Source organism: Microbacterium sp. IO18, assembly GCF_049099505.1.
In the GTDB taxonomy this organism is placed as follows: Bacteria; Actinomycetota; Actinomycetes; order Actinomycetales; family Microbacteriaceae; genus Microbacterium; species Microbacterium aurugineum.
The window spans coordinates 386,164-441,480 of sequence record NZ_JBMJAF010000001.1 but is presented as its reverse complement, the minus strand read 5'-3'; the positions used below and the strand labels follow the sequence as shown (position 1 = coordinate 441,480).

Below are 55,317 nucleotides of genomic sequence, written 5' to 3'. Positions count from 1 at the left end.
GGCCGATGACGATCGGGCCGGAACCGATGACGAGGACGGAGTTGATGTCGTCGCGCTTGGGCATTACTTGGAGTCCTTCTGGCTGGCGATGACCAGGTCGCGGAACCTGTCGAAGAGATAGTTGGCGTCGTGCGGGCCCGCTGCCGCCTCGGGGTGGTACTGCACCGAGAAGGCCGGGATGTCGAGAGCGCGGAGTCCCTCGACGACGTTGTCGTTCAGCCCGACATGGCTGACCTCGACCTTGCCGTACCCGTTCGGGCTGTCGAAGGTCCCCTCGATCGGAGCCTCGACGGCGAAGCCGTGGTTGTGGGCGGTGATCTCCACCTTGCCGGTCTGCTTGTCGAGCACGGGCTGGTTGATGCCGCGGTGGCCGAACGGCAGCTTGTAGGTGCCGAGACCCAGCGCACGGCCCAGGAGCTGGTTGCCGAAGCAGATGCCGAAGAACGGCAGCCCGTCGTCGAGCACCGCACGCAGCAGCTCGACGTGATCGCCCGAGGCCGCGGGGTCACCAGGGCCGTTCGAATAGAAGACGGCGACGGGGTCCACGGCTCTGATCTCATCGATGGTCACGTTCTGCGGGAGTACGTGCACCTCGAAGCCGCGGGCCGCGAGATTGTCGATCGTCGCCTGCTTCACACCGAGGTCGAGCACGGCGAGGTTGCCGATCCGCTCTCCCATCGCGGTCGTCACGGTCGCGACGTCGACGGAGACCTCGGCGGACAGATTGCGTCCCGCCATCTCGGGTGCCTCGCGGACGATGCGCACCTGCTCCTCGGGGTCGAGCGACGCATCGGCGCCGGAGAAGATGCCGCCGCGCATGGAGCCGGCTGAGCGGATGTGGCGCGTGATCGAACGGGTGTCGACCCCGCTGATGCCCACCACGCCGTCCTGGACGAGCACATCGTCGAGCGACGCGTTGGCGCGCCAGTTCGAGACGACGCGCGAAGGGTCGCGCACGATGTAGCCGGCGACCCAGATGCGGCGCGACTCGGCGTCTTCGTCGTTCATGCCGGTGTTGCCGATGTGCGGTGCCGTCTGCAGGACGATCTGACCCGCGTACGAGGGATCCGTGATGGTCTCCTGGTATCCGGACATGCCGGTCGCGAAGACGACTTCGCCGAGGGTACGACCGCGTGCGCCGTAGGCGCGTCCGGCGTGACGCGTGCCGTCCTCCAGGACGAGCACGGCGGGGTCGGGCAGCTGGGCCGCGGGGGCCTGCCCGGCGGGTGTCGAGAGAGTCATGACTTTGCTCCTGTGTCGGGGGCGGCGGGGACGAGCCGCTGCAGGTCGGAGATGAGGTTCTGAGGCTCGCCGGTGGCGAGGCGCAGGTAGCTGTCGACGACGGTGTCGTCGGCGATCTTCCAGGCGATGCGCACGAGACCGCCGGGCTCGACCACGCGGTCGATCGTGACGGTGGCACGATCGACGGTGACGAGCCGGTCGTTCGCGAGGAAGACCGTCGGGGTTCCGTCGAGGCAGAGGGCGATGCCGCGATCCGTGAGGGCGAGCTCGCCGCGTGCCCGATACGCGAGAGGGGACACCGCGAGGCGTTCGAGCGGCTGCTCGTGTCGTGTCGTCGACACGTACAGCACCTCGTCGCGGCGGACGATCTCCGCATGCTCAGGGACTCCGAGCGGCGCCGTGAACACGGAATCGCGGCGCATTCGTCGTCGCCAGGCGAAGAGCATCGCCAGCAGAATCAGGAGCGCCACCGCGATCATGATCGCGACGGCGAGGTCCCGAGCGCTCATGCGCGGAGCTCCTCGACGACGTGTCCGCCGTCGACGGTGAGGGTGCCGCCGTGGATGGTGTACTCCACGCGTCCGGGGAGCGTCCGGCCGAGGTAGGGGGAGTTCACGCTCCGGCCGTGGAGATCCGCCTCCGTGAAGACGCCGTCGACAGAAGCGTCATACAGCGTGAGGTGGGCCGGCTGTCCGACGTCGAGCGGAGTGCCGTGGCCGGCGAGCCGACCGATGCGTGCCGGTGTCGAACTCATGACGCGCGCGACGTCGGACCATTCGAGCAGCCCGGTCTGCACCATCGACTGATGCACCACGCGGAGCGCGCTCTCGAGGCCCACCATGCCGTTCGCGGCCGCCTGCCACTCGCACGCCTTGTTCTCGCTCGGATGCGGTGCGTGATCGGTGGCCACGATGTCGATCGTTCCGTCGGCGAGGCCCTCACGCACGGCGTGCACATCCTCTTCGCGGCGCAGCGGCGGATTGACCTTGTAGCGAGCGTCGTAGCCGCGCACGAGCTCGTCGGTCAGCAACAGGTGGTGCGGGGTGACCTCAGCGGTGACGTCGATGCCGCGCTTCTTGGCCCAGCGGATGATGTCGACCGACCCTGCCGTCGAGAGGTGACAGACGTGCAGGCGGGATCCCACATGCTCGGCCAGCAGCACGTCGCGGGCGATGATCGACTCCTCCGCCACCGCGGGCCAGCCGCTCAGACCGAGTTCGGCCGACACGATGCCTTCGTTCATCTGGGCACCCTCGGTGAGACGAGGATCCTGAGCGTGCTGGGCGATGACGCCGCCGAAGGACTTCACGTACTCCAGCGCACGGCGCATGATGAGCGGATCGAACACGCAGAAGCCGTCGTCGCTGAAGACGCGCACCTTCGCGCGGGACGACGCCATCGCTCCCAGTTCCGCGAGACGCTCGCCCTTCTGCCCGACCGTGACGGCGCCGATGGGCTGCACGGTGGCATAACCCGCTGCCTCGCCCAGGCCGAGCTCCTGCTCGACCACTCCGGCGGTGTCTGCCACGGGAGAGGTGTTGGGCATCGCGAACACCGCGGTGAAGCCACCGGCGGCTGCGGCCCTCGTCCCGGTGAGGATCGTCTCCGACGCTTCATAGCCGGGCTCCCGCAGATGCGTGTGCAGGTCGACGAGCCCGGGCAGGGCCACGAGCCCCGCGCCGTCGATGATGCGCGCACCGGCGCGATGCAATCCCTGACCGATGTCGGCGATGCGGCCGTCTTCGATGATGATGTCGGCGCTCTCGGCACCAAGCATCTGTGCGCCAGTGATGACGAGGGTCTCGCTCACAGGTCTCCCCCTCGTTCGTCGTCTCGTTCTCCTGCCAGCAGCAGGTACAGCACCGCCATGCGGACGGACACCCCGTTCGTCACCTGTTCCAGCACCGTCGAGCGGGGGGAATCGGCAGCTTCCGAAGAGATCTCCAGTCCCCGGTTCATGGGTCCGGGGTGCAGGACAATGCTACCTGCCGGAAGACCGCCCACACGCCGTGCGTCCAGGCCCCAGCGGCGGGAATACTCCCGCTCAGTCGGGAAATACGCCGCGTTCATCCGTTCCAGCTGGATACGCAGCATCATCACGGCGTCCGGGTCCTCCGCCAGCGCCTGATCGAGGTCGTATTCGACCCGTACCGGCCAGAGAGACACGTTCTGCGGCACCAACGTGGGCGGTGCCACCAGGGTGACGTCGGCACCCAACGTGGTGAGCAGCCAGACGTTGGAACGGGCAACGCGGGAGTGCAGCACGTCACCGACGATCACGACCCGCAGCCCGCTGAGGTCCCGTCCTCGGCTGTCGCCACCGAAGCGACGCTTGCGGATGGTGAAGGCGTCGAGCAGCGCCTGCGTCGGGTGCTCGTGGGTGCCGTCCCCGGCGTTCACCACTCCGGCCGAGATCCAGCCGCTGGTGGCGAGGGTCTGCGGCGCTCCGGAGCCGGGGTGCCGGACCACGACCGCGTCGGCGCCGATCGCCTCGAGCGTCTGCGCCGTGTCTTTCAGGCTCTCGCCTTTGGAGACGCTGGAGCCCTTCGCGGCGAAGTTGATCACATCGGCGGAGAGACGCTTGGCGGCTGCCTCGAACGAGATGCGCGTGCGGGTCGAGTCCTCGAAGAAGAGGTTCACGACGGTCTTGCCGCGCAGTGTCGGGAGCTTCTTGACCTCGCGGGACTGCGTGTCCGACATGTCTTCGGCGACATCGAGGATGCGCAGTGCGGTCGCCCGATCGAGGGTGCGGGTGTCGAGGAGATGCCTCATTCGCCGATCGTCACCTCCTCGGCCCCGTCGTTCTCGAAGAGGCGCACATTGACGCGCTCCGTACGCGCGGAGGGGATGTTCTTGCCGATGAAGTCCGGCCGGATCGGAAGTTCACGATGCCCGCGGTCGACCAGGATCGCCAGCCGGACGACAGCGGGGCGGCCGATGGACTGGATCGCGTCGAGTGCGGCCCGGATGCTCCGCCCGGAGAAGAGCACATCATCGACGAGCACGACCGTCTTGCCGTCGATGCCGCCGACCGGGATCTCCGTGGGCTGCGGCGACCGGGTCGGGTGCTTGGCGAGGTCATCCCGGAAGAGGGTGACATCGAGCGCGCCGACGGGAACGGACTGTTGAGCGATCTCGCTGATCAGCAGCCCGAGGCGATGGGCGAGAGTGACGCCGCGGGTCGGAACTCCCAGCAGGACGAGGTTCTCGGCTCCTCGATTGGATTCGAGGATCTCGTGCGCGATACGGGTCAGCGCGCGTGAGATGTCGGCTTCGTGCAGCACGGTGCGCATGCTCATCGGCCGCTCCCTTCTCCGCCTCACAGGACGGTGTTAAAGGTTGCTAGTCAGGCCAGTCTATCGGAGCGCGGACTCTCCGCGATCAGCTCGCCTCCTGCAGCACGGGATCGGTGACGTCGTCGACCTTGGCGGAACGGATCGGGTGCCCGGCCGTGGAGAGGCATCGACCGGTCTTCAGGTCCCACTTCCAGTCGTGCATGCTGCAGGTGAGGATCCCGTCCTCGTCGACGGTGCCCGTTCGGGTGAGGTCGGCACGCAGGTGCGGGCAGCGCCGCTGGACGACCCAGTCCCCGATCTCCGCATCCTCCGTCTGATCCGTCTGCTCCTGATACCAGTTCTCGACGTACTCGATCCGGTCGACCGAGAGGCACTTGAGGAACGTGGTGAGGAACTCGTTGAACTTGCCGCTGCGCCCCACCGAGAACTGCATCGAGAGGAAGATCGAGTTCGACCAGTCGATCTCGTGATCGACGATGTTCGTGGAGACGAGATCTGCGGGGATGGTGTACCAGTACACGCACTCCTCCCCCGCGTACTCGCGGACCTTCGCACGAGGGAAGTCGACGACCATGTCGAGCTCGCCGATGCGGAAGCGCACACATCCGCCGACGCCCAACCGGATCGTGCGGGACTTCTTCAGCAGCGGCTCCCACCAGGTCTTGATCGCCTCGAGCATCTCGGCCGGGGGGATGATCTCGGCACGAGACGCCTCTTCGTCGCGGATCTCCTGCTGCCGGCTCGCGCGCTGCTCCTCGAGGTACTCCCACTTCTCGTCGAAGATGTGAGCGATCTCGGCGTCGGTGTAGAGCGTCTGCTCGGAGGTGACGTTGCCTCCCTCGACCGTGACGACGGTCCCGGGGATGAAGAGCTGACCGTCGTACTGCGGAGCGAGCTCCTTCATGTGCGCGAGGAACTGTTTCTGGTCCGTGAAGATCGATTCGCCGTTCTTTCCGAGACCATTGAAGTCGAACAGATCGTCGCGCAGGAACATGGGCGGACCGGCCATCGGGAAGACGTGCGGAGCATCGACCTTCTCGATGTAGTACATGGCGCGCTTGTTCTGCGCTTCGCGCTTGAGGCGGGCGAAGTTCTGCTTCGCGTCGAGCGGCAGGTCGTAGACCATGGGCCACCAGATGGCACCGGAGACCTGGGTGAAGTAGGCGTCGGGCTTGCCGAAGTCGAGCAGCTTCTCGAGGTCGAGCGGATGCGAGTCGTTCTGATTGAGCACCGAACCGGTGCCGTCGTCGACGCTCAACGAGGAGTCGCCGATCGGTCCGTCGCTGGGAGCGCGCAGCGGCGTGATCATCATCTTGAGGTCGCCGCGCTGGATCACCTGACCTGCCGGAGCGTAGGTGATGTTCGTGTAGCCGAGCGCGCGGATGTCCTTCTCGAGATCATCGGTCGGGTACTCCGGGAGCAGCACCTCGATGTCCTTGCGGATGTAGCGCTCGAGGAGACGCGGATCGAAGTGGTCGCGGTGGCGGTGCGAGATCCAGAGGAAGTCGGCTTCGCGTCCGAATCGCTCCCAATCCAGCCCCCGGTTGTCCGGGAACGGGAACCAGGATCCGTAGAAGGAGGGTCCGAGAACCGGGTCGCAGATGATGTTCCCGCCCACGGTCTCGATGAACATCCCGGCGTGGCCGAGTCCGGTGATCCGCATTGCATTCCTCCCGAAAGTGAACCGTTCGATTGTACCGAGGGCTCCCTGTGCGGCCGGTCGACCGAGCCGGGAGTATTCATCTCACCCCTCGAACAAGCCGCGGATGTCGTCGGCGGTCAGCGATTGTGCGAACAGCGCTTCCTCATCGAGGACGGCGGTGAACAACCGGGCCTTGCGGCGCTGCAGCTCGAGCACCTTCTCTTCGATGGTCCCGGTGGAGATCATCCGGTAGACGAACACCTGACGGTCCTGTCCGATGCGGTGCGTGCGGTCGATCGCCTGCGCCTCCGCCGCGGGATTCCACCACGGGTCGAGGAGGAACACGTAGTCGGCTTCGGTCAGCGTGAGGCCGAATCCCCCTGCCTTCAAGCTGATCAGGAACACCGGCTGCTCCCCGCCGGTGAATCCGTCGACCACCTTCTGGCGGTGCCTGGTCGTCCCGTCCAGATGGGCGTAGGGGATTCCCGCGGCATCCAGGCGGGCTGCGGCCAGGTCGAGGAAGGACGTGAACTGACTGAACACCAGGGCCCGGTGGCCCTCGGCCTGGAGCTCGATCACCCTCTCGAGGAGGACGTCGAGCTTGCGCGAACCGATCTTCGCGTCTTCCGGGTCGATGAGACCGGGAGCGAGGCTGAGCATGCGCATCAGGGTGAGCGAGCGGAACACGATGAAACGGTTGCGATCGAGGTCTTCGAGTAGGCCCAGCACCTTCTGACGTTCCCGTTGCAGCACCGTCTCGTACAGGGCACGGTGGGAGGCACCGAGCTCGACCTCGAGGATCTGCTCCTGCTTCGCAGGGAGTTCCGGAGCGACGATCTCCTTCGTGCGCCGCAGCAGCAACGGGCGTATCCGTCGTCGCAACTGCGCGAGGCGTCGTTGCCGGTACTCGCCGCCCTCCTCGTTCTCCGGCACCTTGCCCTGCTCGATCGGCTGGATGTACCGCTCGCGGAACTTCCGCGCCGACGGGAAGAGTCCGGGCGCCGTGAGCTTCAACAGTGCCCATAGCTCGCTGAGGCTGTTCTCCATCGGGGTTCCGGTGACGGCGAAGGTCACATCGGCCGAGAAGGAGGCGACGGCGCGGTGCAGCTTCGTCGCGGGGTTCTTGACGAACTGCGCCTCGTCGAGGATGAGCCCCGCCCAATCCACAGCCGCGTACTCGGCCTCGTCGAGCCGGGCGACGGCATAGGTCGTGATCACGAGGTCGGTCTCGCCGAGGTGGTCGACCAACCCGGGACCCTGGGTGCTCGCCCGGAGCAGCACTCGAAGCGAGGGCGTGAATCGAGCGGCCTCGCTCCGCCAGGTGGCCAGCACGGAGGTGGGTACGACGACCAGGAACGGGCGATGCTCCCCCGCCTCCCTGGCGTGTGCGATGAGTGCGAGGAGCTGGAGCGTCTTGCCGAGTCCCATGTCATCGGCGAGGATTCCTCCCAGGCCGTGGTTCCAGAGGAATGCGAGCCAATCCAGCCCCTCCTTCTGGTACGGCCGCAGCGTGGCGTTCACCGCCGGCGGCACCGGAACCGAGGGCACGGAGGAAGCACGACGCAGAGCGTCGGCGGTGGCGCGCCAGGTGACGGCCGGGAGAGCCTCGTCGGCGAGGTCCTCGAACTCCTCCCAGAGGTCTGTCTGATACCGGCTGATCCGAGGACCCGTCTCCCACTCGTCGAGCGCGCCCGCTTCGTCGATGAGCTCACGCAGGTGATCGAGGGCGCGATGGTTCAGCGAGAAGTAACTGCCGTCGACGAGGAGGAGCTTCTTCCGACCGGTGCTCAGCGCCGTGAACAGCGGTTCGAACGGGATCGTGCGCCCATCGATCTTGACCAGAACACCGAGGTCGAACCAGTCCGGATCCGCGCTCTCCACGGTCGACACGGTGATCTCCGATTCGCCCGTCAGCTCGTGATAACTCTTGCGCCGACCCGAGACCACGACCGTGACGCCGTGGGCTTCGAGAGCGGGGACGATCCGGGTGACGAACTCGGCTGCCGCGACGTCGTGGAACGAGCCCGCTGCCTGGAGAGCCTCCCCCAGATGCTCGGTCCAGACGTTCTGAAGCGCGTCCCGGTGCGCCGCCTCCGCCGTGGTGTCGCGCACCGCATGGTCGCTGGCGGCGAACGGAACCCGTCCGAATCCGCGATACTCCCACGCGAAGGTATAGGAGACCGTGTCACCCCGACGGAACGACAGCTCCAGCACGGCATGAGGTGCGGGCAGCGCAGGCAGTTCGACACGGTCTGCGGAGCGCACGGTGATCCGACGCCCGAGCAGCGGATACGCATCCTGGAAGAACGCCGCTTCGTCGCCCGCCGGAACCTCGAGACCCGCCGCGGGACCGATCAGGGTGTGGACGGGCTCGCTGAGCGGTATCTCGGCGAGTGTCACGTGCAGACGCGTGCCGTGCTGCGCGATCTCGTACACGCCGCTGCGACCGATCGCCCGGACGTCCCGGGCCTCGACCTCGCGGCCGTCGATCGTGATGTCGGGGCGCACCACGAGTCCTCCGTCCTCAGCGCGTCCGATCGTCGCGCCGATCGTGGCCTGCTCCGCCACGGCGACGCTCGTGTTCTTCTGCGTGGCGACGAGCGGTATCCCGAGGTCCGCAGCGGCTCGCAGGTGCCCACAGCAGGCCGGATTCGATCAGATCCGCGACCAGCCAGTCACCGGCGGTACCCGACAAGAGAGTGTCCCGGGCGATGCTCAGCAGATCGGCGAACCACCGCGATCGATCCCGCCCGTACTGCGAAGACGAACGCCGCACCGCGTCCCACGTCGCAGACCCCTGCACCCAGGCATCCGTCGCGGCGCTCCGCTCGAGCGGGCGGATCCCGAGAAGGATCTCCCCCGTGCGCTTCGCCACGTCGCGGGCTGTGGCCGTACGCTGCGGCCGCGAGGCCCAGGGGTTCGCCCCGCGTCCGTCGCGCACCCGCAACTCGACACCGAGCGCGAGGGGCGTCTTCGCGTCGTCACGCGAAGGACCGAGGATCGTACGCCAGTCTGCGTACGGCGGCCCCTCGGATCGGGACGGTTCGAACGGAAGAGCCATGCTTCCATCCTCTCCGCCACCGCCGACAGTACGACGCGTCGGACGGGTCAGGCCGCGCGAGCCACCCGGGCGAGGACGCCGTGCACGAAGGCCCCGGAGTCGTCGGTGGAGAACTCCTTCGCGAGTTCGACGGCCTCGTCGATCGCAACCGCAGTCGGCACTTCGTCGTTGTACAGGATCTCCCACACCGCGATCCGGAGCAGCGCGCGATCGACCGCGGGCATGCGCTCCAGCTTCCAGTCCCGACTGTGCGTCGTGATCTGCTCGTCGATCTCGTCACGGGTGTCGATGATGCCGTCGACGATCTCGCGCGCGTAGAGCCACGAGGCCTCGCGTGCGGGCTCACTCGCGGCGCGCTTGGCCTCGGCGGCCAGGGTCACGGCGAGGTCGTCCCCGCGCACATCGGAGGAGAAGAGGATGTCGAGAGCGCGCTTGCGCGCCTTCGTCCGGGCGCTCACGCCTTACTTCTCGCGGCCGAGGTAGTCACCCGTGCGGGTGTCGACCTTGACCTTGGTGCCGGCCTCGACGAACAGCGGCACCTGGATCTCGTAACCGGTCTCGAGCGTGGCGGGCTTGGTGCCTGCCGACGAGCGGTCACCCTGCAGGCCGGGCTCGGTGTAGGTGATCTCCAGGATCACGGAGGCCGGGAGGTCGAGGTACAGGGGGTTGCCGTTGTTCAGGGCGATCGTGACGGCCTGGTTCTCGAGGAGGAAGTTCTTCGCGTCGCCGACCGTGGCGGCCCCGACGGTGATCTGGTCGAAGTCCGTCTGGTCCATGAACACGTAACCGTCGCCGTCCGTGTACAGGTAGGTGTAGTCGCGGCGGTCGACGTTCTCGATCTCGATCTTGGCGCCGGCGTTGTAGGTGCGGTCGACGACCTTCCCCGACACGACGTTCTTCAGCTTGGTGCGCACGAACGCGCCACCCTTGCCGGGCTTCACATGCTGGAACTCGATGACGCTCCAGAGCTGCCCGTCGATGCTGAGGACGACGCCGTTCTTGATGTCTGCGGTAGATGCCATGCGCTGCGAGTTCCGTTCGTGTGTCTGCGGGGTCGGACGAGACCGACAGTCGATTCTACGGGATGAGTGCGGCGAGCTGTCGCACAGCGTCTGCGTAGCCGTCGACGCCACGGCCGGCGACCCGCACGGCCGCCACATCTTCCAGGTAGGAATGGTGGCGGAAGGCCTCACGCGCGAGCACATCGGAGATGTGGACTTCCGCGAACGGCAGCGCCACCCCGGTGAGCGCGTCACGCAGCACCACCGACGTGTGCGTGAGCCCGCCCGGATTGATCACGATCCCGGCGCAATCCTTCCGGGCCGCATGGATCGCGTCGACCAGCACGCCCTCGTGGTTGCTCTGCAGCGCCCGGACCTCGAATCCGACCGCGGCTGCGGCCTCGGTGGTGATCCGCTCCACGTCCGCGAGAGTCGCCGTGCCGTACACGTCGGGCTCGCGGGTACCGAGGAGATTCAGGTTCGGCCCGTTGACCAGGAGGATCCGGCGGCTCACTCCCCGACCTCCTGATAGGCGGCGAACAGCAGCGACTCGTCCGGAGCCTGCAGGACGGTGGGCTTCGCGAGGTCGTCGAGGAGGATGAAGCGCAGCATCCCGCCGCGGCTCTTCTTGTCGCGCTGCATGGTGGCGAGCAACTGTGGCCAAGCCCCCGCACGGTACGAGGTCGGAAGGCCCAGCGACTCCAGGATCGTCCGGTGCCGCTCGGCAGCGGAGTCGGACAGACGACCCGCGAGCCGCGAGAGCTCGGCGGCGTAGAGCATCCCGACCGAGATCGCGGCGCCGTGCCGCCAGCGGTACCGTTCCGCATGCTCGATCGCGTGTCCGAGCGTGTGCCCGTAGTTGAGGACCTCGCGGAGTCCGGCCTCGCGGAAGTCGTCCGAGACGACCTTCGCCTTCATGTCGATCGCCAGTTCGACCGCGCGGCGGAACTCCTCGGATGTCGTGTCGACGGCGCGGAGCGGATCGGCCTCGATGATGTCCAGGATCTCCGGAGCCCAGATGAATCCGGCCTTGACGACCTCGGCGAATCCTGCGGTCGCCTCGTTGGGACTCAGGCTGGCGAGCTCGTCGAGGTCGCCGACCACGGCGCTCGGCGCCCAGAACGCCCCCACGAGGTTCTTGCCCTCCGCGGTGTTGACACCGGTCTTGCCGCCGACCGACGCATCGACGAGGCCCAGTACCGTGGTCGGCACCTGGATCAGCTGCACGCCTCGCAGCCAGGTCGCGGCGACGAACCCGGCGAGGTCGGTCACCGCTCCCCCGCCGTATCCGATGACCGCATCGCTGCGGGTGAAGTCCGCCTGGCCCATCACCTGCCAGCAGAAGGCCGCCACCTCGATCCGTTTGCCCTGCTCGGCATCCGGGATCTCCGCGAGCAGTACCTCGCGCGGACCGTCGGTGGTGTCGGCGAGAAGTCTGTCGCGCAGCTCGGCCGCGCGGGTCGCGAGCGTGGGCGGATGCACCACCAGCACCTTGCGGACGCCCGGCGCGAGCGCGGCGGAGACCCGATCCAGGATTCCGCGTCCGATCGTGATGTCGTAGGCGTCGTTCCCCGTGACGCTGATGGTCGTCGTGCTCATCGCTGTTCTCTCCTCCATGTCACGATGTCATCCGCGATCTTCTGCATCGGACGACGTGAGGTGTCGAAGGTGGTCGAGGCGACCTCGGCGTACCACCCCCGGCGTTCCTCGAAGATCTTCTTCCAGCGCTCCACCGGATCCTCATCCCCTGACAGGAGGGGGCGGTTGCTGCCCCGGAGCCTGTCCGCCACTGCGTCTGTGTTCACCGTCAGAAAGACCACAGGATGCGCTTTCAGGAGTTCGCGGGTGGCCGCCTGCGTGACCGCGCCTCCACCGAGGGAGATCACGCCCCCGTCGGCGAGGGCCCGGGCGACCGCGGCGCGTTCGAGCTCCCGGAAGTGCGCCTCTCCGTACTCGGCGAAGATGCCGGGGATCGGACCGTGTTCCGCCACGATGCGTTTGTCCGTGTCGACGAAAGCGACGCCGAGCCGCCGAGCGACGCGGCGTCCGACGCTGGTCTTGCCTGCGGCCATCGGGCCGACCAGCACCAGCGTCAGCGGATCAGCCGCGCTCGTCATGCGCGATGAGCGCCGCCTCGGACGCCGGTGTCGTCCGCAGCCCTGCAGGGATGCCTTCGAGGTAGCCCTCGAGGTTGCGACGGGTCTCGCGGATGCTGTCGCCACCGAACTTCTCGAGCACGGCGTTCGCGAGCTCCACGGCGACCATCGCCTCGGCGACCACTCCGGCGGCGGGCACAGCGCACACGTCGGAGCGCTGGTGGTGAGCGGTGGCGTCGTCACCCGTGGCGGTGTCGATCGTGCGGAGGGCATGCGGAACGGTCGCGATCGGCTTCATCCCGGCGCGGACGCGCAACACGGTTCCGGTGGACATGCCGCCTTCCGTGCCTCCGGCCCTGTCCGAGCCGCGCGTGATGCCGTCCGCGGTGGCGAAGAGCTCATCGTGGGCGGCCGAACCTCGGCGGCGCGTGGCCTCGAAACCGTCGCCGACCTCGACGCCCTTGATCGCCTGGATGCTCATGAGCGCCTGAGCGAGACGCGCGTCGAGGCGTCGGTCCCAGTGCACGTGGGAGCCGAGTCCCGGAGGAAGACCGTACGCGAGCACCTCGACGATGCCGCCCAGCGTGTCGCCGTCCTTCTTCGCGTCATCGACCTCGGCCACCATCAGAGCGGAGGTCGCGCCGTCGAAACACCGGAGCGGATCGGCATCGAGCGCCTCGACATCGTCGGGCGTGGGGAGCGGAGACCCTTCGGGCACCCGCACCGGGCCGATCGACAGGGTGTGGCTGACCAGTCGGATGCCAAGCTCACCGAGGAACGATCGGGCGATCGCCCCGAGCGCGACACGCGCAGCCGTCTCCCGAGCACTCGCTCGTTCGAGGATCGGACGCGCCTCGTCGAAGTCGTACTTCTGCATGCCCACGAGGTCGGCGTGCCCCGGACGTGGACGGGTGAGGGGCGCGCTGCGCCCACGGGACTTGTCGGTGAGCTCCACGGGCTCGGGGTTCATGACCTCGATCCACTTCGGCCACTCGGTGTTGCCGATGCGCAGAGCGATCGGGCTGCCGAGGCTCTTGCCGTGCCGCACACCGCCGGAGATGGTCAGCGCGTCCTCCTCGAACTTCATGCGCGAGCCACGGCCATAGCCCAGCTTGCGACGAGCGAGATCGGCCTGGATGGCCTCGGAGGACACAGGGACGCCGGAGGGCAGGCCCTCCATGACGGCGATGAGTTCTGGGCCGTGCGATTCGCCGGCCGTGAGCACGCGGAGCATTGCTCCAGTCTCCCACGGGTTGGCCCCCTCGCCGCGCCGCGTTTCGACGCGGCCCGCTCAGAGCGCGGCGCGCATGGCGGAGACGACCTCTGCTTCGGCGGGCAGCGGGAGCGTGGGATCCCCGTGCCGGAAGATCCGGATCTGGCGCACGGCCTGATGCAGCAGCATCCCCAAGCCGGACACCACCGTGCCGTCGCTCCAGCGGGACGCGAGGGCGGAGGGCCAGGGCGCATAGGCAGCATCAAACAAGGCTCCGCCGGTCTCGGCCAACCCCACCGCGGTTTCGACAGGAAGGGCGGTCGCACTGGGCAAGGTCGAGAGGGTCAGATCGACCGTGTCGCGTCCGCCGTCGAGGGAGCGCGCTTCGACCGGAATACCCAAGCGGTCGCCGAGGGCGACGAGTGCCTTCGCCCGCTCCGGGCGTCGAGCCCGCACCTCCACGTGCTTCACCCCGATCTCGGAGGCGGCGACGAGCGCGGACGCGGCAGTGGCGCCGGCACCGATGATGCGCGCCGTCTCCGCAGCGGTGATCCCCGCCTCCGACAGCGCGTCGACGATCCCGCCGACATCGGTGTTGAAACCGGCGGGCGCCGCCCCGAGCACCAGGGTGTTGACGGCGCCCGTGAGCTCTGCGTGGCGATCCCTCGTCGCAGCGGCGCGGTAGCCCTCCCCCTTCAACGGCATGGTCAGCGACAAACCACGCCACGTGTCGTCGAGTCCACCGAGTGCGGCGGTGAAGGCCTCCGCAGAGACCTGACGCAGTCCGTACTCCCAGCTCAGACCGAGGACCCGATACGCGGCGGCATGCAGGTCAGGGGACTTGGAGTGCGCGATCGGGTCCCCCCAGACCGCGAGTCGCACGGAAGCAGGGGACGTCATGCCTGTGTCTTCTCTCGCCTGTGTCTGCTGATGTGCGTCTCTGATGAGAGGGGCACGAAATGGATGTCAGCTCACAGGGTACTTCCTGGCGCAGGGGCCAGCCGACCAAACAGTTCCAGAAGAACCTCCGCGTGGTCGGAACCGGCCTCACGGATGCGATCGAGTTCTACCTTGTTCGCAGTGAGAGCCGTCCGCTCGTTCAGCTCCTGAGCTACGTAGAGTGCCCGCGAGTATCCGCTCGATTCCTGGCACGTTGCGTCGACGACCGCGACTCGCTTCTCCTCGGACGCCGCTGTCCGTGAACGCTCGGCCCCCCAGAGACCGAATCGTGCAGCCCTCGTCTGGTCGCTCAGGACTGAACGCGGATTGTCGACGCCGGGGAGCACATCCTGAACACAAGCCTTCCACTGGACAACGGCTGCGCGCACGCCCTCATCATCATGTGCCGCGTCTAGTGCATCGTTCTTTAAGTTAACGACAAAGTTGTAATCGTCCGCGAACGTCGATGAGGTGTACGAGTACTGCGCACTGCGGAGACAGCTGTCGTAATCGCGCGAGAAGCCGGGTGATGGCGTGTACGTGCTCGCAAACGCGGAGAATGCTTCGAGCGCGTGAGCCCACTGCGGATCTGGCGCTGGAGCGTCGTGGTAGCCCCACTGCTCAGCGATTGTTCGGTCGAATAGCCGGTGGCCGATCTGGTTGAAGTTCGCGGGCCACGAGAAGTCAGACGAACGGCCAGGCACCGGCCACTCATAACCCTCCTGCAAAAGACACTCTCCGACAAGCAGACTTTCTACGTAGTCGTGGAGTTCTGGCTCGAATCGGAGGTAGTCGTCCAGAGGCATCTGCCATTGCCTGAGCGCATCTTCGGTGAACGTTGCCGCCGAAGCCACGGCGACCGCCGGTTCCCGCTCGACGTCATCTGCACAAGAGGTCATCACCACGGTCGTGAAGACCGTCAACCCGGCGAGAAGGAATCGCGCGTGGCGAGGCAGGCTTCCGTCACGCGTGGACACCGCGCGAAATGCCGTCACCAGTGTCAACGACAGGTGGAGGTGCCTGAACTCGAAAGCCGCGACGAGAAGTAGACGGACGACGCGACGTTGTCCCATGCGCCCATCGTCGCCTTTGTCGCGCCTCGAGCCATCCAAAGCGGCGTTCCACCGCCCTTGTAGGCGTCCCGATAGATGTAGAGCGAATCAGTGCGACCATTGTTGACCACCGATGAAACCGTGTTGTCGTAGCCGTACCAGGCCAGGTTGTCGATGCAGTTGGCGAACCGCAGGTTGTCCAGCTGACCGCCTGTGCCGTAGTAACCCCGGAAGGAGTCCAGCCGCCAAAGACAAGCGTCACCGTCGTTGCAGGAGTAAACCGGTGCTGCGTTCGCGGGAGCGGCGACGAGGAACCCGCCGGCGACGGCGAGGGCGATGGCTACGCCCGCCGCGCTCAAACGACGACGAACATTCTTGAAGATGCTGGATTTCGGCACTGAATTCCCCCCGGAGTTAGCTTCGATCACCGACCGACGGCGATTCCTTGCCAAACTATCGGGTCGCAGACGCTCAAGACAAGGGTTCGTCGCACGCTACTCCGCGTAGCAGCCTGCGTCAGGGTTCTCCTTGCACCATGCGTGCAGCTTCTTCTCTGCCTGCTGCTGTTCGGCATAAGTGGCTGAGAACACGGTCTCGCCGGTGCTCAGGTTGACAGTGACGAAGTAGAACCATGGTCCGTCCGCGGGGTTCATCGCCGCATCGATCGCCTTGTCGGTCGCGGTTGCGATCGGTCCCTTCGGGAGCCCCGGGTGGATATAGGTGTTCCAAGGGTTCGGGTCCGTCAGGGCCTTCTCAGACGACCCAGCAGCGCCCGCATGGAGCTCACCCACGCCGTATTGTGCGGTTGAATCCATTTGGAGCAAACCATTGGTCTCGCTGTTCCCTGGAGCCAAGCGGTTCTCAATGACTCGCGAAACCTTCGGGAAGTCATCCGTGCGCCCCTCACGCTGGATGATTGAAGCGATCGTGAGGACGCGCTGCTCATCGCCAGCAGGGACGCCAGCCGCGGCCAACGACTCCCGGGTTCGATCAACCATCCGCTGGATCACCTGTGTGGCGCTAGCCTCTGGATCGAACGTGTACACAGCGGGAAAAAGCCACCCCTCGAGACTGTCAGCATCGACTCCGTAGGCGGTCGGGTCGCTTACGGCAGCTTGGAGGTCTTCCAATGGGATGCCAATGGTCTCCGATACCGACGGAAGGAAATTCTCGATAGTCGCTCCTTCGGGAATCGAGACGGTGTTCTCGAGCTTGTTCGCGTCGTCCCGGAGCGCCGCGAGGGCGGCCTCGGCCGTCATCTTCGTCTGCAGCTTGTACACGCCCGGGTAGAAGATCACGGCGATGTTCTCGTCGACGAGGTAGTCGTAGAAGACACTCTCGGTCTTCGTCACCCCCGCCTCGTACAGTGCGGTCGACACGGGAGAGCCGGTGTCGCCCTCCTTGATCGTGACGAAGGCCTCGCCGGTCGCCAGACCCGGCTCCCAGTCCTTCGAATCGCCCCAGCCCAGCGCGTCACTGATCTTCTCGCCGTAGGTGTTCGCCACCCAGACTCCGGCCGCGGCGATACCGCCGAAGATCACCAGAACGATGATCAGCGCGATCAAGCACCCCTTGCGGCGCTTCTTCTTCGGCGCGGCGTCGATGTGATCGTCATGGGGGACGAAGAGGTCGTCCAGCCCACCGCCGAGCACAGGCTCCTGTGTCGCCGCGGCACCCGAAGGCGACTCGATCCGGGGCACGGCACGGGTGGGGGTGTCCGCGGCATCCGCGGAGGCACGGACCGGAGTCGGCGAGGGCAACCCACCGGCGGCGGCGACGGCGTCGTCCGCAGAAGCGCGAACCGGCACGGGAGAAGCCTCGGCCGGAGTATCGGCACCGGTGACGGGGCGGGACTCCCCCGCGGCCGCTTCTCTGGCCGCCCGACGGGAGCCCGGAACGGGCGCGCTGTTGTCGACCGTGGGAATCTGCGCGGTCGGCTCGGGCAGGTTCTCGAAGAGATCCCCCAGGCGGGAATCTGCGTCGTGCCGCGGCGTTTCGTTGTCGCGTTCGGACATCGTCAGGCGTGCTCCTCGTCAGGCGAGATGACGGCACCGGCCGGGTTTCCGGTGCTCTTCTCCATATCGATCGCCTGCTGCAGAAGCACCACGGCGGCGACCTGATCCACAATGCTACGAGACTTCTTCTGAGATCTCCCGGAACTGCGCAATGCGGCATGCGCCGTCACGGTGCTCAACCGCTCGTCCACGAGCCGCACCGGAGTGCCGCTGCGCCGGCAGAGCTCGGCGGCGAACTCCCGCGCGTCCGTGGTCGACGCGGTATCCGCACCCTGCATGTTGACCGGCAGACCGACCACGAACTCCAACGGGTCGTACTCGCTCGCGATCTGAAGGATCCGGGCGATCGAGGCCTCGTCGCGAGGCACTGTCTCCACGGGGACGGCCAGCATCCCGTCGGGGTCGCAGCGCGCGACACCGACCCGCGCGCGCCCCACGTCGATGCCGAGCCGCACACCGCGGCGGAAAGTGCTCACGCGCCGCGCAGCTCCTGTGCGATGGCTTCGAGCGCCGCCGGCAGAGCCGCCGTGTCGGCGCCGCCACCTTGCGCGACATCATCGCGCCCGCCGCCACCACCGCCGAGCACGCCTGCCGCGCGCTTCGCGAGCGCACCGGCCTTCGCTCCCGCCGAGCGTGCCGCGTCATTGGTCGCGACGACGACGACGGGCCGCCCGCCCACGACCGCGCCGAGTGCCACCACAGCGGCATCTGAGCCGAGCCGATCGCGCACGCCGTTGACGAGGTCTCGCACGTCATCCGCCGATGCGACTTCGCCCAGACTCTGCGCGGCCAGTCGGAACGCACCGACGCGCGTCGCGGCGTCGACGATGGCCGGCACCTGTCCGGCTCTCTCCTTCGCCTCGAACTGCGCGATGCGCTTCTCCGCAGCCTTCAGGCTGGCCGTCAGGTCGGCGATCCGCTCCGGCAGCTGCTCCCGCGGCGTCTTGAGGGAACTCGTCAGCTGCGACACGATCGCCCGCTCAGCCGCGAGCTCACGGAAAGCATCGGCGCCGACGAGAGCTTCGATACGACGGTTGGAGGCGCCCACCGAGGACTCCCCGACCAGGCTGACCAGCCCGATCTCGGCACTGGTGGTCACGTGCGTCCCGGCGCAGAGTTCCCGCGACCACGGCCCACCGATGTCGACCATGCGCACGACGTCGCCGTACTTCTCGCCGAACAGCGCCATGGCGCCGGCTTCCTTGGCCTCGTCGAGCGAGACGATGCGCGTGGTCACTTCCAGGGCGTCCTGCACCGCGCGGTTGGTGATCTCCTCGATCTCGCTGCGCGTATCGATCGAGAGCGCCTGCGACCAGGCGAAGTCGAAGCGCATGTAGCCGGCACGATTCAAAGAACCGGCCTGCGTCGCCGTCGGACCGAGGGTGTCACGGAGCGCGGCGTGCACGAGGTGCGTGGCCGAGTGCGCCTGGCGGGCTGCACGGCGGTTCGCCGCGTCCACCACCGACGTCGCGACGTCGTCGACGGCCACGCTTCCGCGCGTGACTTCGACGGTGTGGCTGATGAGTCCGGGGACCGGCTTCTGAACGTCGAGCACTTCGAGCGCGTAGCCCGGGCCGACGATCGTGCCCTTGTCGGCCACCTGACCACCGGACTCGGCATACAGCGTCGTCTCGGCGAGCACGACCTCGGCGATCTGCCCTTCGGATGCGCTGCGCACAGGCACTCCGTCGACGAGGAGGCCGAGCACGCGGGACTCGACCTCGAGCGCGGTGTATCCGTCGAAACCGGTCTCGCCCAGGGAGCGCAGCTCCCGGTAGACCGATACGTCGGCGAGCTGACGCTTGCGGTTGCGGGCGTCGTCCTTGGCCCGCTGACGCTGCTCCTGCATGAGCGTGTCGAAAGCGGCGCGGTCGACGTCCAGTCCCGCTTCCTCAGCGACTTCGAGCGTGAGGTCGATCGGGAAGCCGTAAGTGTCGTGGAGCAGGAACGCCTCGGGACCGCTGAGCGTCTTCCCCCCGCCCTTCCTGGTCTCGTCGAGGGCGAGATCGAGGATCGTGGAGCCGGCCACGAGGGTCCGGCGGAACGTCTCCTCTTCGGCGAACGCCGACGCGGACAGTACCGCCCAGTCCCTCTCGAGTTCCGGATAGGTCGTCTTCATCACATCGCGCGATGCGGCGAACAGCTCGGGGAACACCGGCTCATCGACGCCGAGCAGTCGCATCGAGCGGACCGTGCGGCGCATCAGACGGCGGAGGATGTACCCACGCCCCTCGTTGGATGGACGCACCCCGTCGGACAGAAGCATGAGGGAGGAACGCACATGGTCGGCGACCACGCGGAATCGCACGTCGTCCTCATGCTGCACACCGTACGGGCGGCCGGAGAGCTCGACGGCGCGATCCAGCACCGGACGCACCTGATCCGACTCGTACATGTTGTCGACGCCCTGCTTGAGGAACGCGACACGCTCGAGTCCCATCCCGGTGTCGATGTTCTTCATCGGCAGCTCGCCGACGATGTCGAACTCCGTCTTGCTGCGGATGTTCTCGATGAAGTCCTGCATGAACACGAGGTTCCAGATCTCCAGGAACCGTGAGTCGTCGACGGCGGGACCGCCGTCCTTCCCGTAGGCCGGCCCGCGGTCGAAGAAGATCTCGGAATCAGGGCCGCCGGGTCCGGGCTGCCCTGTGTTCCAGTAGTTGTCCGCGCGCCCGAGGCGCTGGATACGCTCCGGCTTGAGACCGATGATGTCGCGCCAGATGGCCTCGGCCTCGTCGTCCGTCTCGTAGACGGTGACCCACAGGTCCTTCTCGTCGAAGCCGAGCCCCCCGTCCGACTCGGAACCCGTCAGAAGTTCCCAGGCGTAACGGATCGCGCCTTCTTTGAAGTAGTCGCCGAACGACCAGTTGCCCAGCATCTGGAAGAAGGTGCCGTGACGGGCGGTCCGACCGACCTCTTCGATGTCGTTGGTGCGAATGCACTTCTGCACGTCCGCGATCCGCGGATGCGGCGCAGGGACGACGCCCGTGAGGTACGGGATCATCGGCACCATGCCGGCGACCGTGAACAGCAGCGACGGGTCGTCGCTGACGAGCGAGGCCGAGGGGACGATGAGGTGGTCGTTCTTCTCGAAGTAGTCGAGGTAACGCTGCGCGATCTCCGCAGTTTTCATAGAGTGCCGGGTGTCCTTGCGTGAAGATGCCGCGCCGGGGCGCTGCTGCGGTGGTTCAGTTGTCGCCCGGCTCCGTGAGCCGTGCCTCCTGCTCGCGGTAGGCGTCGCCGAGGATCGCGGTGAATCCGTTGATCCGGGCGTCGACCTCGGCGAGGATGTCGTGACCACGCGGGTCCTTATTCATGAAGTGAGCCGCGACGAAGCCGCCGATCACACCGATCAGGAACCACAGCACGTTCTTCATGTCGTCATCCTTGCCTTTGACCCGCGAAGGCGCGGTGTCACCATCGTATGCGGAAACGACAGGAGGCGTCGGGAATCCCGACGCCTCCTGCCTGATTGCTCTTTCGCTGTATCAGCGAGCTGCGTAGTACTCGACGACGAGCTGCACTTCACAGGTCACGGGGACCTCGGCGCGCTTCGGGCGACGGACAAGACGCGACTGGAGCTTGTCGAGCTCGACCTCGAGGTAGCCGGGAACGGGGGGCAGAACCTCGGCGTGACCGCCGGCTGCTGCCACCTGGAAGGGCTCGGTGCCCTCGCTCTTGGCCTTGACGTGGATGAGCTGACCCGGCTTCACGCGGAAGGACGGGCGGTCGACGAGCTGGCCGTCGACGAGGATGTGACGGTGCACGACGAGCTGACGAGCCTGCGCGGTGGTGCGGGCGAAGCCCGAACGCAGAACCAGAGCGTCGAGACGCATCTCGAGGAGCTCGACCAGGTTCTCACCGGTCAGGCCGTCGTGACGACGGGCCTCGTTGAACGTGTTGCGCATCTGCTTCTCGCGGATGCCGTACTGCTCGCGAAGACGCTGCTTCTCACGCAGACGGACGGCGTAGTCGCTGTCTGCCTTGCGCTTGGTGCGGCCGTGCTCGCCGGGAGCGTAGGGACGCTTCTCGAGGTAGCGGGCGGCCTTCGGGGTGAGCGGGATACCGAGGGCACGGCTCAGACGAACCTTGCGACGGTCCTGGGACTTCGTGGTCACGAAGCTTTCCTTCCGATGACGTGGTCGCGTCTTTCACGACTCACGGACGTATCGTCCGCGTTCTGCCTTGGAGCGCACGCCGGGGCGCCAGCAAGGTGGGGTGTGAACGAGGAGATGCCCGAAAACTCGGTTTCGAGCCGCTCAAGTCTAACAGATCGCGGTTCCGCAACTGCGTGGTGGCTCAGCGGTCGCCGAGGATACGGCGGATGCGCTCGAGCCGCGCGGCGATGTCACGCTCGGCACCGAGGTTCTTCGGCTCGTAGTAGTGCTTGCCGTCGAGCTCGTCGGGCAGGTATTGCTGCGGCACCACGCCGTACTCGCTGTCGTGGGAGTACACATATCCCTTGCCGTGTCCGAGACGCTTCGCTCCCGGATAGTGGGCATCGCGCAGGTGCAGCGGCACCCGTCCGAACCCGCCGGAGCGGATGTCGGCGATCGCCGCGTCGATGCCCACGTAGGCCGCATTGGACTTCGCCGTGGTCGCGAGATACACCGTCGCCTCAGCGAGCGGGATGCGTCCCTCCGGCATGCCGATGAAGGCGACCGCATCTGCCGCCGCGACGGCGATGCCGAGAGCTTGGGGATCGGCGAGGCCCACGTCTTCCGAGGCCGAGATGACAAGACGTCGAGCGATGAAGCGGGGGTCCTCCCCTGCTTCGATCATGCGCGCGAGGTAGTGGAGTGCGGCATCGGGGTCGGATCCTCTGATCGACTTGATGAACGCACTGATGACGTCGTAGTGCTCGTCACCCTGACGGTCGTATCGCAGCAGAGCCTTGTCGACGGCTTGCGCGATGTGGTCGGCGGTGATCTCCGCGGCACCCGACGACGCATGCGCCGCTGCGGCCCCGTCGTCCGACTCGTCCTCTTCGCCGGTGTCGGCCGCGTGCGAGACGGCGACCGCCGCGCCTGCTTCGAGACCGGTGAGGGCACGCCGAGCATCCCCCGACGCGAGCCGGATCAAGGATGCACGCGCTTCGGGGCTCAGGACCACGGCGCCGTTCAGCCCCCGCGCGTCCGTCACCGCACGATCGACGAGCACCCCGATGTCCTCATCGGTGAGGGGCTGGAGCGTGAGCAGCAAGGAGCGCGACAGCAGCGGCGAGATCACCGAGAAGGAGGGGTTCTCGGTCGTCGCCGCGATCAGGATGACCCAACCGTTCTCGACACCGGGAAGCAGCGCGTCCTGCTGCGCCTTGGTGAAGCGGTGGATCTCGTCGAGGAAGAGGATCGTCGTCTGCCCGTAGAGATCGCGCTGCGTGATCGCTTCCTGCATCACCTCGCGGACGTCCTTCACACCAGCGGTGATCGCCGAGAGCTCGACGAAGCGGCGCCCTGAGGACCGTGCGATCGCCTGAGCGAGCGTGGTCTTGCCCGTGCCCGGTGGGCCCCACAGGATCATCGACACGGCACCCGGGGAGGTCGCCTGCGGGTCGGCGAGGGCGACGATCGGAGAACCGGCTCGCAGAAGATGACGCTGTCCCGCGACCTCATCGAGGGAGACCGGGCGCATGCGCACGGCGAGGGGCGTCTGCCCGGAGAGCAGCGCGGCGGGGGACGTCATCCATCCAGGCTACCGGCGGGCTCGGACACTTCGGGCGACCGCGCGCATCCCGGTAGGCTCTCAGGCGACGTCGTGTCATGGCGTCGGGATGGGAGATCGAGGCATGGCCGCACGCGGTTCCAAGAAGGCACAGTCGCGCACGTCAGCCGAGCGCGCACGGCTGCACGCCGCCCGCACGCAGTGGCACGAGGGCCAGATCCGTCGTCGCGTCCGGGACAACACGATCGCCGCGATCGCCGCGAGCCTCATCATCGTCGCCGCGATCGGCAGCCAGGTCGTGCATGCACAGGTCACCGCACCCGAGCCTGATCCCACGCCCGCTCCCACCGTGGAACCGACGACCCCTCCCACGGACGCCCCGTCGGAGACCCCCACGCCGCTCCCCTCCGACACTCCGGCCGGATAGCAGGTTCCGCGACCTGATCACTGCTCGGTGACGGCCAAGCGATAGCCGCGCTTGACGACGGTCTGCACCAGATCGATACCGTCGAGCGACTCGCGAAGGCGCGCCACGGCGACCTCCACCGCCCGGCCGCTGCGTTCCCCACCCGGGAGACCTCGGCCGAGCTCGGCGCGCGAGAGGACCCGACCACCTGCGAGGAACAGCGCTTCCATGACGCCCGTGGCCCCACGAGACAGGGGGATGAACCGCTCGTCGACGACGACACCACCGCTGCGCACCTCGAGGCGGCCCGCGTCGGTGACCAGCGCTGCCGTACCGCTGTCGTAGTGCGCGACCACCCCCCGGGCGAGTGCCGTGACGCTGGATCCCTCCGTGCGCATCACGGTGAGACGGGCGATGCCCAGACGGTCCGCATCCTCCCGGTGGAGCGCTCCGAGAAGCAACCTCCCCGAATCCGATCTTCGGCGGATCGCCTCGAGCGCTCCTGTGCTCTCGGCCGTCTCGAGCCAGGGCGCCGTGGGGGCCAGGAACAGCACGGCGTCGATCCCGCCTCTCGCTGCACGTTGGACGACGCTCCGCAGGGCGGCGGACGTCCGTGCACCCCCTCGTGGCACCGTGACGCGGAACACCGCCGCCCCCGCGTCCGTCAACACCCCGGTGAGACCTTCCGATCGTCCGTCGGCGACACCGTCGCGCGGGGACTCCGCAGCTCTCGCATCATCCGACACGATGATCCTGCATCCCGCGAGCGGCGGGCGTCGACCGGTCGCCGGGGTCATGAGGCAGGACTCCCCACCCGACGAAGCGGCACTCGGCGGGCGCTCCCCTCGCCCGCGCGAGCTTTCCCCGGCTTCCCCTGATGCGGCAGGCCCTTCTCCTGCACGTCCGATGCCACTCGCGGATCGTCCAGGCGCGGCAGATCCTCGGCGACGAGGAGCACCGCTTGTTCGCCGGCGCCGGACGCCGACGCGAGTCCCGCCGCAGCCAGACCGGCACGCACGGACCGCAGGTGCTCGGTCCGCACTCCCCGCAACTCGATCCTCGCGTCCGCGATCCGTGCTCGCAATCCGTACCGTTCGGCGAGCTCCCCGATGGCCAGCAGCTCCTTCGGGGTGAGCGTATCGTCGCGCATCACCGGAGAGACGACGTGCGTTCCGTCCGCCAGGACCCGGCTGTGGCCCTCCCTCTGCGCCTCGGGCGCCGCCGTCGCATGCCGGAGATCCCGCTGGACGGCGATCTGCAGGAGAACTCGAGCGATCGCCAGTGTGCATCGCCGACAGCCACGTGCGAAGCCGAAACGGTCGCGGATCGACGTGAACGTCACCTCGACGGCTCCGCTCACGGTAGCGAGGAGGTCCTGCGCGCTCAGGGTGGCGTGATCGCAGATCTCCACCGCATCCGCGCCACCGACCGCCGAGAGCAGGCGTGCGGCGTGAGCGGGCCGCCACGCTTCTCCGACCAGAGCCCGGAGCGCCGCATACCCACTCGTGTCGCCGACCAGGATCCCTCCGACCACCGTGCGTCCGTCGTCGGAGACCACGAGCTTGCGATAGATCCCCGCCTGGGGATCATCGTGCGTGACGATCTCGACCGCGGACGTCGGCGAGGCGAGCGGATCGCCGAACGTCGCGATGTCGACCCCGGCGACCGCGACGTTCCCGCCTTCGAGGTCGCGAGGGAGACGTGCGTCCCTGCCTCGAACGTGCGCTGCGGCGACGTCAGCCGTGACCCGCACCGCGCCGACGTACCCGGGGCCTCGTCCTTCGAGGCGCGCCACCTCTCCGATCGCGAGGATGCTCGGAACCGAGGTCTCACCTCGTTCGTCGACGAGCACGCCCCCTTCAGGATGCACACCGAGACCGGCGTTGCGGGCGAGCTCATCGCGGGCACGCACCCCGACGGTGAACACCACCACGTCGGCGCGTTGGAACGAGCCGTCCTGAAACTCCAGCGAGGCGACCGAGCCCGACTCGTCCGGATCGAGTCGCGTCGTGCGGACGCCCGTGCGCACCGGGATGCCTCGTTTTCGGAAGACGCCCTGCACCACGGCTGAGGCCGACCGATCGAGTTGGCGGGGCATCACGCGGTCCGAGAACTCGATCACCGTCGTGTCGACCCCCAGCTCGTTCAACGCCTCGGCGGCCTGAAGACCGTGCAACCCCGCACCGACCACGGTCCCGCGCAAGGGACGCCCGAGTTCCCGGGACCTCGACCCCACGAACGCTCGGATCGCCTCGACGTCTTCGACGGTGCGGAACCCGAAGCACCCGGGCAGGTTCGCGCCATCCACGGCGACCTTCGCGCCGAAGGAACCGGTCGCCAGCACGAGCGTGTCGTAGGTGTAGGTGCGCCGTGCTCGCGTCCGCACCGTGTGTCCCGAAGGGTCGATCCGGAGAACCCGGTCGTCGCGGATCAGCCGAACCCGGTCGTCGCGGAACACGCTTCGCTCGAGTTGGATCTCCTCCGCACCGACACCCGAGAACACGCGTACCAGCGCCGAGCGGTCGTACGGGCCCGATCCTTCGTCACCGATAACGGTCACCCGCACCGGCGCATCGGGATCGCGGAGCAGCTGTTCGACGAACCGATGGGCTGCGACACCCGCTCCGACGACCAGGATCTCGCTCGCCGCGGGTGCCGTGCCGTTCATCGTGCTCCTGTCGACCGGAAGACTGTCGTCCTGGTGACGATAGGAGCGTCGTGTTTCCCGGAGGTGACGCCGAATGTTTCCTCCGTCGAACTTTCTGCTCACAGAACGGTAACGACCCGGCATCAGGAACCACGGCCTCACCCCCGGTGCTCGGGCGTACTAGGCTGAGCCTCGTCCTTTCCGCCTCCCGCGGCCCTACCGCGCAAGGAGAATCACGTGTCTGCCACCGAGCCTTCGAAGCCGACTCCCCCCGTCCCCGGACCGCCCGCCGTGCCGATGCCGCGAAAGGCGCCGACGCCGGCCGCCGTCGCGCCCGTCGCCTCGGTGCCGGCCGCATCATCGACATCCGCCGAATGGGGCCGCGTCTCCGACGACGGAACCGTCGAGGTCCGCGAAGGCGACACCTGGCGCGTCGTCGGACAGTACCCCGACGGCACACCGGAGGAGGCTCTCGCCTACTTCGTGCGCAAGTTCGACGACATCGCGTTCAAGGTGCACACGCTCGAACAGCGTCATCAGGCCGGTGGCGCATCGGCCGCCGACCTCGTCAAGCAGGCGGGTCACCTGATCGATGAAGCGACGGATGCCGCCGCGGTCGGCGACCTCGAAGGACTCCGCGACCGCCTGAACGCCCTCACCTCTTCACTGTCCGAGGCCACCGAGCAGGAGGCGCAGCAGGCCAAGGCGCTCGTCGACCAGGCGATCGCCGAGCGCACCGCCCTGGTGGAGAAGGCGGAGGCGATCGCCGCCCGCGATCTCAGCAAGGTGCAGTGGAAGCAGGTGACCGCCGAGCTCGGGGAACTGTTCGACGCTTGGCAGGCCCAGCAGCAGAACGGCCCTCGTCTGTCGAAGGGCGTTTCGCAGCAGCTGTGGAAGCGTTTCCGAGACGCACGCGCCGTGGTCGACAAGCAGCGCCGGGCCTTCTACTCGGAGCTCGACGATGCACACAAGCTCGCTCGCGACGCGAAGACACGTCTTGTCGAGCGCGCCGAGGCTCTCGCCCCGCGCGGAACGGACGGCATTCCGGCGTACCGCACTCTGCTCGACGAGTGGAAGGCCGCCGGACGCGCAGGACGTAAGGCGGACGACGCACTCTGGGCCCGATTCAAGGCTGCAGGCGACGCCCTGTATGCCGCCCGCGCGGAACAGTCCGCCGCCGAGGAAGCCGAGTCCGCGCCGAAGATCGAAGCACGCGAAGCTCTCCTCGAAGAGGCCAAAGCTGTCGCTGACGAGTCGAACATCAAGCGCGCTCGCGCCCTTCTCACGCGTATCCAGCGGCAGTGGGATGAGATCGGTCGTATCTTCCCCCGCGAGAAGGAGCGTGCTCTCGACGACAAGCTCCGCACCATCGAGCAGGCGCTCAAGGCCCGCGAGGACGTCGACTGGAAGAAGAACAACCCCGAGACCAAGGCGCGCGCGAACGACATGAGCTCGCAGCTGCTCGAGGCCATCGAGAAGCTCGAGGCCGAGGTGGCCGCAGCCGAGAAGGCCGGTGACAAGAAGGCCGCGAAGGAAGCGACGGACGCCCTCGAGGCTCGTCGCGCCTGGCTGAGCGCTCTCGGGGGCTGATCGGTTTCTCCACAGTTCTCCGCGCCCACGGCGCAGGCGGGGTGCAAGACGACAGACTGACGTCATGCACCCCGCTTTCCTCTACCTACCCGGCGAACGTCTGAGCGAGAGCGAGCTCAGCGCCGCACGGATCGACGGCCATGTCGTCGAGGTGGGTGACGCCTACATCCCGGCCGACCTGGTCGCAGGACCCGACGTCCGCGCGAGCTCGGTGGCCGCACTCGTCCAGCCGGGCACGGCTGCCTGCACGCAGACGGCCGCATGGATCCACGGCGCCGGAGACGCTCCCCCGGTCGTTCATCATGTGAGGCGCTGTATCGAACGTCGGATCCGACCGATCACGAGTGCGCGCCTGGTCTTCCACGACACCGTGCTGCCTGACGCCGATGTCGAGCTGATCGGCGGCGTTCCGGTCTCGACACCGGGGCGCACGATGCTCGACCTCGCCACGACGCTCCATCGCGACCCCCGCGTCCTGGTCTGGATGGACCGACTCGCGGTCGCGGCCCCCGGCACCGCGGAGCTGGCTGTCGCCGCTCTACGCGACCTGCGGAGGGTACCGGGGAGCCGTGTCGGGCTGGCCGCGCTGGAGCGACTCGCGCTCAGGAGGAGGTGACGCGATAAACGTCGTAGACGGCGTCGATACGTCGGACGGCGTTGAGCACGCGGTCCAGGTGCACCGCGTCACCCATCTCGAACACGAAGCGGCTGAGTGCCAACCGCTCGTCCGTCGTCGTCACCGTGGCGGAGAGGATGTTGACGTGGTGTTCGCTGAGGACACGCGTCACGTCGGAGAGGAGCCCCGACCGGTCGAGAGCCTCGACCTGGATCTGGACGCGGAACACGCTCTTCGTGGTCGGAGCCCAGGACACCTCGACGAAACGATCCTGCTCGGATTCCAACGCCTTCACGTTCACGCAGTCCGCCCGGTGGACCGACACTCCGCTGCCGCGAGTGACGAAGCCGACGATCTGGTCACCGGGCACCGGGGTGCAGCACTTCGCGAGCTTCACGAGGATGTCGTTGGCCCCCCGGACGAGCACGCCCGAGTCACCGGAACGCGGCTCCCGGCTCGGTACGCTGCCCGGCAGGTCGATGGCACCGGTCGTCGGGTCGTTCGCCGCCACCAGGGCGGTGACCTTCTCCAGGACCGACTGCGTCGAGACATGACCCTCACCGACGGCGGCGTAGAGCGCGGAGACGTCTTCGTAGTGCATCCCCCGAGCCACCTCGGCGAAAGAGTCGTGGCTCATCAGACGCTGCAGCGGCAGGTTCTGTCGACGCATCGCCCGTGCGATGGCCTCCTTGCCCTGCTCGATCGCTTCCTCGCGGCGCTCTTTCGTGAACCAGCCACGGATCTTGTTGCGGGCGCGCGTGCTCGCGACGAAGCCGAGCCAATCCTGGCTGGGGCCGGCGTCGGGGTTCTTCGACGTGAAGACCTCGACGACGTCGCCGCTCTTGAGCTCGGACTCCAGCGGCACGAGTCGGCCGTTGACCTTGGCCCCCATGGTGCGGTGGCCGATCTCGGTGTGGACGGCGTACGCGAAGTCGACCGGAGTGGCACCGGACGGGAGACCGATCACGCGCCCCTTCGGTGTGAAGACGTACACCTCCTTCGCGCCGATCTCGAAACGCAGGGACTCGAGGAACTCGCCCGGGTCGGCGGTCTCCGCCTGCCAGTCCGAGATGTGGGCGAGCCACGCCATGTCGGTGTCGGAGGCACGCACCTCAGTCTTGCCGCCGCCGTTCATCCGCTCCTTGTACATCCAGTGCGCGGCCACTCCGTACTCGGCCTGCTGGTGCATCTCGTGAGTGCGGATCTGGATCTCGACGGTTCGGCCCGACGGACCGATCACCGTCGTGTGGAGCGACTGGTACAGGTTGAACTTCGGCGTGGCGATGTAGTCCTTGAACCGCCCGGGCAGCGGTGTCCACCGTGCGTGGATCGCGCCGAGGACCGCATAGCAGTCGCGCACGGAGGCGACGAGCACGCGGATTCCGATCAGATCGTAGATGTCGTCGAACTCCCGCCCGCGGATGACCATCTTCTGGTACACCGAGTAGAGCTGCTTCGGACGGCCGACGACCTTGCCGCGGATCCGGAGGTCGCGCAGGTCTTCGTCGATCTCCTCGACGACCTGGTTCAGGTACTTCTCCCGCTGAGGCGTGCGCTGGGCGATGAGACTGTGGATCTCGTTGTAGATCTTCGGGTGCAGGACCGCGAAGGAGAGATCCTCCAGTTCCGACTTGATCGCCTGGATACCGAGTCGATTCGCCAGCGGCGCGTAGATCTCGAGGGTCTCCTTGGCCTTCTTCGCCGCCTTCTCCGGCGGGACGAAGCCCCAGGTGCGCGCGTTGTGCAGGCGGTCGGCGAGCTTGATCAGCAGGACGCGGATGTCTTTCGACATCGCCACGATCATCTTGCGGACGGTCTCCGCCTGGGCGCTCTCACCGTACTTGACCTTGTCGAGCTTGGTGACGCCGTCGACGAGCATCGCGACCTCGTCGCCGAACTCGGCAGTCAGATCAGTGAGGGCATAGCCCGTGTCCTCGACCGTGTCGTGCAGAAGGGCGGCCGCGATCGCTCGGGGACCGAGACCGAGCTCCGCGAGGATCTGAGCGACCGCGAGAGGGTGGGTGATGTACGGTTCACCGCTCTGACGCTTCTGCCCCTCGTGCTTCTCCTTGGCGACGGCATAGGCCCGCTCGATGACCGAGAAGTCGCCCTTGGGGTGGTTCACACGCACCGTACGGATCAGATTGTCGAGGTCGTTGATCCTCGACGCGCGGGAGAAGATCCGGGGAACCAGTCGTCGCAGACTAGAACCCTGCGTCGACGTCTGCGGTTCCGCCATCAACCCACCTCCCGATCAGTTCATCCTACGCGTGCTGTGCGGGCCGAGCTCCCGCTGCGGGCAGCCGATCAGGCTTCGACGGATGCCCTGCTGCGGGCGTCGCGGATGCGTGCGTCCCGCTCCTTGAGCTGCGGCTCGTTCTCGCGGAACAGCGAGTAGAGCGGCGCGGCCACGAACAGCGTCGAGTAGGTGGCCACCAGGATGCCGACGAAGATCGACAGGGAGATGTCGGTGAGCGACTCCGCACCGAGCCAGAAGGCACCGATGAAGAGCACCGCGCCGACCGGAAGGGCGGCGACGACAGACGTGTTGATCGAGCGCACGAGCGTCTGGTTCACCGCGAGGTTCACCGATTCACCGAACAAGCGGGCAGACTTCTCCCCGTCCTCCGTCGTGTTCTCTCGAATCTTGTCGAAGACGACGGTGGTGTCATACAGGGAGTAGGCGAGGATCGTCAGGAAGCCGATCACCGCCGCCGGCGAGATCTCGAATCCGGCCAGGGCGTAGACGCCCACCGTGATCACGAGCACGTCGAGCAGGCCGATGATCGCCGCGGCCGACATCTTCCAGGTGCGGAAGTAGATCGCCAGGATCAGGAAGGTCAGGGCGAGGAAGATCGCGAGACCCCACAGTGACTGCTTGGTGACGTTCTCACCCCACGCCGGACCGATGAACGACGAGGTGACGTTGGCGGCCTCGACGCCGTAGGCCTCTGCGAGTGCGTCGGCGACCTGCTGCGTCTCGGCGGCGCTCATCTGGTCGGTCTGCACGCGGATGTCGGCGTTGTTCACGACGACGACCTTGGTCGAAGCGCCGGGCACGACCGACTGGACGGCCTCGGTCGCGGCGCCCTGGTCGAGCGTCTCGGGGGCCTGCACCGTGAACTGCGACCCGCCGGTGAACTCGATCGAGAACTGGATGGGGCGGAACAGCGGAACGAGCGCGGAACCGACCACGAGGGCGATCGCGATGATGAACCAGAGCCGACGCTTGCCGACGAACGGGAAGGAGGTCTTCCCCGAATACAGATTGTTGCCGAACTCATTCATGGAAGGCATCAGGCGTCTCCCTCACTTCCGGCGTTGGTCTGTCTGTCGCCCGCGAGCGCTTCCGCGCGTTTGCGTTCGGCGATGGTCTGTCGACGTTCTGCTTCGCCGCGGGACCGCGAGTTCTTCGCGCCGCGCCCGGCCGAGGCCGTCGAGACCTCCCGGTACTGGGAGCGACTCCGATAGACGGCGCCGAGCGCCTCGGGGTCGAGCCCCGACAGCTTGTGTCCCCCGCCGAAGAAGCGCGTGCGGGCGAGCAGTTGCATCACCGGGTGTGTGAAGATCACGAAGATGAACACGTCGATCAGGGTCGTGAGTCCGAGCGTGAACGCGAAGCCCTTCACGGTGGCGTCGGCGAGGATGTACAGCACGACAGCGGCGAGGACGTTGATCGACTTCGAGATGTAGATCGTCCGCTTCGCGCGACCCCAGCCGTCTTCGACGGCAGCCGTGATGGACTTGCCGTCGCGGAGTTCATCACGTATTCGTTCGAAGTAGACGATGAACGAGTCGGCCGTGAAGCCGATCGAGACGATGAGGCCCGCGACACCAGCGAGCGACAGGCGGAAGCCGATGCGCCAGGCCAGGATGCAGATGATGATGTAGGTCAAGATCGCCATCACCGCGATGGAGGCGATGATCACCGATCCGAGCGCGCGATAGACGATGAGTGAGTAGATCGCGACGAGGGCGAGACCGATGAGACCGGCGATCAGACCGATCTGCAGCTGCTGGGTACCGAGCGTCGCGGAGATCGTGTCGGAGCTCTGCACGGTGAAGCTGAGCGGCAGCGCACCGAACTTGAGCTGATCCGCGAGCGTGGTCGCGGTCTCCTGCGTGAAGCTACCCGAGATGCTGGGGCGTCCGTCGAGGATGACGCCGTTCATGCGCGGCGCGCTGATCACGTCTCCATCGAGCACGAAGGCGAACTGATCGCGCGGCGAGAGCCCATCGATGCGGTTCTGGTTCAGGCGCGTGCTGACCTTGCCGAAGGCGTCTCCGCCCTCGCCGTTCATGGTGAGCTGGACGATCCAGGCGCCGGACTGCTGGTCGCGACCGGCGGAAGCGTCGGTGATGGCGGTGCCGTCGAGCTCGGCCGGACCGAGCAGGAACTTCTGCGTGTCATCCGGCGAGCAGGCGATGACCGGCTCATCCTTCGGCGCCCGGGCCGGGTCGTTGTCGGGGTTCGCGCAGTCGTATGCCTGGAACTCCGCCGCGAGCTTCTCGGTCACCCAGGAGAGATCGCTCGCATCGGTCGGCGTCGCGGTCGGCGTCGCGTTCAGGGTGGGATCGGGGGTCGGGAACGGCGTGGAGTTCCCGTCCTCCCCGACGAACTCGGTGCCCGCCGCGTTCGTGTAGAGCACGGGCCGAAGCTCGAGCTGTGCACTCGCCTGAATCCGCTCACGGGTCTGCGCGTCGGCCTCGCCCGGGATCTGGACGACGATGTTCTGCCCGCCCTCGGTCGTGATGTCGGCCTCAGCCACACCTGACGCGTCGACACGTTGCCGGATGATCGCCGCGGCCTGGTCGAGCTGTTCCTGCGTGGGAGCAGCTCCGTCTTCCGTCTCGGCGCTCAGGACGATCTGGGTGCCGCCCTGGAGGTCCAGCGCGAGCTCGGGCGTCCACGAACTCGCCGGCGCCCCCTCAGCGTCCTTGAAGACGTACACACCGAGCGAGTTGATGCCGAAGAGCACGCCGGTCACGAGGAGCAGGCCGAGGAGGACCCGCCAGGCGTGACGGACGGGAGAGGATGAAGCCACGTGTGTTCAGCTTTCTGAAAGGACGGAGATCCGGCGGGCCGTGTCGGCCGCGGACTTACTTGTCGTCGGCGTCCCGCTCGAGGCGGGCGCGGGTCTCCTCGGGGGTCTCGACCGGAGGCGCGGCCGGCTCGTCCGCATCCTGCTCCTCGACGGCGTCGACGGGCGTCTCGACGACGGCGTCCTTCGGTTCGACGACGCGCAGGATCGCCTGGCTGTGGACGTCGATGATCGTGCCGGGCGCGATCTCGACGAGCGCCGGGGTGTCGAGGTCCTCGGGATCGTAGGAGACGATCGTGCCGTAGATGCCGCCCTGCAGCAGCACCTTGGCGCCGGGAACGGTCTTGGTCGCCTTCTCCTCCTGCTCGGCCTTCATCTGCTTCGTGCGCTTGCGCGTGTTGAAGATCATGAAGACGAGGAGGACGGCAAGAAGGCCGAAGAGCAGGAATTCCATGGGCATGGGGGAAGCGCCTTTCTCAGGTGCACGCTCCAGCCTTTGGGCGCGCGAAGGTATCCGGGAAGTCTTCAGTGATTATAGGTCATCCAACTTAAGCATCCCGTCCGGATGCGGAACGCCCAGGTGGGTGTATGCGTCGGGCATCGCCACACGGCCGCGCGGAGTCCGGCCCAGGAAGCCGATGCGCACGAGATACGGCTCGACCACGCTCTCCACGGTCTCGCCCTCTTCTCCGACGGCCACGGCGAGCGTGCTCAGGCCGACGGGACCTCCACGGAAGCGCCGCACGAGGGCATCGAGGACCGCCCGGTCGAGCCGATCGAGGCCGATCGCGTCCACGTCATAGAGCTCCAGCGCCGCCCGCACGTCGCCGATCGTGGCCGCGCCGTGGCCGTGCACGAGCGCATAGTCCCGGACTCGGCGGAGCAGACGGTTCGCGATACGCGGTGTGCCCCGAGAACGGCGCGCGATCTCGGACAGCGAGTCGGTCGGCAGATCGACGCCCAGCACCGCGGCGGAGCGCGCGATGACCTGTTCCAGCTCGGACTCCTCGTAGAACTCCAGGTGCCCCGTGAACCCGAAGCGGTCCCGCAGCGGGTTGGGCAGCAGGCCGGAGCGGGTCGTCGCCCCCACGAGAGTGAACGGCGAGAGCTCGAGCGGGATGCTGGTCGCGCCCGCGCCCTTCCCGACCATGATGTCGATCCGGTAGTCCTCCATCGCGAGGTAGAGCATCTCCTCCGCCGAGCGGGCCATGCGATGGATCTCGTCGATGAAGAGCACTTCCCCCGGGACCAGGCTCGACAGCAGCGCCGCCAGGTCGCCCGCGTGCTGGATCGCGGGGCCGCTCGAGAGACGCAGCGGCCGCTCGCTCTCGTGCGCGACGATCATCGCGAGCGTCGTCTTCCCGAGCCCCGGCGGGCCCGCCAGAAGGATGTGATCGGCCGGCCGGCTCTGGAGTCGCGCCGCTTCGAGGAGCAGCTGTAGCTGTCCTCGGACTTTCTGCTGCCCGACGAAGTCTCCGAGGCTCGTCGGGCGCAGCGCGCCCTCGATCGCGAGTTCGGTCTCGTCCGAGGGTTCCGACGCGTCGAGAGGGTCAGACATGCGGCTGGCCTCCCTTCGCCGGACCCAACAGGGCGAGGGTGCGTCGGAGCAGCGCCGCGACAGATGCACGCTCCGCCTCCGTGGCCTCCTCCGCCGTCTGGGCTGCCGCTTCGGCGGCGATCTTCTCCGACCACCCCAAGCCGACCAGGGCGGCGGAGACTTGGGTGACGACATCGGTGTTCCCCGCGGCGACGGACGTGGACGGGGCGGCGAACGCCTGCACCTTGCCCGCGAGCTGGAGCACGATGAGCTTGGCCGTCTTCGGGCCGATCCCGGAGACGCGCCGGAACGGCGCATCGTCCTCGGCGGTGACGGCCTCCGCGATCTGATCGGTGGTGAGGTGCGACAGCACGCCGAGCGCCGACTTCGGCCCGACTCCGGTCACCCCGATCAGGAGGCCGAAGATCTCGAGTTCACCGCGGTCCGCGAAGCCGAACAGCGACAGGGAGTCCTCTCGCACGATGAGACTCGTGTGCAGGAGGAGCTTCTCCCCCACCGTGGCGGTGTGCGCGACATCGGCCGGGACGGCGACGGCGAACCCGACCCCGCCCACATCGATGACGACCTGATCGGACGTCGCGTGCAGAACGACGCCGTGCAGAGAGGAGATCATCGTCTCAGCCTACGGTGTAGGTCGTAGCTATGTTCGAGCGACACGCTCCGCCGCGGCCCAGGCGCGTTGCGCGGGCGTCAACGCGCTCTGACCGGATGTGGTCGGTCCTCCGCGACGCCAGGCATGACAGAGCGCGATCGCCAGAGCATCCGCCGCGTCGGCGGGCTGGGGCAGCGTATCCAGACGCAGGATCCGCGCGATCATGGTCTGCACCTGCCGTTTGTCGGCGGCGCCGTACCCGGTGACGGCCGCTTTCACTTCGCTCGGGGTATGCGTGGCGGCCGGCAACCCGGACTCGGACGCGATCAGCAGCGCGATCCCGCTGGCCTGCGCCGTGCCCATCACCGTGTGCGTGTTCTGCTGAGCGAACACCCGCTCGACGGCGACGGCATCGGGCCGGTGCTCAGCGATCACGGCGCGGATCCCTGCGGCGACGATCGCGAGGCGATCACCGATCTCCGCATCCGGCGACGAGCGGATGACCCCCACGTGCACGAGGGTTCCCCGACGGGAACGGTCGACGTCCACGACACCGACACCGCACCGGGTCAGGCCCGGGTCGATGCCGAGCACGCGCAGAGAGGAAGCCACTCCCCCAGGCTAGGCGGCGGAGCGGACACCGCGGGTCCGGCGCGCCTAGGCCTCGTCGTTCTCCAGCTCGGCCTGGACCTCGGTGCTCAGGTCGAAGTTCGTGAAGACGTTCTGCACGTCTTCACTGTCTTCGAGCGCATCGATGAGACGGAAGACCTTGCGTGCGGTGTCGGCGTCGATCTCGACCTTGAGGTTCGGGACGAACTCGACGTCAGCGGATTCGTAGTCGATCCCCGCTTCCTGGAGCGCGGTGCGCACGGCCACCAGGTCGGTCGCCTCGGTGATGATCTCGAAGCCCTCCGCGTGCGGCTCGATCTCCTCGGCGCCCGCCTCGAGCGCGGCCATCATGACGTCGTCCTCGGTGGTGCCCTCGGAGCCGACGACGATGACGCCCTTGCGGCTGAAGTTGTAGGCGACGCTACCCGGATCGGCCAGCGTGCCGCCGTTGCGGCTGAGAGCCGTCCGCACCTCTGCAGCCGCACGGTTCTTGTTGTCGGTCAGACACTCGATCATGAGGGCGACGCCGTTGGGTCCATAGCCTTCGTACATGATCGAGAGGTATTCGACGGCCTCGCCGCCGATGCCCGCACCGCGCTTCACCGCACGGTCGATGTTGTCCTTGGGGACCGAGGTCTTCTTGGCCTTCTGCACCGCGTCGAAGAGCGTCGGGTTGCCCGCAAGATCGGGTCCGCCGAGCTTCGCCGCGACCTCGATGTTCTTGATGAGCTTGGCCCAGGACTTCGCGCGCCTGGAGTCGATGATGGCTTTCTTGTGCTTCGTGGTCGCCCACTTGGAATGCCCGGACATAAGTCTCCGCTCGTCGTATCCGCCCCGGAGCGTGCCCAGGGCATCGACCATTCTATCGAAAAGCCACGGTTGCCCGAGTGGCGTCCACTGCGGCCGACCGCGCGGCCGTCAGTCGCGCGGGTCTCGCGCGGGCAGCCACTGCGACCGTGCCGGCCTCGCGTGACCACTGGTGCGATGGGGCCTCCGGGTGTAGGCCTGAGGCATGAAAGAGACGGCTCCCGACGACCGGACCCGCGCACTCGAGACCGCGCACGATGCCGCGCTCCGCTTCCTGGACTCGGTGGCCGAGCGGCCGGTGTGGCCGAGGGCTTCGCTCGACGAGATGCTCACCGCCTTCGGGGGTCCGCTCCCCGAACACGGTGTGGACGCCGCGGCAGTCGTGGAGGAAATGGCCGTGCTCGCCGATCCCGGACTCGTCGCGATCCCCGGCGGCCGGTTCTTCGGTTTCGTGATCGGCGGAACCCATCCGGCAGCCCTGGCCGCGGACTGGCTCGTCTCGGCGTGGGATCAGAACTCGGGCTCGTCGACTCTCACGCCGGCCACTGTGGCGATGGAACGCATCGCCGGGCAATGGATGCTCGAGGCCTTCGAGCTCCCCGCGACCGCCAGCGTCGGCTTCGTCACGGGCGGGCAGCTCGCCAACTTCACCTGCCTCGCCGCCGCGCGGCACTCCGTGCTGGCGCGCGCGGGGTGGGACATCGCGGAGCAGGGATTACACGGGTCTCCGCCGCTGCGTTTCGTCGTCGGCGCCCACCGGCACGGCTCCATCGACCGCGCCGCCCGGTTCCTCGGGATCGGGCGGGCCGAACTCACGATCGTCCCGACCGACGGCCAAGGGCGCATGAGCCCGGAGGCGCTCGATCAGGCACTCGTCGGCGCGGAGGGACCCCTCATCGTGTGCCTGCAGGCGGGAGAGGTGCACACCGGCGCCTTCGACGACTTCGCGACGTTGATCCCCCTCGCCCGCCGGCACGGTGCATGGATCCACGTCGACGGCGCGTTCGGACTGTGGGCTGCGGCGTCTCCCGGGCTGAGCCACCTCACCGCCGGCATGGCGGACGCCGACTCCTGGGCGACCGACGCGCACAAGACGCTCAACGTGCCGTATGACTGCGGCATGGCGATCGTGCGCGACCCGGCCGACTCGATCGCCGCATTCCGCACCGGAGGCGACTATCTGATCTATTCGGGGCTCGACCCGTGGGATGTCACCCCGGAACTCTCACGACGCGCCCGCGGGGTTCCCGCGTGGGCCGCACTGCGCAGTCTCGGTCGGTCGGGCATTGCGGAACTCATTGACCGCCTCCATGCGAACGCCGTCGCGATGGCGGCGGGACTGCGAACCGTGGAGTCGGTGGAAGTCATCAACGACGTCGACTACACACAGGTGATGTTCCGCCTCGGCTCCGACGAAGCGACGCGTGCGCTCGGCGCGGCGATCCTCGTCGACGGGACGGCCGCGATGACGGGGGCCGAATGGGAAGGGCGTGCAGCTCTGCGGTGCTCGATGTCGTCCTGGGCGACCACCCCGGAAGACATCGGCCGCACGGTCGAAGCCATCCGCGGCCTGGTCGCCGCAGGGTCACCCGCCGGTTGACCGAGACCGTGGGCTCCACATCCGGTTGCCCGCTCCGCACATCGTTCCCTCGGACGACCGGCGCACATGGCGCAGGATGGACACATGCGCAGATCGCGACACATCACTCCTGCCTCCCGCTCTTCGGACGTGCGGAACGGCGAGCCGACGCCGGCCGACTCCCTGCGGTACCTGCTCCATCTCCCGGACGACTACGACGCCGACCCCGACCGACGGTGGCCACTCGTCCTGTTCCTGCATGGTTCGGGTGAGCGCGGTACCGACGTCGAGCTCGCCGCCGTGCACGGTCCGCCGAGTCTGGCGGATGCCGGGCAGGAGTTCCCCTTCGTCCTCGTCACGCCTCAGTGTGGCGAATCGAGCCAGTGGGTCGCGGAGCTCTCGACGTTGTCCGTGCTGCTCGACGAGGTCGTCGCAGAGCACCGCATCGATGCGTCCCGCATATCGGTGACAGGACTCAGCATGGGCGGATTCGGGGCCTGGAGCCTGGCGGTGCGCTATCCCGACCGGTTCGCGTCGATCGCGCCGATCTGCGGAGGGCTCTGGATGCAGAGCGCTGCGCCGCTCCGTGACGTCCCCGTCTGGGCTTTCCACGGTGATGCCGACGATGTCGTGCCGTTCTCCGCCACGGAACAGATCATCAGCGAACTCCGAGGCCTCGGTGCCGACGCCCGGTTCACTCGATACGCAGGCGTCGGTCACGATTCCTGGACCGAGACCTATGAGAACCCCGAGCTGTACGACTGGCTCCTCTCCCACCGGCGCCACGTCTGACCGCGACGCTCGGACGGACCTAAGCGCTCTGCGGCGCCCTCGTGCGGTGCCGCGACTCCACCCGTGCGAGGAAGCGTTCGTGAAAGCGGCGCTCCCCCGTGATCTCGGGGTGAAAGCTCAGTCCGAGCAGATTCCCCTGCTCCACCGCGACCACACGCCCGTCGGGCAGCGCCGCGAGCACGGTCGCGCGCGGACCGACCGACTCGACCACGGGCCCACGGATGAAGGCCGCCGACACCGGGCCCCCGCCGAACGCAGGGACCTCGAGTTCCGCCTCGAACGATTCGACCTGGCGACCGAAGGCGTTCCGGCGCACGACGACATCGAGCCCTCCGAACGACTCCTGCCCGTCGATCGCGTCGACGATGTCATCCGCGAGCATGATCAAGCCCGCGCAGGTGCCGAGCACCGGCATGCCCGAGGCGATCGCGTCGCGGATCGGCTCCTGCATGCCGAAGATCCGGGAGAGCTTGTCGATCACGCTCGACTCGCCCCCCGGGATCACGAGTCCGTCGACCGCGGCGAGCTCGTCGGGGCGACGCACCGGAGTGGCATCGGCGCCGAGTTCCGTCAGCAGGGCGACATGCTCGCGCACGTCGCCCTGCAATGCGAGGACGCCGACCTTGCCTCTACCAGCCACGCTCGGCGAGTCGGTGAGGTGCCGGGAGGTCGCTCACGTTGATGCCGACCATCGCCTCGCCCAGCCCACGCGAAACCTCGGCGATGACCTTGGCGTCGTCATAGAAGGTCGTCGCCTTGACGATGGCCTTGGCCCGCTCTGCCGGGTTGCCCGACTTGAAGATGCCGGAGCCGACGAAGACGCCGTCAGCACCGAGCTGCATCATCATGGCGGCATCGGCGGGGGTCGCGACCCCTCCGGCCACGAACAGCACGACCGGGAGCGTGCCGGTCTCAGCGATCTCGGCGACGAGTTCGTACGGCGCTTGCAGCTCCTTCGCCGCGACGAAGAGCTCGTCCTTGGGAAGCGCGGTGAGCGCGGCGATCTCTCCGCGGATCTTGCGGATGTGCTTCATCGCCTCGGAGACGTCACCGGTCCCGGCCTCTCCCTTGGAACGGATCATCGCCGCACCCTCATTGATGCGGCGGAGCGCCTCGCCGAGGTTCGTCGCACCGCACACGAACGGGACGGTGAAGCCGTACTTGTCGATGTGGTTGACGTAGTCGGCCGGTGAGAGCACCTCGGACTCGTCGATGTAGTCCACGCCGAGCTCCTGCAGCACCTGCGCCTCGACGAAGTGCCCGATGCGGGCCTTGGCCATCACGGGGATGGAGACGGCGTCGATGATGCTGTCGATCATGTCGGGGTCGCTCATGCGGGAGACACCGCCCTGCGCACGGATGTCCGCCGGCACACGCTCGAGAGCCATCACGGCGACGGCGCCCGCGTCTTCGGCGATCTTCGCCTGTTCTGCCGTGACGACGTCCATGATGACGCCGCCCTTGAGCATCTCGGCGAGACCGCGCTTGACGCGCGCGGATCCGGTGGTTGTCTGCTCTGCCATGGGGAACTCCTGTCGGATGCACCGAAGTCGGGTTTGATCTAGGTCAAACATAGCACTGTCCGATTCGACCTAGAATCACAGAGGAGGACCATGAGCGACCAGATCACCGGGACGACCGCAGCGGACATCGCCGACAGCGTGCGTTCCTTGCGCGACCGCGGAATCCTCCGGGTCGGGGCTGTCCTCCCCCCGGTGCGCGAGCTCGCTGCCACGCTCGGCGTCAACCGCAACACGGCGGTGGCCGCGTACCGGCAGCTCGCCCAGGCCGGCCTCGTCGTCTCGCGCGGGCGTGCGGGCACCGTCGTGGCGGGTCTCGAATCGGTGGCCCAGGAGGGATACGCGCCCGACACGGTGCTTCGCGACATCGGCACGGGCAACCCCGATCCCCGGCTCATCCCCGACCCGGCACCCGCGCTGATGACGATCGCCTCCCGTCCCGTGCTCTACGGCGAGCCCGTGATCGATCGTGGCCTCGAAGAATGGTCCCGGCAGTGGATCTCGTCCGATCTCCGCGCCGACGACTTCCGGATCACGGTGACGAGCGGTGCCGTCGACGCGGTCGAGCGTCTGCTCGCGCAGGCACTCATGCGCGACGACGCCGTGGCACTCGAAGACCCCTGCTTCCTCGCGAGCATCCACACGGTGCGTCTGGGCGGCTACCGGGCGGTCCCCGTGCCCGTCGACGGCGAAGGCATGACCGTCGACGGACTGCGAGCGGCGCTGGACGCAGGCGTCCGCGCCATCATCTGCACCCCGCGCGCACAGAACCCGACCGGGGCGAGCCTCACGGCGACCCGGGCGGCCGAGCTCCGCGCGATCCTCGCCGAGCATCCGTACGTGCTGATCATCGAGGACGACCACTTCTCGATGCTGTCGCAGCGGCCCTACGAGTCCCTCATCGGCGCCGAACACAGACGGTTCGCCCTCGTGCGTTCGGTGTCGAAGTTCCTCGGACCCGACATGTGCCTCGCGATCGCGGCGACGGATGCCGAGACCGCGGAACGGCTCGCGATGCGCCTGAGCCCGGGAACCACGTGGGTCAGTCACCTCCTGCAACGCCTCGCGCTGACGCAGCTGACCGACGAGACGGTCAGGACCGAGGTCGCCGCGGCGGCTGCGCACTATGCCGAGCGGAATGCGTCGTTCGTCGAGAGACTGCGCGCGCAAGGGATCGACGCGACCGAGTCCGACGGTCTCAGCCTGTGGGTCGAGCTGTCGCGACCCGCGCGGACGGTTGCCGATCGACTCATGCGACGCGGGTGGCTCGCCCGCACCGGAGACGACTTCGCGCTCGACGAACGCGCGGAGCCCTCGCACCACCTACGTCTGACCGTTCACGACCTGTCCGATGCCGACGCGGAGACGCTCGTCGCTGACCTCGTCGCCGCCGGACGATGACCACCACCTGTCGCGGGCAACGCCCCGCCCTGAACGAAAGGGTCGGAGAATGAAGATCCTCTCCATCCAGTCCGCCGTCGCTTACGGACACGTCGGCAACTCGGCGGCCGTGTTCCCGCTGCAGCGCATCGGCGTCGAAGTGCTGCCGGTCTACACGGTGAACTTCTCCAACCACACCGGCTACGGCGCGTGGCGCGGACCGCTGATCGCCTCCGATGACGTGCGTGAGGTCATCACCGGGATCGAAGAGCGTGGCGTCTTCGGGGGCATCGACGCGATCCTCAGCGGCTACCAGGGCGGAGAGGGCATCGGCGACGTGATCATCGACGCCGTCGCGCGGGTGAAGGCGGCGAACCCGAACGCCGTCTACGCGTGCGATCCGGTCATGGGCAATGCCAAGTCGGGGTGCTTCGTCGCCCCGGCCATCCCCGTGCTCCTGCGGGAGCGCGTGGTGCCGGTCGCGGACATCATCACGCCGAACCAGTTCGAGCTGGGTTTCCTCACCGACACCGAGCCGGACACGCTGGAGTCCACGCTCGCTTCGGTCGACCTCGCCCACGCGATGGGTCCGCGGACCGTCCTCGTGACGAGCGTCGAACGACCCGACCGCGAAGAGGGCACGATCGAGATGCTCGCCGCCGACGAGAAGGGTGCCTGGGTCGTGCAAACCCCGCACCTTCCGATGAAGGCGAACGGCTCCGGTGACGTGACGGCAGCGCTGTTCACCGCGCACTACGTCGAGACCGGGAGCGCGAAGGTCGCGCTCGAACGCACGGCGTCCAGCGTGTACGACCTGCTGAAGGCGACGCTGGAGTCCGGCGAGCGTGAGCTCCAGTTGGTCGAGGCGCAGGAGTTCTACGCGAACCCGCAGATGCAGTTCACGGCGCGTCAGGTGCGCTGACCTTCTCGGTCGGCCCTTCCGGCTGCGGCCACGCGGCAGCCACGGCGTGACGCACCTCGCCGAGGAGCTGCGGCAGCGCCTTGGTCTTCGCGATGATCGGGAAGAAGTTCGCGTCCGACGTCCACCGCGGAACCACATGCTGGTGCAGATGGGCATCGACGCCGGCTCCTGCCACCGCGCCTTGATTCATGCCGAGGTTGAAGCCGTCGCACCGGGAGACTTCCCGCAGCACGCGCATCGCGGTCTGCGTGAGAGCACCGATCTCGGCGACCTCCTCCGGCGTCGCCTGGTCGTAGGTGGCGATGTGACGGTACGGGCAGACGAGCAGATGGCCCGAGTTGTACGGGAACAGGTTCAGCAGCACGTAGGCGGTCTCGCCGCGAGCGACCACGAGGCGCTCGGTGTCCGGGAACTTCGGCGCCTCGCAGAACGGACATTCCTCCCGAAGGGGTTCGGGCCCTGCCTGGATGTATGCCATCCGATGCGGGGTCCACAGCCGCTGGAACTCGTCGGGCACGCCGGCCAGACGTCCGGCGTCCTCCAGCGGCTGCTCCCCCTCGGTCACGCCAGGTCCCCTGCTGTCTGCACCAGGGCGTGGCTGTCGATGGCTGCGCGGATCCGAGCCACGGCGTCCGCGATCGGAACCCCGTTCTCCTGGGCGCCGTCGCGGTAGCGGAACGAGACGGTGCCGGCGTCGCGGTCCTTCTCCCCCGCGATCAGCAGCAGCGGCACCTTGCCGGTCGTGTGCGTGCGGATCTTCTTCTGCATGCGGTCGTCCGAAGTGTCGAGCTCCGCGCGCACACCCTGGGCGCGCAGCGTGTCGACGACCTCGCCCAGGTAGTCGGCGAAGTCTTCGGCGACCGGGATGCCCACGACCTGCACCGGCGAGAGCCACACCGGGAAGTCGCCCGCGTAGTGCTCGAGCAGGATCGCGAAGAACCGCTCGATCGAGCCGAACAGCGCGCGGTGGATCATGATCGGGCGCTTCTTCTGCCCGTCCTTGTCCATGAACTCGAGGTCGAAGCGCTCGGGCAGGTTGGGGTCGACCTGCACGGTGGAGAGCTGCCAGGTGCGACCGATCGCATCGCGCGTCTTGAGGTCGATCTTCGGACCGTAGAACGCGGCCTCACCGGGGACCTCGGTCAGCTTGAGGCCGGAGGCGACGGCGACGCGGCGCAGCGCATCGGTGGACGACTCCCAGAACTCGTCCGTGCCGATCCACTTCGACTTCTCGTCGTCCTTCATCGAGAGCTCGAGCTCGAAATCGGTCAGACCGAAGTCGCGCAGCATCGAGAGGATGAACTCGAGGACCTTGGCGACCTCGGCCTCGAGCTGATCGGGGGTCACGAACAGATGCGAATCGTCCTGGGTGAAGCCCCGCACGCGGGTGAGGCCGTGCAGCGCGCCGGAGAGCTCGTTGCGGTAGACCGTGCCGTTCTCGGCGAACCGCAACGGCAGGTCACGGTAGCTGCGCGCGCGCTCCTTGTAGATGAGGATGTGCATCGGACAGTTCATGGGCTTCAGGTAGTAGTCCTGGCCCTGCTTGGTGACGTTGCCTTCGTCGTCGCGCTCCTCGTCCATCACGATCGGCGGGAACATGCCCTCCTTGTACGTGACGAGATGGTTCGACGTGAAGAACAGGTCTTCCTTCGAGATGTGCGGCGTGTACACGTAGGTGTAGCCGCCCTCGATGTGGCGCTTGCGCGCGTGCTGCTCCATCTCGCCACGGATGACGCCGCCGCGCGGGTGCCAGACCGAAAGGCCGGAGCCGATCTCCTCGGGGAACGAGAACAGGTCGAGCTCCTTGCCGAGGCGACGGTGGTCGCGCTTGGCGGCCTCCTCCAGCCGGTGCTGGTACGCGCGCAGCTCGTCCTTGGTGGGCCACGCCGTGCCGTAGATGCGCTGCAGCTGCGGGTTCTTCTCACTGCCCCGCCAATACGCGGCGGCGATGCGGGTGAGGTCCCAGCCGTTGCCGATCATGCGCGTGTTGGGCAGATGAGGGCCGCGGCAGAGGTCCTTCCAGACAACCTCGCCGTCGCGGGTGGTGTTGTCGTAGATCGTCAACTCGCCCTCGCCGACCTCGACGGAAGCGCCCTCCGCCGCTTCCTTCCCGCCCTTGAGGCCGATGAGCTCCAGCTTGAACGGCTCGTCGGCGAGTTCGGCGCGCGCCTCGTCGTCCGTCACCACCCGGCGGACGAAGCGCTGGCCCTCGCGGACGATGCGCTGCATCTCCTTGGTGATGGCCTTGATGTCTTCGGGCGTGAACGGGGTCTCGACGCCGAAGTCGTAGTAGAAGCCGTCGGTGATGGGCGGACCGATGCCGAGGTCCGCCTGCGGGTTGATGCGCTGCACCGCCTGTGCCAGCACATGGGCCGCGGAGTGGCGGAGGATGTTCAGCCCGTCCTGACTGTCGATCGTGATCGGCTCGACCTCGTCGGTGTCGGTCAGGGTCGTGGCGAGATCCTTGAGTTCGCCGTTGACGCGCATCGCGACGACGTTTCGGTCAGTGAACAGGGCGAAGCCGTCATTCGGCCGGGCGTTTTCAGGCACAGAAACTCTCCATCTGGGTCGGTACCCAGGTTACCGGTACGGTCGGGCGCTCCGGACCGCTACGCGACGGCGTCGCACCCGCTCGTCGTCATCGGCGCCGGACATCTCCCGATCCTGCGATCTCCTGGGTGACACGGGCTTCCCCGCCATAGGAGACGTCGCCGCTGCCGTCGATGACGACCGCGAGATTTCCGTCCACGGTCACATCTGCGCTCCCTGAACCGCGGATCGAGACGAAAGCGTCCTCACTGCGCAGATCCTCGGCCGTGTGTTCGCCGGAACCGCGGATCGAGACGTCCTGGGAGCGCGCCGTGCCGTCGATCGCCACCGCGCCGGAGCCGTCGATGCGCACGGTCAGGTCCTCGACGACGGTGTCATGGGCGACGATCTCGCCGGCGCCGTCGACCCGGAGCACAGCCGTCGCAGCATCGATCCCCGTGGCCTCCACGTCGCCCGAGCCGCGCACGGTCACGGTCGGGGCGATCGCACCGGACAGGTCGATACGGGCATCGCCTGACCCCTGCACCACGAGCGATTCGAGAGACGACACGGTCAGCTCGTAGCGGATCTCGCCGTTTCGGAGCACCGGCTCGCCGTCCATCCCGAGCCGCAGGACGCCGCCTTCGACCTGGGCGGTCAGGTGCTCGATGACCCGCTCGCCAGCCGACACGGTGAGTGCGGGCGTCGCGCCGAGGGCCACGGTCAGATCGCCGGAGGTGTCGAGCTCGACCGCGGCGACATCCGGCACCGCACGCTCCTGCGAGACGACCGGTCCCGCGTCGAACGACGCGCACCCCGTCAGCGCCGATGCGGAGAGGGCGAGGAGGAGGACGGAAGAACCGACGAGACGTGAGCGCATGGTCTCAGCGTACGAAGCGTCCGGCGGAGTCCGCCACCCACCGGGGTACGGACCTCGTATGCCCCCTCGGTATGAGTTCGCAGGGCGCGGATCGTCGGACCATCACGTAGCGTGAGGGCATGAGAGCAGTCGCCCGATGGATCCTTGCGATCGCGCTGGGCGCGATCGGCATCATGCACTTCACTTCGACCCGCGGCTTCCGTATCGTCGTGCCCGACTGGGCGGTGCAGGTGACGAAGCTCGACAAGAACGACATCGTCCTCGCTTCCGGTGCCGCCGAGATCGCCCTGTCCGCCGGCCTCATCGCGCTCCCCCGCGAACGTCGCCGGATCGGCTGGGCGACCGCCGCGTTCTTCGTCGCCGTCTTCCCCGGGAACGTCCATCAGTGGCGGACCGGACGATCCACCCCGGGACTCGATACGGATGCCCGACGACTCGGGCGCCTCTTCCTGCAGCCGCTGCTCGTGCTGTGGGCGCTCTGGGCGACGGACGAGCGTCCCCCGCGCCGCCGCTGAACCCGCCTCCGCGGACAGCGTCCATCGTCCTCGGGGTCAGGGACAATGGGGCGATGTCCTCTCCTTCGATCGTCTGGTTCCGTGACGACCTTCGCCTGGCAGACAATCCTGCACTCCGTGCGGCGATCGAGCACGGCGAGCCGATCATCGCGCTGTTCGTGCTCGATGAGGAATCCGAGGGGCTCCGTCCGCTCGGCGGCGCAGCCCGGTGGTGGCTGCACCATTCGCTCGCCTCCCTCGCGGAACGCCTGCATGACAAGGGGGCGACACTCGTGCTGAGGCGGGGCGCAGCAGACGGCATCTTGAGGGAGCTCGTGACGGATGCCGGAGCCGGGGCCGTGTTCTGGAACCGTCGTTACGGCGGCCCGGAACGCGCCGTCGACGCGGGCATCAAGTCGGCACTCCGCGCGGAGGGAGTCACGGTCGCATCCTTCGCCGCGTCGCTCCTCCACGAACCGTGGACGATCACGACCGGCAGCGGCACCCACTACTCGGTCTTCACGCCGTTCTGGCGCGCATGCCTCGCCCTCCCTGCGCCTCGCACTCCCCTCCCCGAGCCCCGGGAGATCGCGGGAGCACCGCGTCCGCCGGCATCCGACGCCCTCGACGACTGGGCGCTTCTCCCCACGACACCGGACTGGGCATCGGGACTCCGCGAGACCTGGGAGCCGGGTGAGCCGGCCGCGCGGCGCCGTGTGAAGGAGTTCCTCGAGAACGACCTTCCCGGCTACGACAGCGCCCGTGACGAGCCGTCTGCGGGCGCCACCTCGCTGCTGTCACCGCGGCTCCGCTGGGGCGAGGTGAGCCCGTTCACGGTCTGGCACGAGGCGGTCGGCGTCGACGGCAGCGGCCGCTTCCTCTCGGAGCTCGGCTGGCGCGAGTTCGCCTGGCACACGCTGTACCACTTCCCGGATCTGGCAGCGAAGAACCTGCGGCCGGAGTTCGACGCCTTCCCCTGGCCGCCGCTCGACCCGTCGCAGTTGGATGCCTGGCAGCACGGAGAGACGGGCGTCCCGCTGGTGGATGCCGGGATGCGCGAGCTCTGGCACACGGGTTACATGCACAACCGGGTGCGCATGGTGACGGCGTCGTTCCTCATCAAGAATCTGCTGATCGACTGGCGACTCGGCGAGGAGTGGTTCTGGGACACGCTGGTCGACGCCGACGAAGCCAGCAACCCCTTCAACTGGCAGTGGGTAGCGGGTTCCGGAGCGGATGCCGCACCGTACTTCCGCGTGTTCAACCCCGAGCTGCAGGCCAAGAAGTTCGACCCGCAGGGCCTCTACATCCAGCGCTGGGCATCCGAGGCGCCGACCGAGCCGATCGTCGATCTCGCGGAGACACGGAAGGCTGCGCTCGCAGCGTACGAGGTCGTCAAGCGGGCCCCGAAGACACGACGCGAGGGGAACGACGGCGTCCGCGATCGGTAGGCGTGCGACGGTGGTTCGCGCCGTCCGTGCCAGACTGGAAGCGTGACCGAATCCAGGAAGCCAGCCGTCATCCGCGGCTTCGCTGCGTCGTCACTCGCGATCTTCGTCGCACTCGCCGGCCACGTGACCGGCGGCGGGCAGGTGCCCGGCGCGCTCGGCATCCTCGTCCCGTGGATCTTCTCGTTCATGGTCTGCGTCCTCCTCGCCGGACGCTCCCTGTCGCTCATCCGCCTCGGAGTGTCCGTCGCAGTGAGTCAGTTCCTGTTCCACGCGCTGTTCGTGCTCGGCACCGTCACGCCCTCCGGAGTCTCGACGCCGCACGTGCACGGCGGACCGCTCGTGATCCCCACGGGGCCCGGCATCCCGGAGGCGGTCGCCGCTGACACCTCGATGTGGCTCGGCCACGCGGTCGCGGCACTGCTGACGGTGGCCGCGCTGTACCGGGGCGAGCGTCTGGTCCTCGCCGTGCGAGACCTCGCCCGGCAGCTGAGTCGATGGCTGCGCCGCCGTGTCGATCACGTCCTGCTCCTCCCGGCGATCCGTCTGCCCCGCCGTCTGCGCGGCGTCTTCGACCTCGCCTGCAGCCGCGGCCTCATCCTTCTGGCGACCCTTCGGGGCCGCGCTCCTCCTCTCTCCGCTGCGATCTGATCCGTGCCCTGGACCCTCACGGTCCAGAGGCGCGTCACACCGTGCGCGATCGTCGCGCGCGGGTTCTGAACGCATGCATGAACGCCGCACACGCGGCGTCTGATGAGAGGTCATCCCATGTCCCCTGTCCGCAGGATTGCGGCCGGGTTGGCGTTGGCGACGATCGCGACCCTCGCGATCGCCACGCCCGCGTCCGCCCACGACCAGTTGGTATCCAGTTCCCCGGCCGCTGACGAGCAGTTGGCGGCCGCGCCGGAAGACATCACGATGTCGTTCTCCGGTGAGCTCCTGATCCTCGATGAGTCGCTGACCGGGGCTGTCGTCATGGTCGTCGACGCCTCGGGGAAGGACTGGGTCTCCGGCGACGTCACGGTCGCCGGGCGCACGGTCACCGCAAGGCTCGAAGCGGGGATGCCCGTTGCCGGCTACCAGGTGCGATGGCAGGTGGTGTCGGAAGACGGTCACCCGATCGCCGGGGTCATCCCCTTCACGGTCGGCGATGCCGAACCGATGCAGGTCCCGACCTCCGGTGACACGGCGACGACATCCTCCGCAGGCGAAGAACAACGGGATCAGAACGCAACAGGTTCGAGCACCACCCTCCGGGTGCTGCTCATCGGCGCAGGGGGAGCGGCTGTGGCCGTCCTCCTCCTCGTGCTCCTTCGATTCCTTCGTCGTCCCCGGACGACAGCAGATGACCTGTGAAAGGCACCATTGTGAACACCACCAAGAACCTCCCCCGACTCGCCGCTGTGATCGCGGTCTCCCTGCTCGCGCTCACCGGGTGCGCTCCTGAGAGCCCCACGAGTGAGCCCACGACGCGTCCCGCCGGTGACACCATCACCATCGAGGATGCGTGGGTGAAGTCGGCTGAAGAGGGAATGTCCGCCGGCTTCGGAACCCTCGTCAACAGCGGAGACGACGACGTGACCGTCGTGTCGGTGACGTCCGAGGCGTCGCCGATGATCGAGCTGCACGAGACCGTCGAGAACGAGGCAGGCGAGATGGTCATGCGCGAGAAGGCCGGCGGATTCGTCATCCCCGCCGGAGGGACGCTCGCGCTGGAGCCGGGAGCGAACCACATCATGCTGATGGATCTGAGCGCCCCGCTCACCGCCGGCAACGACGTCACCTTCACCGTGACGTTCTCGGACGACTCCACCTACGAGTTCACGGCCCCGGTGAAGGAGTACTCCGGCGCGAACGAGAACTATGAGGACGGCGAAGAGCACGAGGGTATGGATCACTGATGTCGGCGCCCTCTGAGGGCGCCCGCTCCCGACGCTCCGGGTCGACCCGGCGACAGTTCCTTCTCGGAGGAGCTGTCGCCGGTGTCGGCGCGGTCGCTGCCGTCGGAGTGGATCTCGCCCTGAACCGCGCGGATGCTGATCAGGCACCCGCCTCCACCCCGATGAACGGTGAGCAGACCGTACCGTTCTTCGGCGACCATCAAGCGGGCATAGACACGGCTGCGCAGGCGCACGGGCTCTTCGTCGCCCTCGACCTGCATGACGACGTCGATCGCGACGGGCTCGCCCGGCTGATGGGACTCCTGACCGATGACGCCGCACGCCTGACGCAGGGCCGCGCCGCGCTCGCCGACTCCGAGCCGGAGCTCGCGCTCGCTCCGGCCAGGCTCACCGTGACGTTCGGCTTCGGCCCGAACTTCGTCGCGCGTGCAGGCGGCGTGGGTCCATCGTGGCTCGCCCCCCTGCCTGCTTTCGGGGTGGACCGGTTGCAAGCGGAATTCTCCGACGGCGACCTCCTCCTGCAGATCGCCGCCGATGACCCGCTGACCGTGGCCCACGCGAACCGGATGCTGTTGAAGGACGCCCGGGGCTTCGCCGACGTCCGGTGGACGCAGCAGGGCTTCCGCCGCGCGTACGGAACGGAGCGCCCCGGCACGACCATGCGGAACCTCTTCGGCCAGGTGGACGGCACGACCAACCCGGAACCCGGCACGGCGGACTTCGATCAGGTCGTGTGGAGTGCGGACGGCTGGCTCGCCGGCGGGACGGGCATGGTGCTCCGACGCATCCACATGGACCTCGACAAGTGGGACCGGCTGGATCGCAGCGGACGCGATGCATCGGTGGGGAGGACACTCGCCACCGGAGCGCCGCTGACCGGCACCGAGGAGTTCGATGAACCGGACTTCGATGCGAAGACATCCCTCGGCTTCCCCGTCATCCCGCAGTTCGCTCACATCCGCCGTGCCCGCGGCGACGGTGCCGAACGGATCTTTCGGCGCGGGTACAACTACGACGAACGCCCTTCGGGCGCTTCCGTCTCGGAGTCGGGCCTGCTCTTCGTCTCTTTCCAGGCCGACGTCGACGCGCAGTTCGTCCCGATGCAGCGGAGGCTCGACGAGCTCGACCTGCTCAACGAGTGGACGGTCCCGATCGGCTCGGCCGTCTTCGCGATCCCGCCGGGTTGCGCGGAGGGCGGGTTCATCGGTGAGACGCTCCTGACATGAGGCGACCGGATCACGTCAGGAGGCACCCACCGGCTGCGACGGCGTGGCCAGGTCGCACGGGAGGGCTCTAGAGGGAGCGCACGGCGGACGGGACTGCTGGCACGTGCACCGGACCTACCGGTGCTGGACCTCGCTATGCTGAGCGAGTGACGTCCAGGACCGTTCCGGTATACCACCCGTACCGCCCAGTAGGCGGGCGATGCGGCCACGGCCAGATCCACCACGATGGCAGGGCAGACAATTTCTGGGACTTCTCAGTCCCGGAAGCGCATCAGGAGATGAGCGCCTTAAACGATGGCAGGCTCGAGCCGAAGATGACGTCTGCGGAGCATGCGGAATATATGACCCAGCTCATCGAGTTGATGCAGGAAGCAAAGCGGGGAGTCGTGGACCTGACGGCCTATGGGACGGGCAAGGTACTGCGGGACCTGATCCTGGAACTAAAGCCCCACCTGGAACAGGTCAAGCCCGCGTTTGGACGAGAGCCCTACCTGCTGCGGGTGTATTTCGGTGAGCCGGATCTGCACGATCGCAAGTTGCTTGCGCTCATGGTTGCCGCGAAAGCGCCTCGAACAGCCGGACTTGCTTCTCAAACTGAACACATCGATGAAGCGATCTCGAGAGCTCGCGACTGGGAAGCCGACCTAACAGCAATAAGAGCTAGTCTTTGACAAGGGAAGGAGCATCAACTATGACGGAAATTGCAGCGTCTCAGGACTCTCCCCTCTCCATCCGCGGAGGCGTTCCGGCTTGGTCAGCGAGAAGAAATCGCGAAACTCAACGGCGTCTGTTCGGCAGGATCGCGGAAGTCTCCCGTAGGGACCCGGCGGAGGTCGCAGAGGCTCTCGGCGTGGACGAGACTAGCCTTGCCGCCATCGTTCGCGGTGAGACAGACCTGTCCATGACAGAGCTTCGCCTCTTGTCCATCGCCTGCGATGTCGTGATTGACTACCGTGTTACGTCCACTGCTGACGACATGGACTCGCACGCTCAGGTCCTACTTCGCGCGCTTAAAAGCGAAATAGAAGCGGAGCGCCCCTGGAGCGGGAGATCCGCTCCCTTCGCAGGAATGCGTTGGATCAAGACATGACGGTGACCATTATCACCATCGACGTGATGAGGCTACGCGCGTCTAAGCAGTTCGAAGAGATGACTGACACTGAGGTCGCTTGGGAGATCAAGGTAGCGGATCGGTTGATTGCGCCCTCCAATGCAAGCGAGACGGCGCCGAAGGCACGCCCGGTGCACGCAACTCTTTTCGCTGACGGCCCCGATGCTTGGGGCGACATCGACCTGAGCGCCCTAGTGCTCGGCGCAGATCAGATCACGGCTCAGGAAACGAGAGACGCCCTACAGGCGTCGCCCGCTATCGAAACCCTGTATGACTTCGCTCGAACGCACTTACAGTCACTCCTAGGCACCGTCCGCGCTGACTATCGGCTCCCGATGTCTGCTCCGGCCATCGAGGTTGAGGTTTTCGAACTGCCCCTGCCAGAGGCGGACCCTGTGAGCTGAGGCGAGCCGACCTCACAGCATAATTGGTGTGTCACGGGGCACATTCGTTTCTCTCCCGTCCTGCGTCGGCTCCCTTGTCGGGGCGCGATGCATTCCAAGCGTCGACAGCCTCGACCGTCCACCCACGTGTTTGCCCGATCATGGCGTCAGATTCGGGTAGGTTGCAGAGGGCCAGCACGTCGGCCTTGACCCCGATGCGTTAGGCGAAGTCAGCCCGCGACTAGTAGGCGTTCACGCCTCCTCCCGCTCCCGGTTGATGGACGCGACAACGAACCCGGCCGCGAGGACTGGGAGGAGCCCGGGCCAGAAGTTGCCGGTCGCGAATGACCATGTTGCTGAGGCGAGTGCGAAGACGCCGAACCCGTACTTGAGCGTGTTGTTTATGATTGCTCTTCTGTAGTCAACGCTGAATGAGGCGACACGCTGCCAAGCAGTCTCGCGGCTCATTTGCCACCGGAATCGGAGTGAACCCAGCCTGAGACGAGCCTACTTGGAGCTTCACAAGCGCCTCGCGCTCACGGAAGGCACTCCACGTGCGGAAGAGGTAGAAGAGAGCCTGTCCCGGCAGGATGCGGCGCGAGGCTCCGGCCTGCAGGTCGTTCGTTACACGTCGGGACAGCGCCAGGAAGGGATCTCCGGGCCCGTTCTGAATACCGTCTCGAATGCGGTTGAAGAACTCCGCAGTGTCGTCGACATCGAGCTCAGAGAACTCGAGGAACGCCACCCCCCCAGTGCTCTGACCGGGAGCCGCAGGTAGCGGTACATGCCAAGACGGGCGGCGAACTTGATGTTGGGGATGGATAGCACCGCGTCGGCCATCTCGATCTTGGTGAGCCCCGAGTGCCCGCCAATGTGTGAAGCCGCATCCTTCACGTCGCCTGCCTTGAACGCTGTGTAGAGCCGAGCGATTGCGCCCACGTCCTTCGCATGGGCGCGGTCGCCAAGCTCAGTGGTGACGAGCATATCCCCCGTGTTGCGCGCTGAGCCAGAGTCCAGAACCACGAGAGCCTCCTCGTTGGTCCCTCGCGCGACCACGACCCAACCACCCTTCCCCGCAGCGACGATCGCCTGACAGCGGTTCTGGCCCTCGATCAGGCGTCCCTCGGCGTCGAACTTGATTGCTTCGCCTGTGACAACCCAGCTGTCGCTCTGGATGTCTCGCATGTACCCGTTGATGCGGCTCTTGCGCATGTTGCGGTTGCGGTCGATGTTCAATGCCAGCCAACCGACTGCCATCTCCGGTGTGACGAAGACATACTCAGCGGTTTCGCTGGCTGGACCGTGCGCGACGGTCGCGGTCTGCTTGCTCATGCCCTCCCCCTTGGTCGAGCGGGCTTCAGGACGATCGCTGGTGAGATCAAGTTGTAGCCAAGAAATGCGCGGAGCGCACTACTGCCCGATCGTATCGCCCAGATGTTGCCCACACTCCCCCGGACACAAAAAAACCCCCGGAAATCCGGGGGTTTGTCTGTGCGCGATACTGGGATCGAACCAGTGACCTCTTCCGTGTCAGGGAAGCGCGCTACCGCTGCGCCAATCGCGCCCGTTGGGGCTATTCAGTTTTCCCGTGAGGTGGCGACGGGATTCGAACCCGTGTAAACGGCTTTGCAGGCCGGTGCCTAGCCGCTCGGCCACGCCACCGTGTGGATTGACCCCACGTGCGAAGGACCTTCCGAAGAAGATCCTCTGCACTCGAGCGGATGACGAGACTCGAACTCGCGACCCCAACCTTGGCAAGGTTGTGCGCTACCAACTGCGCTACATCCGCATTTCGTTCCCGGTCGTCCCGGGCACTCATGAAACATTAGCCGAAGATTTCCCGTCCGCCAAACCCGTTGCGAATCTCGCGCGTGTCTCGCTGACTGGTCCGCGAGGGCTCCGAGCGTCGGGTAGTATCGGTTGACGTACCCCGCGGGTATGGGCGATTGGCGCAGTTGGTAGCGCGCTTCCTTCACACGGAAGAGGTCATCGGTTCGAGTCCGGTATCGCCCACCATAACCTCCGATTCGCCGCTACTCCAGCATGATGCGGATGACCCTGTCGTCA

At 67.3% G+C, this 55,317-nt stretch carries 58 protein-coding genes and 4 tRNA genes (2 of these 62 cut by a window edge); 17 read left to right on the top strand and 45 right to left on the bottom strand.

The features are described 5' to 3' along the window. The 24 genes from carB to ACLF6J_RS02080 form a co-directional block, all read right to left on the bottom strand. Positions 1-64: the start of a carbamoyl-phosphate synthase large subunit gene (gene carB / locus ACLF6J_RS02195; protein WP_047519528.1), read on the bottom strand. 3,224 nt of this gene lie to the left of the window's left edge; the window shows 64 of its 3,288 coding nt (coding positions 1-64); the start codon lies at positions 62-64; the stop codon falls past the left edge of the window. Continuing rightward, positions 64-1,242 (bottom strand): glutamine-hydrolyzing carbamoyl-phosphate synthase small subunit, encoded by a 1,179-nt coding sequence (gene carA / locus ACLF6J_RS02190; RefSeq protein ID WP_134353734.1) that lies wholly within the window; start codon positions 1,240-1,242, stop codon positions 64-66. Before carA ends, carB begins: the two co-directional genes overlap by 1 nt. Continuing rightward, positions 1,239-1,751, bottom strand: coding sequence for a hypothetical protein (locus tag ACLF6J_RS02185; RefSeq protein ID WP_047519526.1), 513 nt, complete (start codon positions 1,749-1,751; stop codon positions 1,239-1,241). The genes carA and ACLF6J_RS02185 overlap by 4 nt, the downstream gene beginning before the upstream one ends. Beyond that, the gene (locus ACLF6J_RS02180) at positions 1,748-3,052 is read right to left on the bottom strand and encodes a dihydroorotase (RefSeq protein ID WP_047519524.1); all 1,305 of its coding nucleotides are present in this window, start codon (positions 3,050-3,052) and stop codon (positions 1,748-1,750) included. Before ACLF6J_RS02180 ends, ACLF6J_RS02185 begins: the two co-directional genes overlap by 4 nt. Next, a complete protein-coding gene (locus ACLF6J_RS02175) occupies positions 3,049-4,014 on the bottom strand; it encodes an aspartate carbamoyltransferase catalytic subunit (RefSeq protein WP_134353735.1) in 966 nt (321 codons plus the stop codon). Before ACLF6J_RS02175 ends, ACLF6J_RS02180 begins: the two co-directional genes overlap by 4 nt. Continuing rightward, the gene (pyrR, locus tag ACLF6J_RS02170) at positions 4,011-4,541 is read right to left on the bottom strand and encodes a bifunctional pyr operon transcriptional regulator/uracil phosphoribosyltransferase PyrR (RefSeq protein WP_134353736.1); all 531 of its coding nucleotides are present in this window, start codon (positions 4,539-4,541) and stop codon (positions 4,011-4,013) included. The genes ACLF6J_RS02175 and pyrR overlap by 4 nt, the downstream gene beginning before the upstream one ends. Before the next feature lie 82 nt (positions 4,542-4,623). Next, positions 4,624-6,201, bottom strand: a complete 1,578-nt coding sequence (locus ACLF6J_RS02165) for a Rieske 2Fe-2S domain-containing protein (RefSeq protein ID WP_134353737.1) — start codon at positions 6,199-6,201, stop codon at positions 4,624-4,626. An 81-nt stretch (positions 6,202-6,282) separates the two neighbouring features. Further along, positions 6,283-8,748 carry a DEAD/DEAH box helicase gene (locus ACLF6J_RS02160; protein WP_421076814.1) on the bottom strand — a complete coding sequence of 822 codons (2,466 nt, stop codon included), beginning with the start codon at positions 8,746-8,748 and terminating at the stop codon, positions 6,283-6,285. Beyond that, positions 8,705-9,241 carry a hypothetical protein gene (locus ACLF6J_RS02155; protein ID WP_421076813.1) on the bottom strand — a complete coding sequence of 179 codons (537 nt, stop codon included), beginning with the start codon at positions 9,239-9,241 and terminating at the stop codon, positions 8,705-8,707. The genes ACLF6J_RS02160 and ACLF6J_RS02155 overlap by 44 nt, the downstream gene beginning before the upstream one ends. A 47-nt stretch (positions 9,242-9,288) precedes the next feature. Beyond that, on the bottom strand, positions 9,289-9,699 hold the full coding sequence (nusB, locus tag ACLF6J_RS02150) for a transcription antitermination factor NusB (protein WP_047519514.1): 411 nt from the start codon (positions 9,697-9,699) through the stop codon (positions 9,289-9,291). 3 nt (positions 9,700-9,702) lie between these two features. Further along, positions 9,703-10,263 carry an elongation factor P gene (efp, locus tag ACLF6J_RS02145; RefSeq protein WP_047519512.1) on the bottom strand — a complete coding sequence of 187 codons (561 nt, stop codon included), beginning with the start codon at positions 10,261-10,263 and terminating at the stop codon, positions 9,703-9,705. A 55-nt stretch (positions 10,264-10,318) separates the two neighbouring features. Next, positions 10,319-10,756, bottom strand: a complete 438-nt coding sequence (locus ACLF6J_RS02140) for a type II 3-dehydroquinate dehydratase (RefSeq protein WP_134353739.1) — start codon at positions 10,754-10,756, stop codon at positions 10,319-10,321. After that, complete coding sequence (gene aroB / locus ACLF6J_RS02135; protein ID WP_134353740.1) at positions 10,753-11,841, bottom strand: 3-dehydroquinate synthase; 1,089 nt, start codon at positions 11,839-11,841, stop codon at positions 10,753-10,755. Before aroB ends, ACLF6J_RS02140 begins: the two co-directional genes overlap by 4 nt. Further along, positions 11,838-12,359: a shikimate kinase gene (locus ACLF6J_RS02130; protein WP_134353741.1), complete on the bottom strand. Its 522-nt coding sequence runs from the start codon at positions 12,357-12,359 to the stop codon at positions 11,838-11,840. The genes aroB and ACLF6J_RS02130 overlap by 4 nt, the downstream gene beginning before the upstream one ends. Then, positions 12,343-13,572: a chorismate synthase gene (aroC, locus tag ACLF6J_RS02125; RefSeq protein ID WP_421076812.1), complete on the bottom strand. Its 1,230-nt coding sequence runs from the start codon at positions 13,570-13,572 to the stop codon at positions 12,343-12,345. Before aroC ends, ACLF6J_RS02130 begins: the two co-directional genes overlap by 17 nt. Positions 13,573-13,629: 57 nt before the next feature. Then, positions 13,630-14,451: a shikimate dehydrogenase family protein gene (locus ACLF6J_RS02120; RefSeq protein ID WP_134353743.1), complete on the bottom strand. Its 822-nt coding sequence runs from the start codon at positions 14,449-14,451 to the stop codon at positions 13,630-13,632. Positions 14,452-14,522: 71 nt separating this feature from the next. Next, positions 14,523-15,563 carry a hypothetical protein gene (locus tag ACLF6J_RS02115; protein ID WP_166804723.1) on the bottom strand — a complete coding sequence of 347 codons (1,041 nt, stop codon included), beginning with the start codon at positions 15,561-15,563 and terminating at the stop codon, positions 14,523-14,525. After that, the gene (locus ACLF6J_RS02110; RefSeq protein ID WP_166804724.1) at positions 15,491-15,940 is read right to left on the bottom strand and encodes a peptidase inhibitor family I36 protein; all 450 of its coding nucleotides are present in this window, start codon (positions 15,938-15,940) and stop codon (positions 15,491-15,493) included. Before ACLF6J_RS02110 ends, ACLF6J_RS02115 begins: the two co-directional genes overlap by 73 nt. Positions 15,941-16,036: 96 nt before the next feature. Then, entirely contained in the window at positions 16,037-17,242 is a 1,206-nt protein-coding gene (gene mltG, locus ACLF6J_RS02105; RefSeq protein WP_244093657.1) for an endolytic transglycosylase MltG, read from the bottom strand. 317 nt (positions 17,243-17,559) lie between these two features. Beyond that, positions 17,560-18,033: a Holliday junction resolvase RuvX gene (ruvX, locus tag ACLF6J_RS02100; protein ID WP_047519501.1), complete on the bottom strand. Its 474-nt coding sequence runs from the start codon at positions 18,031-18,033 to the stop codon at positions 17,560-17,562. Then, positions 18,030-20,690: an alanine--tRNA ligase gene (gene alaS / locus ACLF6J_RS02095; RefSeq protein WP_134353747.1), complete on the bottom strand. Its 2,661-nt coding sequence runs from the start codon at positions 20,688-20,690 to the stop codon at positions 18,030-18,032. Before alaS ends, ruvX begins: the two co-directional genes overlap by 4 nt. A gap of 55 nt (positions 20,691-20,745) precedes the next feature. Further along, positions 20,746-20,934 carry a hypothetical protein gene (locus ACLF6J_RS02090; RefSeq protein WP_017202147.1) on the bottom strand — a complete coding sequence of 63 codons (189 nt, stop codon included), beginning with the start codon at positions 20,932-20,934 and terminating at the stop codon, positions 20,746-20,748. Between the two features lie 111 nt (positions 20,935-21,045). Next, positions 21,046-21,675 (bottom strand): 30S ribosomal protein S4, encoded by a 630-nt coding sequence (gene rpsD / locus ACLF6J_RS02085; RefSeq protein ID WP_047519497.1) that lies wholly within the window; start codon positions 21,673-21,675, stop codon positions 21,046-21,048. Positions 21,676-21,856: 181 nt separating this feature from the next. Beyond that, on the bottom strand, positions 21,857-23,239 hold the full coding sequence (locus ACLF6J_RS02080; RefSeq protein WP_081996884.1) for a replication-associated recombination protein A: 1,383 nt from the start codon (positions 23,237-23,239) through the stop codon (positions 21,857-21,859). A gap of 103 nt (positions 23,240-23,342) precedes the next feature. On the opposite strand from ACLF6J_RS02080, the gene ACLF6J_RS02075 reads away from it, so the two are divergent. Then, complete coding sequence (locus ACLF6J_RS02075) at positions 23,343-23,645, top strand: hypothetical protein (protein ID WP_244093658.1); 303 nt, start codon at positions 23,343-23,345, stop codon at positions 23,643-23,645. Positions 23,646-23,662: 17 nt separating this feature from the next. On the opposite strand, the gene ACLF6J_RS02070 is transcribed toward ACLF6J_RS02075, so the two are convergent. Next, positions 23,663-24,370: a winged helix-turn-helix domain-containing protein gene (locus ACLF6J_RS02070; protein WP_208526550.1), complete on the bottom strand. Its 708-nt coding sequence runs from the start codon at positions 24,368-24,370 to the stop codon at positions 23,663-23,665. A gap of 47 nt (positions 24,371-24,417) precedes the next feature. Then, on the bottom strand, positions 24,418-26,292 hold the full coding sequence (locus tag ACLF6J_RS02065) for an NAD(P)/FAD-dependent oxidoreductase (protein WP_166804726.1): 1,875 nt from the start codon (positions 26,290-26,292) through the stop codon (positions 24,418-24,420). 216 nt (positions 26,293-26,508) lie between these two features. Here ACLF6J_RS02065 and ACLF6J_RS02060 point away from each other — a divergent pair, with 216 nt between their 5' ends. Continuing rightward, positions 26,509-27,861: a DUF349 domain-containing protein gene (locus ACLF6J_RS02060; RefSeq protein ID WP_208526551.1), complete on the top strand. Its 1,353-nt coding sequence runs from the start codon at positions 26,509-26,511 to the stop codon at positions 27,859-27,861. A gap of 64 nt (positions 27,862-27,925) precedes the next feature. Then, positions 27,926-28,477, top strand: coding sequence for a type IV toxin-antitoxin system AbiEi family antitoxin (locus ACLF6J_RS02055; RefSeq protein ID WP_131491063.1), 552 nt, complete (start codon positions 27,926-27,928; stop codon positions 28,475-28,477). Here ACLF6J_RS02055 and ACLF6J_RS02050 read toward each other — a convergent pair. The 8 genes from ACLF6J_RS02050 to ACLF6J_RS02015 form a co-directional block, all read right to left on the bottom strand. Next, positions 28,464-30,716 carry a RelA/SpoT family protein gene (locus tag ACLF6J_RS02050; protein ID WP_047519493.1) on the bottom strand — a complete coding sequence of 751 codons (2,253 nt, stop codon included), beginning with the start codon at positions 30,714-30,716 and terminating at the stop codon, positions 28,464-28,466. The two genes, ACLF6J_RS02055 and ACLF6J_RS02050, sit on opposite strands and share 14 nt — an antisense overlap. A 68-nt stretch (positions 30,717-30,784) precedes the next feature. Beyond that, a complete protein-coding gene (gene secF / locus ACLF6J_RS02045; RefSeq protein WP_134353751.1) occupies positions 30,785-31,774 on the bottom strand; it encodes a protein translocase subunit SecF in 990 nt (329 codons plus the stop codon). Further along, positions 31,774-33,522, bottom strand: coding sequence for a protein translocase subunit SecD (gene secD, locus ACLF6J_RS02040; protein WP_131491065.1), 1,749 nt, complete (start codon positions 33,520-33,522; stop codon positions 31,774-31,776). The genes secF and secD overlap by 1 nt, the downstream gene beginning before the upstream one ends. A 55-nt stretch (positions 33,523-33,577) precedes the next feature. Beyond that, positions 33,578-33,979: a preprotein translocase subunit YajC gene (locus tag ACLF6J_RS02035; protein WP_372491375.1), complete on the bottom strand. Its 402-nt coding sequence runs from the start codon at positions 33,977-33,979 to the stop codon at positions 33,578-33,580. A 72-nt stretch (positions 33,980-34,051) separates the two neighbouring features. Next, positions 34,052-35,077: a Holliday junction branch migration DNA helicase RuvB gene (gene ruvB, locus ACLF6J_RS02030; protein WP_047519487.1), complete on the bottom strand. Its 1,026-nt coding sequence runs from the start codon at positions 35,075-35,077 to the stop codon at positions 34,052-34,054. Then, on the bottom strand, positions 35,070-35,690 hold the full coding sequence (gene ruvA / locus ACLF6J_RS02025) for a Holliday junction branch migration protein RuvA (protein WP_134353752.1): 621 nt from the start codon (positions 35,688-35,690) through the stop codon (positions 35,070-35,072). Before ruvA ends, ruvB begins: the two co-directional genes overlap by 8 nt. A gap of 27 nt (positions 35,691-35,717) precedes the next feature. Beyond that, a complete protein-coding gene (ruvC, locus tag ACLF6J_RS02020; protein ID WP_134353753.1) occupies positions 35,718-36,281 on the bottom strand; it encodes a crossover junction endodeoxyribonuclease RuvC in 564 nt (187 codons plus the stop codon). 45 nt (positions 36,282-36,326) lie between these two features. Then, positions 36,327-37,088 carry a YebC/PmpR family DNA-binding transcriptional regulator gene (locus ACLF6J_RS02015; protein WP_047519481.1) on the bottom strand — a complete coding sequence of 254 codons (762 nt, stop codon included), beginning with the start codon at positions 37,086-37,088 and terminating at the stop codon, positions 36,327-36,329. Between the two features lie 202 nt (positions 37,089-37,290). On the opposite strand from ACLF6J_RS02015, the gene ACLF6J_RS02010 reads away from it, so the two are divergent. Continuing rightward, entirely contained in the window at positions 37,291-38,685 is a 1,395-nt protein-coding gene (locus tag ACLF6J_RS02010; RefSeq protein WP_421076811.1) for a pyridoxal phosphate-dependent decarboxylase family protein, read from the top strand. An 84-nt stretch (positions 38,686-38,769) separates the two neighbouring features. Continuing rightward, on the top strand, positions 38,770-39,456 hold the full coding sequence (locus ACLF6J_RS02005; RefSeq protein WP_131491069.1) for an alpha/beta hydrolase-fold protein: 687 nt from the start codon (positions 38,770-38,772) through the stop codon (positions 39,454-39,456). Positions 39,457-39,475: 19 nt separating this feature from the next. Here ACLF6J_RS02005 and pdxT read toward each other — a convergent pair whose 3' ends face one another. Together pdxT and pdxS are read right to left on the bottom strand one after the other, a co-directional pair. Further along, positions 39,476-40,096, bottom strand: a complete 621-nt coding sequence (gene pdxT / locus ACLF6J_RS02000) for a pyridoxal 5'-phosphate synthase glutaminase subunit PdxT (protein WP_131491070.1) — start codon at positions 40,094-40,096, stop codon at positions 39,476-39,478. Continuing rightward, entirely contained in the window at positions 40,086-40,979 is an 894-nt protein-coding gene (gene pdxS, locus ACLF6J_RS01995) for a pyridoxal 5'-phosphate synthase lyase subunit PdxS (protein ID WP_047519474.1), read from the bottom strand. Before pdxS ends, pdxT begins: the two co-directional genes overlap by 11 nt. A 90-nt stretch (positions 40,980-41,069) precedes the next feature. Here pdxS and ACLF6J_RS01990 point away from each other — a divergent pair, with 90 nt between their 5' ends. Together ACLF6J_RS01990 and pdxY are read left to right on the top strand one after the other, a co-directional pair. Continuing rightward, positions 41,070-42,377, top strand: a complete 1,308-nt coding sequence (locus ACLF6J_RS01990) for an aminotransferase class I/II-fold pyridoxal phosphate-dependent enzyme (protein WP_134353755.1) — start codon at positions 41,070-41,072, stop codon at positions 42,375-42,377. Positions 42,378-42,426: 49 nt separating this feature from the next. Continuing rightward, positions 42,427-43,278 carry a pyridoxal kinase PdxY gene (gene pdxY, locus ACLF6J_RS01985; RefSeq protein ID WP_134353756.1) on the top strand — a complete coding sequence of 284 codons (852 nt, stop codon included), beginning with the start codon at positions 42,427-42,429 and terminating at the stop codon, positions 43,276-43,278. Here the strand turns inward: pdxY and ACLF6J_RS01980 are convergent. The 3 genes from ACLF6J_RS01980 to ACLF6J_RS01970 all read right to left on the bottom strand — a co-directional run bounded on the left by ACLF6J_RS01980 (position 43,256) and on the right by ACLF6J_RS01970 (position 46,687). Beyond that, positions 43,256-43,843, bottom strand: a complete 588-nt coding sequence (locus ACLF6J_RS01980; protein ID WP_052193242.1) for an HIT family protein — start codon at positions 43,841-43,843, stop codon at positions 43,256-43,258. The two genes, pdxY and ACLF6J_RS01980, sit on opposite strands and share 23 nt — an antisense overlap. After that, positions 43,840-45,765 carry a threonine--tRNA ligase gene (gene thrS, locus ACLF6J_RS01975; RefSeq protein ID WP_244093684.1) on the bottom strand — a complete coding sequence of 642 codons (1,926 nt, stop codon included), beginning with the start codon at positions 45,763-45,765 and terminating at the stop codon, positions 43,840-43,842. The genes ACLF6J_RS01980 and thrS overlap by 4 nt, the downstream gene beginning before the upstream one ends. A gap of 151 nt (positions 45,766-45,916) precedes the next feature. Next, a complete protein-coding gene (locus ACLF6J_RS01970; protein WP_134353758.1) occupies positions 45,917-46,687 on the bottom strand; it encodes a GIN domain-containing protein in 771 nt (256 codons plus the stop codon). 119 nt (positions 46,688-46,806) lie between these two features. Between ACLF6J_RS01970 and ACLF6J_RS01965 the strand changes: the two genes are divergently transcribed. The 9 genes from ACLF6J_RS01965 (at position 46,807) to ACLF6J_RS01925 (ending at position 53,271) form a co-directional block, all read left to right on the top strand. Further along, the gene (locus ACLF6J_RS01965) at positions 46,807-47,202 is read left to right on the top strand and encodes a DoxX family protein (protein ID WP_134353759.1); all 396 of its coding nucleotides are present in this window, start codon (positions 46,807-46,809) and stop codon (positions 47,200-47,202) included. A 53-nt stretch (positions 47,203-47,255) separates the two neighbouring features. Beyond that, a complete protein-coding gene (locus ACLF6J_RS01960; RefSeq protein ID WP_134353760.1) occupies positions 47,256-48,632 on the top strand; it encodes a cryptochrome/photolyase family protein in 1,377 nt (458 codons plus the stop codon). A 42-nt stretch (positions 48,633-48,674) separates the two neighbouring features. Continuing rightward, positions 48,675-49,280 carry a hypothetical protein gene (locus tag ACLF6J_RS01955; RefSeq protein WP_052193239.1) on the top strand — a complete coding sequence of 202 codons (606 nt, stop codon included), beginning with the start codon at positions 48,675-48,677 and terminating at the stop codon, positions 49,278-49,280. Positions 49,281-49,397: 117 nt separating this feature from the next. Continuing rightward, positions 49,398-49,985: a copper resistance CopC family protein gene (locus ACLF6J_RS01950; RefSeq protein ID WP_134353761.1), complete on the top strand. Its 588-nt coding sequence runs from the start codon at positions 49,398-49,400 to the stop codon at positions 49,983-49,985. An 11-nt stretch (positions 49,986-49,996) separates the two neighbouring features. Beyond that, positions 49,997-50,530, top strand: coding sequence for a copper chaperone PCu(A)C (locus tag ACLF6J_RS01945; protein WP_134354017.1), 534 nt, complete (start codon positions 49,997-49,999; stop codon positions 50,528-50,530). Beyond that, positions 50,530-51,756 carry a Dyp-type peroxidase gene (locus tag ACLF6J_RS01940; RefSeq protein ID WP_134353762.1) on the top strand — a complete coding sequence of 409 codons (1,227 nt, stop codon included), beginning with the start codon at positions 50,530-50,532 and terminating at the stop codon, positions 51,754-51,756. The genes ACLF6J_RS01945 and ACLF6J_RS01940 overlap by 1 nt, the downstream gene beginning before the upstream one ends. Before the next feature lie 341 nt (positions 51,757-52,097). Then, positions 52,098-52,427, top strand: a complete 330-nt coding sequence (locus ACLF6J_RS01935; RefSeq protein ID WP_134353763.1) for a hypothetical protein — start codon at positions 52,098-52,100, stop codon at positions 52,425-52,427. Positions 52,428-52,447: 20 nt separating this feature from the next. Next, positions 52,448-52,846 (top strand): helix-turn-helix domain-containing protein, encoded by a 399-nt coding sequence (locus ACLF6J_RS01930; protein WP_134353764.1) that lies wholly within the window; start codon positions 52,448-52,450, stop codon positions 52,844-52,846. Then, positions 52,843-53,271, top strand: coding sequence for a hypothetical protein (locus ACLF6J_RS01925; protein WP_134353765.1), 429 nt, complete (start codon positions 52,843-52,845; stop codon positions 53,269-53,271). The genes ACLF6J_RS01930 and ACLF6J_RS01925 overlap by 4 nt, the downstream gene beginning before the upstream one ends. A gap of 231 nt (positions 53,272-53,502) precedes the next feature. Here the strand turns inward: ACLF6J_RS01925 and ACLF6J_RS01920 are convergent, their stop codons facing one another. The 5 genes from ACLF6J_RS01920 to ACLF6J_RS01900 form a co-directional block, all read right to left on the bottom strand. Beyond that, on the bottom strand, positions 53,503-53,718 hold the full coding sequence (locus ACLF6J_RS01920) for a hypothetical protein (RefSeq protein ID WP_421076810.1): 216 nt from the start codon (positions 53,716-53,718) through the stop codon (positions 53,503-53,505). A gap of 156 nt (positions 53,719-53,874) precedes the next feature. Beyond that, positions 53,875-54,582, bottom strand: a complete 708-nt coding sequence (locus ACLF6J_RS01915; protein ID WP_134353767.1) for a hypothetical protein — start codon at positions 54,580-54,582, stop codon at positions 53,875-53,877. Between the two features lie 160 nt (positions 54,583-54,742). Next, a tRNA-Val gene (locus ACLF6J_RS01910) sits at positions 54,743-54,814 on the bottom strand. Positions 54,815-54,841: 27 nt separating this feature from the next. Continuing rightward, positions 54,842-54,912, bottom strand: a tRNA-Cys gene (locus ACLF6J_RS01905). Positions 54,913-54,966: 54 nt separating this feature from the next. Continuing rightward, positions 54,967-55,039 (bottom strand) — tRNA-Gly (locus tag ACLF6J_RS01900). A gap of 151 nt (positions 55,040-55,190) precedes the next feature. Between ACLF6J_RS01900 and ACLF6J_RS01895 the strand changes: the two genes are divergently transcribed. Then, positions 55,191-55,266: transfer RNA gene (locus ACLF6J_RS01895), tRNA-Val, on the top strand. A 17-nt stretch (positions 55,267-55,283) separates the two neighbouring features. On the opposite strand, the gene ACLF6J_RS01890 is transcribed toward ACLF6J_RS01895, so the two are convergent. Beyond that, positions 55,284-55,317 carry the 3' portion of a PQQ-dependent sugar dehydrogenase gene (locus ACLF6J_RS01890; RefSeq protein WP_134353768.1) on the bottom strand. It continues 1,028 nt past the right edge of the window, so the window shows 34 of its 1,062 coding nt (coding positions 1,029-1,062); its start codon lies off the right edge, out of view — the gene reads right to left on this strand; the stop codon is at positions 55,284-55,286.

What these genes read in the sequence shown, in the direction of transcription:
- ACLF6J_RS02080 (WP_081996884.1), bottom strand. Translation starts at nt 23,239, where the DNA reads ATGACGTCCCCCGCCGCGCTGCTCTCCGGGCAGACGCCCCTCGCCGTG.
- ACLF6J_RS01970 (WP_134353758.1), bottom strand. Translation starts at nt 46,687, where the DNA reads ATGCGCTCACGTCTCGTCGGTTCTTCCGTCCTCCTCCTCGCCCTCTCC.
- ACLF6J_RS01935 (WP_134353763.1), top strand. Translation starts at nt 52,098, where the DNA reads ATGACCCAGCTCATCGAGTTGATGCAGGAAGCAAAGCGGGGAGTCGTG.
- ACLF6J_RS02065 (WP_166804726.1), bottom strand. Translation starts at nt 26,292, where the DNA reads ATGAACGGCACGGCACCCGCGGCGAGCGAGATCCTGGTCGTCGGAGCG.
- efp (WP_047519512.1), bottom strand. Translation starts at nt 10,263, where the DNA reads ATGGCATCTACCGCAGACATCAAGAACGGCGTCGTCCTCAGCATCGAC.
- thrS (WP_244093684.1), bottom strand. Translation starts at nt 45,765, where the DNA reads ATGCGCGTCAACGGCGAACTCAAGGATCTCGCCACGACCCTGACCGAC.
- ACLF6J_RS02090 (WP_017202147.1), bottom strand. Translation starts at nt 20,934, where the DNA reads ATGAAGAACGTGCTGTGGTTCCTGATCGGTGTGATCGGCGGCTTCGTC.
- ACLF6J_RS02075 (WP_244093658.1), top strand. Translation starts at nt 23,343, where the DNA reads ATGGCCGCACGCGGTTCCAAGAAGGCACAGTCGCGCACGTCAGCCGAG.
- ACLF6J_RS02005 (WP_131491069.1), top strand. Translation starts at nt 38,770, where the DNA reads ATGCGCAGATCGCGACACATCACTCCTGCCTCCCGCTCTTCGGACGTG.
- ACLF6J_RS02130 (WP_134353741.1), bottom strand. Translation starts at nt 12,359, where the DNA reads ATGACGAGCGCGGCTGATCCGCTGACGCTGGTGCTGGTCGGCCCGATG.
- ruvB (WP_047519487.1), bottom strand. Translation starts at nt 35,077, where the DNA reads ATGTCTGACCCTCTCGACGCGTCGGAACCCTCGGACGAGACCGAACTC.
- ACLF6J_RS02035 (WP_372491375.1), bottom strand. Translation starts at nt 33,979, where the DNA reads ATGCCCATGGAATTCCTGCTCTTCGGCCTTCTTGCCGTCCTCCTCGTC.
- carA (WP_134353734.1), bottom strand. Translation starts at nt 1,242, where the DNA reads ATGACTCTCTCGACACCCGCCGGGCAGGCCCCCGCGGCCCAGCTGCCC.
- alaS (WP_134353747.1), bottom strand. Translation starts at nt 20,690, where the DNA reads ATGAAAACTGCGGAGATCGCGCAGCGTTACCTCGACTACTTCGAGAAG.
- ACLF6J_RS01950 (WP_134353761.1), top strand. Translation starts at nt 49,398, where the DNA reads ATGTCCCCTGTCCGCAGGATTGCGGCCGGGTTGGCGTTGGCGACGATC.
- ACLF6J_RS02115 (WP_166804723.1), bottom strand. Translation starts at nt 15,563, where the DNA reads ATGGGACAACGTCGCGTCGTCCGTCTACTTCTCGTCGCGGCTTTCGAG.
- aroB (WP_134353740.1), bottom strand. Translation starts at nt 11,841, where the DNA reads ATGAGCACGACGACCATCAGCGTCACGGGGAACGACGCCTACGACATC.
- ruvA (WP_134353752.1), bottom strand. Translation starts at nt 35,690, where the DNA reads ATGATCTCCTCTCTGCACGGCGTCGTTCTGCACGCGACGTCCGATCAG.
- ACLF6J_RS02015 (WP_047519481.1), bottom strand. Translation starts at nt 37,088, where the DNA reads ATGTCCGGGCATTCCAAGTGGGCGACCACGAAGCACAAGAAAGCCATC.
- ACLF6J_RS01925 (WP_134353765.1), top strand. Translation starts at nt 52,843, where the DNA reads ATGACGGTGACCATTATCACCATCGACGTGATGAGGCTACGCGCGTCT.
- ACLF6J_RS01920 (WP_421076810.1), bottom strand. Translation starts at nt 53,718, where the DNA reads ATGAGCCGCGAGACTGCTTGGCAGCGTGTCGCCTCATTCAGCGTTGAC.
- secF (WP_134353751.1), bottom strand. Translation starts at nt 31,774, where the DNA reads ATGCCTTCCATGAATGAGTTCGGCAACAATCTGTATTCGGGGAAGACC.
- ACLF6J_RS01960 (WP_134353760.1), top strand. Translation starts at nt 47,256, where the DNA reads ATGTCCTCTCCTTCGATCGTCTGGTTCCGTGACGACCTTCGCCTGGCA.
- ACLF6J_RS01940 (WP_134353762.1), top strand. Translation starts at nt 50,530, where the DNA reads ATGTCGGCGCCCTCTGAGGGCGCCCGCTCCCGACGCTCCGGGTCGACC.
- pyrR (WP_134353736.1), bottom strand. Translation starts at nt 4,541, where the DNA reads ATGAGCATGCGCACCGTGCTGCACGAAGCCGACATCTCACGCGCGCTG.
- pdxY (WP_134353756.1), top strand. Translation starts at nt 42,427, where the DNA reads ATGAAGATCCTCTCCATCCAGTCCGCCGTCGCTTACGGACACGTCGGC.
- ACLF6J_RS02055 (WP_131491063.1), top strand. Translation starts at nt 27,926, where the DNA reads ATGCACCCCGCTTTCCTCTACCTACCCGGCGAACGTCTGAGCGAGAGC.
- ACLF6J_RS01990 (WP_134353755.1), top strand. Translation starts at nt 41,070, where the DNA reads ATGAGCGACCAGATCACCGGGACGACCGCAGCGGACATCGCCGACAGC.
- ACLF6J_RS01930 (WP_134353764.1), top strand. Translation starts at nt 52,448, where the DNA reads ATGACGGAAATTGCAGCGTCTCAGGACTCTCCCCTCTCCATCCGCGGA.
- ACLF6J_RS02120 (WP_134353743.1), bottom strand. Translation starts at nt 14,451, where the DNA reads ATGACGTCCCCTGCTTCCGTGCGACTCGCGGTCTGGGGGGACCCGATC.
- ACLF6J_RS02155 (WP_421076813.1), bottom strand. Translation starts at nt 9,241, where the DNA reads ATGGCTCTTCCGTTCGAACCGTCCCGATCCGAGGGGCCGCCGTACGCA.
- ACLF6J_RS01965 (WP_134353759.1), top strand. Translation starts at nt 46,807, where the DNA reads ATGAGAGCAGTCGCCCGATGGATCCTTGCGATCGCGCTGGGCGCGATC.
- ACLF6J_RS02185 (WP_047519526.1), bottom strand. Translation starts at nt 1,751, where the DNA reads ATGAGCGCTCGGGACCTCGCCGTCGCGATCATGATCGCGGTGGCGCTC.
- ACLF6J_RS02165 (WP_134353737.1), bottom strand. Translation starts at nt 6,201, where the DNA reads ATGCGGATCACCGGACTCGGCCACGCCGGGATGTTCATCGAGACCGTG.
- ACLF6J_RS02175 (WP_134353735.1), bottom strand. Translation starts at nt 4,014, where the DNA reads ATGAGGCATCTCCTCGACACCCGCACCCTCGATCGGGCGACCGCACTG.
- aroC (WP_421076812.1), bottom strand. Translation starts at nt 13,572, where the DNA reads ATGCTCCGCGTGCTCACGGCCGGCGAATCGCACGGCCCAGAACTCATC.
- pdxS (WP_047519474.1), bottom strand. Translation starts at nt 40,979, where the DNA reads ATGGCAGAGCAGACAACCACCGGATCCGCGCGCGTCAAGCGCGGTCTC.
- ACLF6J_RS01915 (WP_134353767.1), bottom strand. Translation starts at nt 54,582, where the DNA reads ATGAGCAAGCAGACCGCGACCGTCGCGCACGGTCCAGCCAGCGAAACC.
- ACLF6J_RS02050 (WP_047519493.1), bottom strand. Translation starts at nt 30,716, where the DNA reads ATGGCGGAACCGCAGACGTCGACGCAGGGTTCTAGTCTGCGACGACTG.
- ACLF6J_RS02010 (WP_421076811.1), top strand. Translation starts at nt 37,291, where the DNA reads ATGAAAGAGACGGCTCCCGACGACCGGACCCGCGCACTCGAGACCGCG.